The sequence below is a fragment of the Isoptericola cucumis genome (assembly GCF_014635665.1).
GTDB classification, from domain to species: Bacteria; Actinomycetota; Actinomycetes; order Actinomycetales; family Cellulomonadaceae; genus Isoptericola; species Isoptericola cucumis.
In genome coordinates this window covers 57672-113051 of record NZ_BMDG01000006.1, presented here as the reverse complement: position 1 = coordinate 113051, position 55380 = coordinate 57672, and the positions used below count along the sequence as shown (strand labels likewise).

General features: G+C 74.1%; 55 protein-coding genes and 2 tRNA genes (2 of these 57 running past the window's edge). 20 read left to right on the top strand and 37 right to left on the bottom strand.

Features of this window, described 5'->3' with window-relative positions; translation table 11 throughout:
* Both aceB and IEW03_RS10275 read left to right on the top strand, forming a co-directional pair.
* Positions 1-213, top strand: the end of a protein-coding gene (aceB, locus tag IEW03_RS10280; protein ID WP_188523593.1) for a malate synthase A. Its footprint begins 1515 nt before the window's first position; the window shows 213 of its 1728 coding nt (coding positions 1516-1728); its start codon lies beyond the left edge, outside the window; the stop codon is at positions 211-213.
* Between the two features lie 144 nt (positions 214-357).
* Positions 358-774, top strand: coding sequence for a hypothetical protein (locus IEW03_RS10275; RefSeq protein WP_188523592.1), 417 nt, complete (start codon positions 358-360; stop codon positions 772-774).
* Positions 775-826: 52 nt separating this feature from the next.
* On the opposite strand, the gene IEW03_RS10270 is transcribed toward IEW03_RS10275, so the two are convergent.
* Positions 827-1468, bottom strand: a complete 642-nt coding sequence (locus IEW03_RS10270) for a dihydrofolate reductase family protein (RefSeq protein WP_229737904.1) — start codon at positions 1466-1468, stop codon at positions 827-829.
* Positions 1469-1702: 234 nt separating this feature from the next.
* On the opposite strand from IEW03_RS10270, the gene IEW03_RS10265 reads away from it, so the two are divergent.
* Complete coding sequence (locus IEW03_RS10265; protein ID WP_188523591.1) at positions 1703-2218, top strand: HNH endonuclease; 516 nt, start codon at positions 1703-1705, stop codon at positions 2216-2218.
* Between the two features lie 32 nt (positions 2219-2250).
* On the opposite strand, the gene IEW03_RS10260 is transcribed toward IEW03_RS10265, so the two are convergent.
* A complete protein-coding gene (locus tag IEW03_RS10260) occupies positions 2251-3294 on the bottom strand; it encodes a hypothetical protein (RefSeq protein WP_188523590.1) in 1044 nt (347 codons plus the stop codon).
* A 156-nt stretch (positions 3295-3450) separates the two neighbouring features.
* Between IEW03_RS10260 and IEW03_RS10255 the strand changes: the two genes are divergently transcribed.
* Entirely contained in the window at positions 3451-3816 is a 366-nt protein-coding gene (locus tag IEW03_RS10255) for a DoxX family protein (RefSeq protein ID WP_188523589.1), read from the top strand.
* Positions 3817-3832: 16 nt separating this feature from the next.
* On the opposite strand, the gene IEW03_RS10250 is transcribed toward IEW03_RS10255, so the two are convergent.
* The 6 genes from IEW03_RS10250 to IEW03_RS10225 all read right to left on the bottom strand — a co-directional run bounded on the left by IEW03_RS10250 (position 3833) and on the right by IEW03_RS10225 (position 9174).
* The gene (locus IEW03_RS10250; RefSeq protein ID WP_188523588.1) at positions 3833-4276 is read right to left on the bottom strand and encodes a DUF779 domain-containing protein; all 444 of its coding nucleotides are present in this window, start codon (positions 4274-4276) and stop codon (positions 3833-3835) included.
* Positions 4277-4298: 22 nt separating this feature from the next.
* Positions 4299-5822 (bottom strand): acetaldehyde dehydrogenase ExaC, encoded by a 1524-nt coding sequence (gene exaC, locus IEW03_RS10245; protein WP_188523587.1) that lies wholly within the window; start codon positions 5820-5822, stop codon positions 4299-4301.
* A gap of 102 nt (positions 5823-5924) precedes the next feature.
* Positions 5925-7217, bottom strand: a complete 1293-nt coding sequence (locus tag IEW03_RS10240) for a sigma-54-dependent transcriptional regulator family protein (RefSeq protein ID WP_188523586.1) — start codon at positions 7215-7217, stop codon at positions 5925-5927.
* A 61-nt stretch (positions 7218-7278) separates the two neighbouring features.
* Positions 7279-7569 (bottom strand): DUF3175 domain-containing protein, encoded by a 291-nt coding sequence (locus IEW03_RS10235; protein ID WP_188523585.1) that lies wholly within the window; start codon positions 7567-7569, stop codon positions 7279-7281.
* Between the two features lie 50 nt (positions 7570-7619).
* The gene (locus IEW03_RS10230; protein WP_188523584.1) at positions 7620-8600 is read right to left on the bottom strand and encodes a bile acid:sodium symporter; all 981 of its coding nucleotides are present in this window, start codon (positions 8598-8600) and stop codon (positions 7620-7622) included.
* 49 nt (positions 8601-8649) lie between these two features.
* Complete coding sequence (locus tag IEW03_RS10225) at positions 8650-9174, bottom strand: SRPBCC domain-containing protein (protein ID WP_229737903.1); 525 nt, start codon at positions 9172-9174, stop codon at positions 8650-8652.
* A 182-nt stretch (positions 9175-9356) separates the two neighbouring features.
* Between IEW03_RS10225 and IEW03_RS10220 the strand changes: the two genes are divergently transcribed.
* On the top strand, positions 9357-10007 hold the full coding sequence (locus tag IEW03_RS10220; protein ID WP_188523583.1) for a nucleotidyltransferase family protein: 651 nt from the start codon (positions 9357-9359) through the stop codon (positions 10005-10007).
* Positions 10008-10037: 30 nt separating this feature from the next.
* On the opposite strand, the gene IEW03_RS10215 is transcribed toward IEW03_RS10220, so the two are convergent.
* The 5 genes from IEW03_RS10215 to IEW03_RS10195 form a co-directional block, all read right to left on the bottom strand.
* A complete protein-coding gene (locus IEW03_RS10215; protein ID WP_188523582.1) occupies positions 10038-12980 on the bottom strand; it encodes a molybdopterin-dependent oxidoreductase in 2943 nt (980 codons plus the stop codon).
* Entirely contained in the window at positions 12977-13888 is a 912-nt protein-coding gene (locus IEW03_RS10210) for an FAD binding domain-containing protein (RefSeq protein WP_188523581.1), read from the bottom strand. The genes IEW03_RS10215 and IEW03_RS10210 overlap by 4 nt, the downstream gene beginning before the upstream one ends.
* Positions 13879-15096, bottom strand: a complete 1218-nt coding sequence (locus IEW03_RS10205; protein ID WP_188523580.1) for an XdhC family protein — start codon at positions 15094-15096, stop codon at positions 13879-13881. Before IEW03_RS10205 ends, IEW03_RS10210 begins: the two co-directional genes overlap by 10 nt.
* A gap of 61 nt (positions 15097-15157) precedes the next feature.
* Complete coding sequence (locus tag IEW03_RS10200; protein ID WP_188523579.1) at positions 15158-16648, bottom strand: NCS2 family permease; 1491 nt, start codon at positions 16646-16648, stop codon at positions 15158-15160.
* Between the two features lie 45 nt (positions 16649-16693).
* Positions 16694-17251 carry a nucleoside deaminase gene (locus IEW03_RS10195; RefSeq protein ID WP_188523578.1) on the bottom strand — a complete coding sequence of 186 codons (558 nt, stop codon included), beginning with the start codon at positions 17249-17251 and terminating at the stop codon, positions 16694-16696.
* Positions 17252-17655: 404 nt separating this feature from the next.
* Here IEW03_RS10195 and IEW03_RS10190 point away from each other — a divergent pair, with 404 nt between their 5' ends.
* Both IEW03_RS10190 and IEW03_RS10185 read left to right on the top strand, forming a co-directional pair.
* On the top strand, positions 17656-18582 hold the full coding sequence (locus IEW03_RS10190; RefSeq protein ID WP_188523577.1) for a sulfurtransferase: 927 nt from the start codon (positions 17656-17658) through the stop codon (positions 18580-18582).
* 99 nt (positions 18583-18681) lie between these two features.
* Complete coding sequence (locus IEW03_RS10185) at positions 18682-19122, top strand: SufE family protein (protein ID WP_188523576.1); 441 nt, start codon at positions 18682-18684, stop codon at positions 19120-19122.
* Between the two features lie 81 nt (positions 19123-19203).
* Here the strand turns inward: IEW03_RS10185 and IEW03_RS10180 are convergent, their stop codons facing one another.
* Positions 19204-19584: a TFIIB-type zinc ribbon-containing protein gene (locus IEW03_RS10180; RefSeq protein WP_188523575.1), complete on the bottom strand. Its 381-nt coding sequence runs from the start codon at positions 19582-19584 to the stop codon at positions 19204-19206.
* A gap of 78 nt (positions 19585-19662) precedes the next feature.
* Here IEW03_RS10180 and IEW03_RS10175 point away from each other — a divergent pair, with 78 nt between their 5' ends.
* Positions 19663-20052: a universal stress protein gene (locus tag IEW03_RS10175; RefSeq protein WP_188523574.1), complete on the top strand. Its 390-nt coding sequence runs from the start codon at positions 19663-19665 to the stop codon at positions 20050-20052.
* A 77-nt stretch (positions 20053-20129) separates the two neighbouring features.
* Here the strand turns inward: IEW03_RS10175 and IEW03_RS10170 are convergent, their stop codons facing one another.
* Genes IEW03_RS10170 through IEW03_RS10155 form a run of 4 tightly spaced genes read right to left on the bottom strand, consistent with a single transcriptional unit; the run spans position 20130 to position 23133 of the window.
* Positions 20130-20894 carry an ABC transporter permease gene (locus tag IEW03_RS10170; RefSeq protein ID WP_188523573.1) on the bottom strand — a complete coding sequence of 255 codons (765 nt, stop codon included), beginning with the start codon at positions 20892-20894 and terminating at the stop codon, positions 20130-20132.
* Positions 20891-21679, bottom strand: a complete 789-nt coding sequence (locus IEW03_RS10165) for an ABC transporter ATP-binding protein (RefSeq protein WP_188523572.1) — start codon at positions 21677-21679, stop codon at positions 20891-20893. The genes IEW03_RS10170 and IEW03_RS10165 overlap by 4 nt, the downstream gene beginning before the upstream one ends.
* 26 nt (positions 21680-21705) lie before the next feature.
* Complete coding sequence (locus tag IEW03_RS10160; RefSeq protein WP_188523571.1) at positions 21706-22545, bottom strand: DUF4097 family beta strand repeat-containing protein; 840 nt, start codon at positions 22543-22545, stop codon at positions 21706-21708.
* A 54-nt stretch (positions 22546-22599) separates the two neighbouring features.
* Complete coding sequence (locus tag IEW03_RS10155; protein ID WP_188523570.1) at positions 22600-23133, bottom strand: toxin-antitoxin system HicB family antitoxin; 534 nt, start codon at positions 23131-23133, stop codon at positions 22600-22602.
* Positions 23134-23287: 154 nt separating this feature from the next.
* Between IEW03_RS10155 and IEW03_RS10150 the strand changes: the two genes are divergently transcribed.
* Positions 23288-24691, top strand: coding sequence for an alanine/glycine:cation symporter family protein (locus tag IEW03_RS10150; protein ID WP_188523569.1), 1404 nt, complete (start codon positions 23288-23290; stop codon positions 24689-24691).
* Here the strand turns inward: IEW03_RS10150 and IEW03_RS20385 are convergent.
* The 3 genes from IEW03_RS20385 to IEW03_RS10135 form a co-directional block, all read right to left on the bottom strand.
* Positions 24645-25952 carry a T6SS phospholipase effector Tle1-like catalytic domain-containing protein gene (locus IEW03_RS20385; protein ID WP_229737902.1) on the bottom strand — a complete coding sequence of 436 codons (1308 nt, stop codon included), beginning with the start codon at positions 25950-25952 and terminating at the stop codon, positions 24645-24647. The two genes, IEW03_RS10150 and IEW03_RS20385, sit on opposite strands and share 47 nt — an antisense overlap.
* Before the next feature lie 88 nt (positions 25953-26040).
* On the bottom strand, positions 26041-26919 hold the full coding sequence (locus IEW03_RS10140; protein ID WP_188523568.1) for an NAD(P)-dependent oxidoreductase: 879 nt from the start codon (positions 26917-26919) through the stop codon (positions 26041-26043).
* A 170-nt stretch (positions 26920-27089) separates the two neighbouring features.
* Positions 27090-27767, bottom strand: coding sequence for a DUF4352 domain-containing protein (locus IEW03_RS10135; protein WP_188523567.1), 678 nt, complete (start codon positions 27765-27767; stop codon positions 27090-27092).
* 213 nt (positions 27768-27980) lie between these two features.
* On the opposite strand from IEW03_RS10135, the gene IEW03_RS10130 reads away from it, so the two are divergent.
* Entirely contained in the window at positions 27981-29297 is a 1317-nt protein-coding gene (locus tag IEW03_RS10130) for a sensor histidine kinase (protein WP_188523566.1), read from the top strand.
* A gap of 11 nt (positions 29298-29308) precedes the next feature.
* Positions 29309-29977: a response regulator gene (locus tag IEW03_RS10125; RefSeq protein ID WP_229737901.1), complete on the top strand. Its 669-nt coding sequence runs from the start codon at positions 29309-29311 to the stop codon at positions 29975-29977.
* A gap of 54 nt (positions 29978-30031) precedes the next feature.
* Here the strand turns inward: IEW03_RS10125 and IEW03_RS10120 are convergent, their stop codons facing one another.
* The 3 genes from IEW03_RS10120 to IEW03_RS10110 are packed head-to-tail and all read right to left on the bottom strand — an operon-like array spanning position 30032 to position 32623.
* Complete coding sequence (locus tag IEW03_RS10120; RefSeq protein ID WP_188523565.1) at positions 30032-30814, bottom strand: amino acid ABC transporter ATP-binding protein; 783 nt, start codon at positions 30812-30814, stop codon at positions 30032-30034.
* Positions 30811-31692 (bottom strand): amino acid ABC transporter permease, encoded by an 882-nt coding sequence (locus IEW03_RS10115; protein WP_188523564.1) that lies wholly within the window; start codon positions 31690-31692, stop codon positions 30811-30813. Before IEW03_RS10115 ends, IEW03_RS10120 begins: the two co-directional genes overlap by 4 nt.
* 46 nt (positions 31693-31738) lie before the next feature.
* On the bottom strand, positions 31739-32623 hold the full coding sequence (locus IEW03_RS10110) for an ABC transporter substrate-binding protein (RefSeq protein ID WP_188523563.1): 885 nt from the start codon (positions 32621-32623) through the stop codon (positions 31739-31741).
* A gap of 138 nt (positions 32624-32761) precedes the next feature.
* Between IEW03_RS10110 and IEW03_RS10105 the strand changes: the two genes are divergently transcribed.
* The 3 genes from IEW03_RS10105 to IEW03_RS10095 are packed head-to-tail and all read left to right on the top strand — an operon-like array spanning position 32762 to position 34749.
* Entirely contained in the window at positions 32762-33145 is a 384-nt protein-coding gene (locus tag IEW03_RS10105) for a YciI family protein (protein WP_188523562.1), read from the top strand.
* Positions 33142-33486 (top strand): YciI family protein, encoded by a 345-nt coding sequence (locus IEW03_RS10100; protein ID WP_188523561.1) that lies wholly within the window; start codon positions 33142-33144, stop codon positions 33484-33486. The genes IEW03_RS10105 and IEW03_RS10100 overlap by 4 nt, the downstream gene beginning before the upstream one ends.
* A 21-nt stretch (positions 33487-33507) precedes the next feature.
* Complete coding sequence (locus tag IEW03_RS10095; RefSeq protein WP_229737900.1) at positions 33508-34749, top strand: RNA polymerase sigma factor; 1242 nt, start codon at positions 33508-33510, stop codon at positions 34747-34749.
* Positions 34750-34801: 52 nt separating this feature from the next.
* Here IEW03_RS10095 and IEW03_RS10090 read toward each other — a convergent pair whose 3' ends face one another.
* From IEW03_RS10090 to IEW03_RS10065, 6 genes are all read right to left on the bottom strand, one after another.
* Positions 34802-35302 carry a dsRBD fold-containing protein gene (locus IEW03_RS10090; RefSeq protein WP_188523560.1) on the bottom strand — a complete coding sequence of 167 codons (501 nt, stop codon included), beginning with the start codon at positions 35300-35302 and terminating at the stop codon, positions 34802-34804.
* A 52-nt stretch (positions 35303-35354) separates the two neighbouring features.
* Entirely contained in the window at positions 35355-35624 is a 270-nt protein-coding gene (locus tag IEW03_RS10085) for a DUF7218 family protein (RefSeq protein ID WP_188523559.1), read from the bottom strand.
* Positions 35625-35800: 176 nt separating this feature from the next.
* A tRNA-Met gene (locus IEW03_RS10080) sits at positions 35801-35877 on the bottom strand.
* A 196-nt stretch (positions 35878-36073) separates the two neighbouring features.
* A tRNA-Met gene (locus IEW03_RS10075) sits at positions 36074-36150 on the bottom strand.
* Between the two features lie 167 nt (positions 36151-36317).
* The gene (locus IEW03_RS10070; RefSeq protein ID WP_188523558.1) at positions 36318-39347 is read right to left on the bottom strand and encodes a UPF0182 family membrane protein; all 3030 of its coding nucleotides are present in this window, start codon (positions 39345-39347) and stop codon (positions 36318-36320) included.
* 160 nt (positions 39348-39507) lie between these two features.
* On the bottom strand, positions 39508-40659 hold the full coding sequence (locus IEW03_RS10065) for a YlbL family protein (RefSeq protein WP_229737899.1): 1152 nt from the start codon (positions 40657-40659) through the stop codon (positions 39508-39510).
* Positions 40660-40789: 130 nt separating this feature from the next.
* Between IEW03_RS10065 and IEW03_RS10060 the strand changes: the two genes are divergently transcribed.
* Positions 40790-42331 (top strand): zinc-dependent metalloprotease, encoded by a 1542-nt coding sequence (locus tag IEW03_RS10060; protein ID WP_188523556.1) that lies wholly within the window; start codon positions 40790-40792, stop codon positions 42329-42331.
* 21 nt (positions 42332-42352) lie between these two features.
* Here the strand turns inward: IEW03_RS10060 and IEW03_RS10055 are convergent, their stop codons facing one another.
* Entirely contained in the window at positions 42353-42922 is a 570-nt protein-coding gene (locus tag IEW03_RS10055) for a M48 metallopeptidase family protein (protein ID WP_188523555.1), read from the bottom strand.
* Positions 42923-43024: 102 nt separating this feature from the next.
* Here IEW03_RS10055 and IEW03_RS10050 point away from each other — a divergent pair, with 102 nt between their 5' ends.
* On the top strand, positions 43025-44161 hold the full coding sequence (locus tag IEW03_RS10050; RefSeq protein ID WP_188523554.1) for a ThiF family adenylyltransferase: 1137 nt from the start codon (positions 43025-43027) through the stop codon (positions 44159-44161).
* 175 nt (positions 44162-44336) lie between these two features.
* Here IEW03_RS10050 and IEW03_RS20600 read toward each other — a convergent pair whose 3' ends face one another.
* The 3 genes from IEW03_RS20600 to IEW03_RS10035 all read right to left on the bottom strand — a co-directional run bounded on the left by IEW03_RS20600 (position 44337) and on the right by IEW03_RS10035 (position 47337).
* Positions 44337-44708: a WhiB family transcriptional regulator gene (locus IEW03_RS20600; RefSeq protein WP_308808206.1), complete on the bottom strand. Its 372-nt coding sequence runs from the start codon at positions 44706-44708 to the stop codon at positions 44337-44339.
* A 168-nt stretch (positions 44709-44876) separates the two neighbouring features.
* Positions 44877-45050 (bottom strand): hypothetical protein, encoded by a 174-nt coding sequence (locus IEW03_RS10040; RefSeq protein WP_188523553.1) that lies wholly within the window; start codon positions 45048-45050, stop codon positions 44877-44879.
* Between the two features lie 223 nt (positions 45051-45273).
* Positions 45274-47337, bottom strand: coding sequence for an ATP-dependent helicase (locus tag IEW03_RS10035; protein ID WP_188523552.1), 2064 nt, complete (start codon positions 47335-47337; stop codon positions 45274-45276).
* A gap of 62 nt (positions 47338-47399) precedes the next feature.
* Between IEW03_RS10035 and IEW03_RS10030 the strand changes: the two genes are divergently transcribed.
* A complete protein-coding gene (locus tag IEW03_RS10030; protein ID WP_188523551.1) occupies positions 47400-47666 on the top strand; it encodes a mycoredoxin in 267 nt (88 codons plus the stop codon).
* A 39-nt stretch (positions 47667-47705) separates the two neighbouring features.
* Here IEW03_RS10030 and nudC read toward each other — a convergent pair whose 3' ends face one another.
* A complete protein-coding gene (nudC, locus tag IEW03_RS10025) occupies positions 47706-48707 on the bottom strand; it encodes an NAD(+) diphosphatase (protein WP_188523550.1) in 1002 nt (333 codons plus the stop codon).
* A gap of 128 nt (positions 48708-48835) precedes the next feature.
* On the opposite strand from nudC, the gene IEW03_RS10020 reads away from it, so the two are divergent.
* The 3 genes from IEW03_RS10020 to cynS all read left to right on the top strand — a co-directional run bounded on the left by IEW03_RS10020 (position 48836) and on the right by cynS (position 51345).
* Positions 48836-49759 (top strand): macrolide 2'-phosphotransferase, encoded by a 924-nt coding sequence (locus IEW03_RS10020; protein ID WP_188523549.1) that lies wholly within the window; start codon positions 48836-48838, stop codon positions 49757-49759.
* A 200-nt stretch (positions 49760-49959) separates the two neighbouring features.
* Positions 49960-50835 carry a formate/nitrite transporter family protein gene (locus IEW03_RS10015; protein WP_188523548.1) on the top strand — a complete coding sequence of 292 codons (876 nt, stop codon included), beginning with the start codon at positions 49960-49962 and terminating at the stop codon, positions 50833-50835.
* Positions 50836-50895: 60 nt separating this feature from the next.
* Positions 50896-51345: a cyanase gene (cynS, locus tag IEW03_RS10010; RefSeq protein WP_229737898.1), complete on the top strand. Its 450-nt coding sequence runs from the start codon at positions 50896-50898 to the stop codon at positions 51343-51345.
* Between the two features lie 5 nt (positions 51346-51350).
* On the opposite strand, the gene IEW03_RS10005 is transcribed toward cynS, so the two are convergent.
* Together IEW03_RS10005 and IEW03_RS10000 are read right to left on the bottom strand one after the other, a co-directional pair.
* On the bottom strand, positions 51351-54992 hold the full coding sequence (locus IEW03_RS10005) for an ATP-dependent helicase (protein WP_229737897.1): 3642 nt from the start codon (positions 54990-54992) through the stop codon (positions 51351-51353).
* On the bottom strand, positions 54989-55380 hold the 3' end of the coding sequence (locus IEW03_RS10000) for a UrvD/REP family ATP-dependent DNA helicase (RefSeq protein ID WP_188523547.1). Its footprint extends 3046 nt past the window's final position; only the last 392 of its 3438 coding nucleotides appear in the window; its start codon lies off the right edge, out of view; its stop codon occupies positions 54989-54991. Before IEW03_RS10000 ends, IEW03_RS10005 begins: the two co-directional genes overlap by 4 nt.

Below are 55380 nucleotides of genomic sequence, written 5' to 3'. Positions count from 1 at the left end.
CAGTGGGTCACCTCGGGCACCCGCACCGAGGACGGCGAGCCGATCACGCGCGGGCGGTGCGAGGCGGTGCTGCGTTCCGTGCTGATCGGGCTGCCGCGCTCGGCCGGCGACCGCTTCGACGACGCCGCGGCGATCTTCCGCGAGGTCGCGCTGGGCACCGACTTCCCGCCGTTCCTCACCACGGGGGCCTACGCCCGCTACCTGGCCGGCTGACCGGCGCCGGCCAGTGGCCGAACAGGCGGTTGCGCACGTTCTGAGCGGTCAGAACGTGCGCAATCGCCTGTTCGGCGCCCAGGTGCCAGGGGCCTGTGGATGACGCCGGCGGGAGACCTGTCGACTGGGGCAGGGTGACGACGCATGGAGACGCTCACCGAACCCTTCCGCCCGGGCGACCGGATCACCGACGACGCCGAGCTCCTGGAGCTCGCGTGCTACCTCGCCGACGGCAGCCGTCCCGGCGAGCGCGACCTCACCCTCACGTGGCTCGACGCCGACGACCGGGTCGTCGGCGTCGTCCTGCCCGTCGACGACGTGCCCACCGCTCCCGACGCCGCCGCGGCGCGTCACCTCGGCGACCTGCTGCGCGAGGTCCTGGACGAGCACGCCCCCGGCGGCAGCGTCGTGGCCGTCCTCGGCCGGCCCGGCGACTCCGCGGTGTCGGCCGGCGACCGCGCGTGGAACCGCGCGCTGCGTGCCCGCTCCGGCGTCCGCGTGCGCGGCGTGTTCGTCGCCGCCGGGGGCGAGGTGCGGCCGCTCACGCTCGACGACGCGTGACCGCCGCCGGCGTCATGCGGTGCCCGGGCTCGCCCGCCGCACCGGCCCCGGCTCAGCGCACCGAGTCCCGGTTGTCGATGACGGCGGACTCGGCCAGCTCGAGCGGGCCGGGGCGCAGCTCCAGGTACACCAGCCCGCTCTCGCCGACCTCGGTGCGGGTGACGGTGAACCCGGACGGGACGGCGCCGCGGTCGAACAGCCGCTTGCCGTCGCCGAGCACGACGGGGGCGACGAAGATCCGGTAGACGTCCACGAGCCCGAGGTCGTGCAGCGTGCTCGCGAGCCGCGCGCTGCCGTGCACCTGCAGCTCGTCGCCCGCGCGCGCCTTGAGCGCCTCGACCTCGGCGGCGAGGTCGGACGACGACGGGTCGATCACCGTCGTGCCGGCCCACGACGGCTCGCGCAGCGTCGCCGAGACGACGTACCGCGGGCCGGCGTTGATCCTCGCGGCGACGGTGTCCTCGGGGTCGGTGACGTCCGGCCAGTAGCCGCGGAACATGTCGTAGGTGGTGCGGCCGAGCAGGATCGCGTCGGTAGCGGCGAACCACCCGTCGACGACCCTGCCGAACATCGGGTCGGCGGTGAACGGGATGAACCACCCGCCCTTGTCGAAGCCGCCGCTGGTGTCCTCCTCGGGCCCGCCCGCGCCCTGGACGACACCGTCGAGCGACGTGAACATGTTGACGCTGAGCACCCTGTCCTCCTCTGATGTGGGGTGGTGACGGGGGTAGGACCGGGCGACCGTCACGGACTCATCGCCCAGACCACACGCACGACGGATCGCCCCAATGCCCTGGACTTTCAGGGCATGGGGGCATACTTTCACCTCGGCGGGCCCTGGTGACCCGCCTCACAGCAGCACGACCGACACCGACGAGGAGCCGCCCGCGCGTCGCACGACGCGCCCCGCCAGGAGGGAGCACGAACCATGGCCGACGTGCTGGTCCTCAACGCGGGCTACGAGCCCCTGCACCGCGTGTCGGTGAAGCACGCCATGACGATGCTCGTGCGCGGCGTGGCGGTCGTCGAGGAGGCCGTCGAGGGCCACCGCTTCGGGCCCTATCCCCTGCCGCGCGTGCTGCGGCTGGTGCGCTACGTGGCGATGCGCTGGCGGTACCGCGCGGCGGGCCGCCCGGCGGTCACCAAGGAGGGCGTCAAGCACCGCGACGGCGAGTGCGCCTACTGCGGCGGCCCGGCCGAGACGGTGGACCACGTGGTGCCCCGCTCGCGCGGCGGCGACTCGTCGTGGCTCAACCTCGTCGCGGCCTGCGTGCCGTGCAACCACCGCAAGGCCGATCGCACCCCGCTCGAAGCGGGGATGCCGCTGCGCCTCGCGCCGTTCGTCCCGCCGGCGGAGCACGGCCTGGTGCGCCGGCACCGGTCGGGCGCGCGCCGCGGGTCGCCGGGGCACCAGGCCGCGGTCGCCGAGCCCGCCGTCGCCTGACGGCCGGCCCGGGCGACGGCAGCCCTGGTCGCTCAGGCGGCGGGGTCGTCGCCCATCAGCTCGGGCCCGCCGAGCTCGACGCCGGCTCGCTCGACCGGGGCGCGCTCGGCCCCGGGCAGGTCCGCACCGAGGGGCGGGGGCCCGCCGAGGTCGCCGCCCGCGGCGGAGGTGAGCGCCCGCGACGCGATGACGGAGCTCGCGAAGTTCGCGTGGCAGGCCGTGCAGTACCACTCGGGCGTGGGGACGGGCACCTCGAAGCCGCCGTACACGACGTCCGGCTCGGCGTTCATCACGTCGTCCTGGAACGTCATGCCCCACACGACGCGCTTGGTGCGCCCCCGGGCCCCGCAGCCCGGGCACTGCGGCCGCATGCGGGCGCGCTGCGCCGCGACCGTGTGGGCGTGCATGAGGTCGTGGCACGCCTCGCACAGCAGGTGCACGTCGCGCACGACCTGCTCGAGCGTGCGCCCGCCCGCCGTGGTGGTGCCGAGGCGGACGGCGCCGTCGTCGTGCGCCTGCATCTGGTGCACGTCGACGAAGCGCTCGCACGACGCGCAGCGCTCCTCGCGCCGCATCGCCCAGCCGGTCACGGCGCGGTGCCCGAGGATGCGCAGCGCGTGCACGTCGGGTGCGGTGCGGCCGGCGCCGCAGTCGCCCGGGTCCAGGGTGTGCACCGGGCCCGCGCCGAACTGCTCGGCGACGCCGTCGAGCACCAGCCGGGCGTGCTCGGCCGGCAGCCACCCGGACGTGCCGGTGTAGCTGTCGGCCCCGTCGAAGAGGTCGGCCCAGACGATCGGCCGGTCGGGGCCGAACAGGTCGTCGGACACCCAGCTCTCGCCGTCGGGGGTGCCCATCAGCTCGACGGAGGCGACCACGCCGGCGTCACCCAGCACGGTGACGACGACGTCGCCGCGCTGGGGCCCGCCCGGCCCGCCGGGGAGCGTGTGCTCGCGCGAGCGGGTGGCGATCGCGACGGACTCGCGCAGCCACTCGCCGGACCAGTGCAGGTACACCGACGGCACCAGCCAGGCGGGCAGCGCCGACAAGGACGGGATGGTCTCGCTCTCTCGGGTCACGAGGCGAAGATATCGGGCGAACGGGCCCGAGCACGACATCGCCCGACATCCGATGACACCGCACGACACCCCGGAGGCCAGGTCGTTCCCCGCACCGCCGGTGCGCGGTAGGTTCACCACCAGGCACGACGGCGTCGCCGACATCGTGGAGGGACCATGGACATCGCACTCTGGGTCGCCGCGGGGCTGCTGGCCGCGCTCTATCTCGTGGTGGGCTTCGTGAAGCTCACCCGCGGCAAGGAGCGGCTGCGGACCCGGATGGGCTGGGTCGAAGACTTCCCCGACGTCGTGGTGCGCTTCATCGGGCTGTGCGAGATCGCGGGCGCCCTGGGCGTGATCCTCCCCTGGCTGACGGACGTCGTGCCCGTGCTCACGCCGATCGCCGCCGCGTGCCTGTTCCTGCTGCAGGTGCTCGCGATCATGGTGCACGTGCGCCGGCAGGAGACCTCCCAGCTCACGATCAACGTGCTGCTCGCCCTGCTCGCGGCGTTCGTGGCGATCGGCCGCTTCGCCGGCTGGTGAGCCCGGCGCGGCACGCTCAGCGCACCGCGGTCAGCGTCGCCAGCTCGTCGTCCGTGAACAGCCGCGACCGGATGAGGAACCGCACCCCCTCCGGCGCCTCGACGCTGAACCCGGAGCCGCGCCCGGGCACCACGTCGATCGTCAGGTGCGTGTGGCTCCAGTACTCGAACTGGGCCCGGCTCATCCACACCGGCACGGTGAACGTCTCGCCGGTCGCGCCCGGCTCGGTGAGCGGCTCGTCCTTCAGCTCGAGGTCGCCCAGGTGCACGTCCGCGTCGCCGAGCAGGAAGTCGCCGTCGGGGTAGCACATCGGGCTCGACCCGTCGCAGCACCCGCCCGACTGGTGGAACATCAGCTCGCCGTGCTGCCGCCGCAGCCGGGCGAGGAGCCCGGCCGCGGCGGCGGTCACGGCGACGCGCGCAGGGAGCCCGCCGGCGGCCGCCCCGTCGTCGTCGCTCATCGCGCCTCCTTCGTCGTCCGGCTCAGAAGAACCCGAGCTTCTGGCCCGAGTAGCTGACCAGCAGGTTCTTCGTCTGCTGGTAGTGGTCGAGCATCATCTTGTGGTTCTCACGCCCGACGCCGGAGCCCTTGTAGCCGCCGAACGCCGCAGCCGCCGGGTAGGCGTGGTAGCAGTTGGTCCACACGCGCCCCGCCTCGATCGTCCGGCCCGCCCGGTACGCCGTGGCGCCCTGCCGCGACCACACGCCGGCGCCGAGCCCGTACAGGGTGTCGTTGGCGATCTTCATCGCGTCGTCGAAGTCCGCGAACTCCGTCACCGACACGACCGGCCCGAAGATCTCCTCCTGGAAGATGCGCATGGAGTTCTTGCCCTCGAACACGGTGGGGGTCACGTAGTAGCCGCCCGCCAGGTCGCCGTCGAGCTCGGCCCGTTGCCCGCCGGTGAGCACCTTCGCGCCCTCCGCCTTGCCGATGTCGATGTACGACAGGATCTTCTCGAGCTGGTCGTTGCTGGCCTGCGCGCCGATCATCGTGTCGGTGTCCAGCGGGTTGCCCTGCGTCACGGCCTTGGTCCGCTCCAGGGCGTCGCCGAGGAACTGGTCGTAGATGTCGGCCTGGATGAGCGCGCGCGACGGGCAGGTGCACACCTCGCCCTGGTTGAGGGCGAACATCGTGAACCCCTCGAGGGCCTTGTCGTAGTAGTCGTCCCGCTGGTCCGCGACGTCGGAGAAGAAGATGTTCGGGCTCTTGCCGCCGAGCTCGAGCGTCACGGGGATGATGTTCTGCGACGCGTACTGCATGATCAGCCGGCCGGTCGTCGTCTCGCCGGTGAAGGCGATCTTGCGGATGCGCGGGCTGGACGCGAGCGGCTTGCCCGCCTCGACGCCGAACCCGTTGACCACGTTCAGCACGCCGGGCGGCAGCAGGTCCCCGACGATGTCCAGCAGGAAGAGGATCGACGCCGGCGTCTGCTCCGCCGGCTTGAGGACGACGGCGTTGCCCGCCGCGAGCGCCGGCGCCAGCTTCCACGTGGCCATGAGGATCGGGAAGTTCCACGGGATGATCTGCCCGACGACCCCGAGCGGCTCGTGGAAGTGGTACGCGATCGTGTCCTCGTCGATCTCGGAGATCGACCCCTCCTGGGCCCGGATCGCGCCCGCGAAGTAGCGGAAGTGGTCGATGGCGAGCGGGATGTCCGCGGCGAGCGTCTCGCGGACGGGCTTGCCGTTCTCCCACGACTCGGCCACCGCGATCTTCTCGAGGTTCGCCTCCATGCGGTCGGCGATCTTGTTCAGGATGTTCGCCCGCTCCGTGACCGTGGTCTTCCCCCAGGCGGTCGCCGCGCCCTCCGCCGCATCGAGCGCCCTCTCGATGTCGGCGGCGGTGCCCCGCGCGACCTCGGTGAAGGTCTGGCCCGTCACGGGGCTCGGGTTCTCGAAGTACTGCCCGTTCGCCGGCGGGACGTACTCGCCGCCGATCCAGTGGTCGTACCGGGCCCGGTACTCGGCGATCGCCCCCGGCTGGCCGGGTGCTGCGTAGACGGTCATGCTGCCTCCTCGCGTGCCTGCGGCGCGCCGTCGCGCCGCGTGGTCGCGACGGTAGGCGCCGGAAGGTTGCAGTCCCGTTGCAGCGCGACCGGCCGCGGACCGTCAGGACAGTTCGGCGTCCAGGAGGGCGACGTGGGCACCGGCCCGCACCGCGTGCGGGCTGCCGGGCGCGGCGACGGCGAGCAGGCGGGTCCACGCGGCGTGGTCGTCGGCGCCGTCGACGCCGCGCACCCACGCGTCCAGTGCGGCCAGGTCGTGGGAGGCGAGCACGGCGGCCCGGACCTCGGCGGCCAGCTCGGCGCGCAGCGCCTCCACGCCGGGCGCTCCGGATCTCGGCAGCAGCGGGGCGTAGCGACCCGCCGCGGTCCGGACGTCACCCCGGCCGAGCGCCTCCCGCACGTCGCCCGCGTCGGTGCGCAGGGGCCGGGCGAGCCGGTACGGCCGGGAGTCGGCGAGCAGCGGCCCGACGACGCGCCGCAGCCGCGACACCTCCGCGCGGACCGTCACGTCCGACAGCTCCCCCGGGTGCAGCAGCACGGCGAGCTCGTCCGCGCCGAGCCCCCCGGGGTGCTCGGCCAGGAGCAGCAGGATCTCGGCGTGCCGCAGCGACAGGGGCTGCACGCCCCGGACGGTGCGCAGCGTCGGCCTGCCGAGCACGACGAGGTCGGGTGCGGCGCCCGACAGCGAGGCGTCGGGCCCGGCCCGGACACCGGCCGCCGCGCGCGCGGCGAGCTCCCGCTCGACGGTCGCGACGGTCGCGCGGACCAGGGAGAGCACGACGTTCGAGGCCGCCGCGGGTCCGCCGGTCACGTCCAGCACCCCGAGCACGCGCCCGGTCGCCAGGTCGTGGATGGGTGCCGCGGCGCAGCTGAGCTCCTGCACGGGCCGCGAGTAGTGCTCGGCCCCGATCACCTGGACGGCCCGTCGGGTCGCGAGCGCCGTGCCGGGGGCGTTCGTCCCGACGCTCTCCTCGCGCCACACCGCGCCCTCGACGAACCCGACGCGCTCGACGGTCCCGCGCAGCCCGCGGCTGCCCTCCACCCACAGCAGCCGGCCCGTCTCGTCGGAGACCGCGACGACGAGGCCGTCGTCCGCCGCCGCGTCGACGACGAGCTCCCGCACCACCGGCATCGCGGGGGCGAGGGGGTGTCCCTGGCGGTAGTCGGCCAGCTGGTCACGACCGAGCGGCGCCGCCGCGTGCGGGGCGTCCGGGTCGACGCCGCTGCGCAGCGAACGACGCCAGGAGGCCGCGACCAGCGGGTCCACGCCCGCCGGGGGCTCACCGGTGCCCAGGAACGTCTCGTAGGCGGCGCGCACGCCGGTCGGGTCGTGGCGCGGGCCGGTGCGTCGGGGGCGCCCGCCCGGGTGGGCCGCGGCGTCCGTCGCCTTGCGCATCAGGACCTCCCGACGTCGTCGTCCGGTGGTGCGGACAGTGTAGGACGCCGACGCCCCGGCGTCAGTCCCGCCCGAAGGCCTTGCGCAGCTCGTCCTTCGCCCGCTCGAGCACGTCCCGCTGCGACGCCGGCAGGTTCGTGCCCGCCCGGTTGACGTAGAACGTCAGCATCGACATCGCCGACTGGTAGGCCGACCCCTTGCGGCGCCGGCTCGACTCGGCGGAGCGCTTGAGAGACGCCGCGATGCGCGCCGGGTCGTCCCAGGTGAACACGTCGTCGTCGAGGTCGAGCGCGTCGGAGTGCTCCGTGACGTCCTGCGACCACTTCTCGTCGCTCCCGTCGTGCTTCGCCATCCTCCGACGCTAGGCAGGGCCGCGGCTGCTCGCAGCCTGCCTCCGCCCGCTCAGTCACGCAGCGCGAGGCGACGTGCCAGGACGGCGCACACCACGAGCTGGAGCTGGTGGAAGACGATCACGGGCACCGCGACCACGCCGGCCACCGCGACCGGGAACAGCACGCTCGCCATCGGCAGCCCGGTCGCGAGCGACTTCTTCGACCCGCACATGAGCAGCGCGACCCGGTCGGTGACGGGCAACCGCAGCGCCGCGCCGCCCCACCAGGTGATCGCGAGCATGACCGCGAGCAGCACCGCGCTGACCAGCAGCAGCGCCACGATCACCCACGCGGAGGTGCCGGCCCACACGCCCGCCGACGACGCCGCGGCGACGGCCGAGAACACCACGACCAGGATGGTGCCGCGGTCCACGGAGAGGGTCAGCCAGCGGCGGGCCCGTACCCAGTCGCCCACGACCGGCTGCAGCAGCTGCCCGACGACGAACGGCAGCAGCAGCTGCACCAGCACCGTGCGGACGCCGCCGAGCCCGCCGGCGGCCCCGGCCCCCGCCGCGCCGGACGCGTCGGGCATCAGCCACAGCACGAGCAGAGGCGTGAGCAGCATGCCGAGCACGTTGGAGACGGTGGCGCCGCAGATCGCGCCCGCCACGTTGCCGCGGGCCACGGAGGTGAAGGCCACCGACGACTGCACCGTCGACGGGAGCAGCGCCAGGAAGAGCATCCCGGCGGCCAGCGGCGCGCCCACGAGCGGCACGACCGCCCAGGCGACCAGCAGCCCGAGGAGGGGGAAGACGACGTACGTCGACGCCAGGATCCCGCCCTGCAGCCGCCCGTTGCGCAGGCCCGCCCACACCTCCCGCGTCGACAGCCGCATGCCGTAGACGAGGAACAGGGCGGTCACCGCGACGTCGCTGACGACGTCCACCACCCGCTGTGCGCCCGGGCCCACGGGGATCACCAGCCCCGCCACGAGGACGACCATCAGGACGACGACGAACGGGTCCACCCACCGGCTCAGCACACGACGCACCGGGCGAGTCTAGGGATCCCGCCGGCACGACGACGCGGAGGTCCGCCGCTCAGCGACGACCGGCGGGGAGGTTCGCGTCGGCCCACCGGCGGCCGGGCTCCGGGTCGACGCCGAAGCGCTCCGCGTAGCGCTCGTGGATCTCGCGCCACGGCTCGTGCGCCTCCTCGTCCGAGAGGAAGCCTCCGGCGAGATGGGGCTCGAGGCGCGCGAGGTAGGTCTCCCACCCGGCAGCGGTCTGCGCCGCGGGCAGGTCGTCGATGACGTGGGTGTAGACGAGGCGGCAGCCGTCCTCCGTGCGCGAGAGCTCGAACGCCTGCGGCTGACCGGCGAAGGTCCAGGCCAGGCGATGAGGCGCGTCGACCTCGGTCACCTCGAGCACGGCTCCGCCGAGGTCGACGACCTCCCCTTCCGCCGGCGTCCACGGCGCGGCGCCGGGGAAGAAGCGCCCGAGCTCGGCCGGGACGGAGACCGCCTGCCACACCCGCTCGACCGGGTGTGCGACCGTGAGCTCGAAGCGCAGCCGGGGGCGCCCGTCTGCCTCGTCCAAGGTGCCGTAGGCCAGGTGTGCGGTCATGTCGTGCCGTCCCTTCCGGGTCTGTGGCCGGTGCGCTGCACGGTGGCCCACGGTCGCCGAGTGCTCTGCCGCGCAGGCACGACGATAGGCAAGTCGTTACTTGCACGTCAAGTGTCGACGACCACCGGGCAGGGCCCGGCCGCAGAGGCGCCGCCGCCCCGGCCGCGCCCTACCCTGGACCGGTGACCGCGCCGCCCGGGACCAGCGACCTCCCCCGCACCGTCGCCGTCCTGCTCGCGGCGGGAGCAGGCACCCGGCTGGGCCGCGGCACGAAGGCGCTCCTCCCCCACGCCGGCCGCACCCTGGCCGAGCACGTCGCGGACGTGCTCCGGGCGGGCGGCTGCGACGAGGTCGTCGTCGTGCTCGGCGCGCAGGCGAGGCAGGTGCGCGACGGCGCCAGGTGGGACGCCTCCCGGGTGCGGGTCGTGGTCAACGACGCGTGGGCCACGGGGATGGCGTCGTCGCTGCGGGCCGGGGTCGCGGCCGCGCTGGAGCCTCGCGACGGCGTGCCCACGGGACGCCTCGTCGTGGCGCACGTGGACCAGCCCGGCGTGAGGCCCGACGACGTCGGCCGCCTGCTGGCCGCGCACCGGCCCGGCCGGATCGCCGTCTCGCGCTGGGCCGACGCGGCGGCGCCGGGCCCGGGGCGGCCCCGCTGGGCCCACCCGCTGGTGCTGGACGCCGCGCTCGCCGGCCCCGCGGCCGCGAGCGCCACGGGCGACGCCGGAGCGCGCGACTTCCTGCGCGCCCACGCCGACCTGATCGACGTCGTCGTGCACCCGGGCGACGGGCGCGACGTCGACACCGAGGCCGACCTCGACCTGCTCACCTGACCCGGGGCGCTGTGGGTGCACAGCGCCGGGTCAGGTGGTGGCGGCCGCCCTGATGCCGAGGTAGACCTTGTCCCGCGCGAGCGGCAGCTCGGTGAACCGCACGCCCGTCGCGGCGCGGACCGCGTTGGCCAGGGCCGGCGCGACCGGGTTGAACGGGCTCTCGCTCATCGACTTGGCCCCCATCGGCCCGGTGGTGTCGCTGGTGCGGGCGAAGTAGACCTCGCTGCGGGGCACGTCCGCGAACGTGGGCAGGTGGTACTGGCGGAAGATGTCGGTGGTGACGCGCCCGTCGTCGTCGATCACCACGTCCTCGTACAGGGCGGCGCCGAGCGCCTGCGCGATGCCGCCCTCGACCTGGCCACGGCACTGGCGCGGGTTGACGACCTCCCCCGCGTCCGCGGCCTGCACGCTCTGCAGGATGCGGATCTCGCCGGTGCCGCGGTGCACCGCGACGCGGAACCCGTGCACGTTGAACGCGACCGACCGCGGCGTGCCGCCCCAGCGGCCCTCCGCCTCCAGCCGCACCCCCGCGGCGGCGGCGTGGCGCGCCACGTCGGCCAGCGCAAGGGTGCTCCCCGCGCACTCGACGCCGCCGGGCACGAGACGGCACCCGGCCACCTCCGTCCCCGCCGCCGTCGCGGCCACGGCCAGCACCTGGGTCGCGAGCTCGGTCGCCGCGGCGAGCGACGCCTTGCCCGCCACGACCGTCCCGGTGGAGCCGAACGCGCCCGTGTCGTGCTCCACGAGGTCGGTGTCGGACTGCCGGACGACGACGTCGCCCGCGCGCTGGCCGGTCGCGCCGGCCACGAGCTGGGCGTGCACGGTCGTGGTGCCGTTGCCGAACTCCGCCGTGCCGACCTCCGCCTCGACCACGCCGTCCGGGCGCAGCCGCGCCCGCGCGTGGGCGACGTGGCCCCGCGGCGGGACCGTGTCGATCATGGAGACGGCCGTCCCCTCGCCGACATCCCACTCCTGGCCCAGCCACGGCGTCCCCGGGTCGTCGGGGTCGGCCCCGTACGCGGCGACGTCCCGTGCCCGGCCGCGGGCGAGGGCGTCGTCGGCCAGCTCGATGCACTCGTCGAGGCCGTAGCTGCCGTACAGCACATCCTCCTCCGGCTCGGGGTTGAGCGACAGCATGGGGTCGCCCTCGCGCACCACGTTGCGCCGACGCAGGTCGAGCGGGTCCATCCCGAGTCGGCGGGCCAGCTCGTCCATCGCCGACTCCACCGCGAAGATCATCTGGCTCAGCCCGTACCCGCGGAACGCCCCGGACGGCAGCGTGTGCGTGTACACGCAGTGCGCGTCGACCTTCTTGTTCGCGCACGTGTAGACGGCGATCGACTCGCCGCAGCCGTGGAACATCACGCCCGGCCCGTGGTTGCCGTAGGCGCCGGTGTTGCTCAGCACATCCAGGTGCAGCGCCGTCAGCGTGCCGTCGCGACGGGCGCCGGCCCGGACCCGGACACGGAAGGGGTGCCGCGTCGTCGTGCCGGTGAAGGTCTCCGTCCGGGTCAGCTCGAGCTGCACGGGCCGGCGCAGCCGCAGCGCCGCGAGCGCCGCGACGTCCTCGACCAGCACCTCCTGCTTGCCGCCGAACCCGCCGCCGACCCGCTCGCAGTACACGCGCACGCGGTCCAGGGGCAGGTCGAGCACCCGTGCCAGGTGGCGGCGGGCCAGGAACGGCACCTGGGTCGACGACCGGACCACCAGCCGGCCGTCGTCGTCGAACGACGCGATCGCCGCGTGGGTCTCGAGGGCCGCGTTCTGCACCCGCTGCGTGCGGTAGGTGGCCTCGTGCACGACGTCCGCCTCCGCGAGGCCCGCCTCGACGTCGCCGAGCTCGCTGTGCACCTCGGCGACGACGTTCGCCCCGGGCCGGGAGACCCGCGCGGACGCGGCGTCCAGCTCCGGGTGCACGAGCGGCGCGCCGGGCGCCATCGCCTCCTCGGGGTCGACGACGGCGGGCAGCACCTCATAGTCGACGCGCAGCCGCCGCACTCCCTCCTCCGCCGCGGCGACCGAGTCGGCCACGACGGCGGCCACCCGCTGCCCCACGAAGCGCACGACGTCGTCGAGGATGCGCGTGTCGTCGGGGTCGTCCGTCCAGTGCTCGTGCTGGGCCGTGCTGAAGCGCGCCGCCGGGGCGTCGGCGTGCGTGAGGACGGCGCGCACGCCGGGCACCGCGAGCGCGTCCGCCGTGTCGAACGCGGTGATGCGGGCGTGCGCGTGCGGCGAGCGCGCCAGCCTCAGGTGCAGCAGCCCCGGGTAGGCATCCGGGTCGACGTCGAGCGTGTAGCGCACCTGCCCCGTCACGACGCCGCGGCTCGCCGGGGCGGGCTCGTTGGTGCCGAAGGCGGCCGTGCCCACCGCGCCCGGCTCGCCGTGCGAGTGCGCGGGCGTCCACCCGTCGTGGCCCTGGTCGCACGGCGCGGCGCCGGCCGGGTGCGGCACGCCGCAGGTGTCCCCGCCCGTCACGGCGTCCGCGATCGACCGGTACCCCGTGCAGCGGCACAGGTTGCCCTTGAGGCTGCGCGGCAGGTTCGCCCGCTGGTCGTCGTCGAACGTCGCCGCCGTCATGATCAGGCCCGCCGTGCAGAAGCCGCACTGGAAGCCCTGGGAGTCGAGGACCTGCTGCTGGACGGGGTGCAGCGCCCCGTCGGCGGCCGCGTCGGGGCCGTGGGCCGACGCCGCGAGCCCGCCGATCGTCGTCACGTCGCGGCCGGCCGCGCGCCGCGCGGGGTAGACGCAGCTGTGCACCGGCACGCCGTCGACGTGCACCGTGCACGCGCCGCAGTCGCCCCCGTCGCAGCCCTTCTTGACGCCGAGCGCGCCCTGCTCGCGCAGGAACGTGCGCAGGCACTGGCCCGCGCGGGGCACGGCGTCGACGTCCCGGCCGTCCACGCGCAGCACCGGCGTCGTGCCCGGGCCGGCGGCCGACGTCGGGGTGGTGGGGCGGGTGGTCGCCTCGGTCATCGCCGGCCTCCGTCGGTCGGGCTGTCGGTCGGGCTGTCGGTCGGGCTGTCGTCGCGCTCGAGCAGCTCGCGGCGGATCTCCTCCGCGAGCCGGTAGGTCATGTCGCGGCGCCACGCGGGCAGGCCGTGGATGTCGTCGTGGTACAGGTCGTCCGGGATCGCGGCGTCGATCGACGCCGCCAGGCCCGCGGCGTCGGGGTGCGCGCCCGGCGGGAACCGCAGCTGCACCGGCCGACGGGTGGACGCCGTCACGGTGATCACGAGCTCGCCGCCGGCGCCGTCCGTCGGGTCCGCCGCGTCGAGGCGGCCGATCAGCAGCACGCCGGAGCGCCCGAGGTTCGACAGCGAGAGCCGGCGGAACGCCGTGCGGGCACGCAGCGCCGCGGCCGGCAGCCGGATCGCGCGCAGCAGCTCGCCCGGCGCGAGGGTGTTGCGCATCTCGCCCGTGACCAGCTCGACCACGGGCTGCGTGCGGCGCGCCCCGCCCGGGCCCCAGACCTCGGCGACGCCGTCGAGCGCCGCGGTCAGCGACGTCATCGGCCCCGCCGGGAGGGACGTGGCCACGTTCCCGCCCACGGTCGAGGTGTTCCAGATCTTGAACGACGCGACGAAGGCGTCGCAGCACGGGCGCACGAGGTCCAGCGCGGGCCATGCGTCGCGCACGGCCGCCGCGGCCGGGTCGTCCGGGAAGGCGTACAGCTCCGCGACGGTGCAGGTCGCGGCGACCTCCAGCCCGTCGTCCGTCACCGTGAGCGCGGGCCACCCGGCGCTCGTGAGGTCGAGCAGCCGGCGCAGGCTCTGGCTGCCGTACGAGAACAGGACGGTGCCGCCGGCCAGCCACGCGTCGCCCTCGCGCCAGTCGGCGGGGTCGGCCGTGGGGACCAGGTCGGTGACGGTGCTCAGGTCCACCGGGAGCCCTCCTTGCTGTGGTCGTCGCGGGGAACGGCCGGCGCCGCGTGCAGCGGGCCGTCCGTGCGGCTCAGGGGCAGCGCGGCGGCGCGGCCGTGACGGACGGCGACGAGCTCGGCCACGACGGAGACGGCGACCTCCTCGGGCGTCACGGCGCCCAGGTCGAGGCCGATGGGCGAGCGCAGCCGCGCCAGCGCCTCGGGCGTCACGCCCTCGGCGCGCAGGGCCTCCAGGCGCTGGGCGTGCGAGCGGCGCGACCCCATCGCCCCGACGTACGCGAGCGGCAGCCCGAGCGCGAGCCGCAGGGTCGGGACGTCGAACTTGGCGTCGTGCGTGAGGACCGCCACGGCGGTGCGGGCGTCGAGGCGCCCGGCCTCCGCCTCGGCCGCCAGGTACCGGTCGGGCCAGTCCACGACCACCTCGTCCGCCTGCGGGAAGCGGCGCGGGTCCGCGAACACCTCCCGGGCGTCGACGAGGGTCACGCGGTAGCCCAGCAGCCGCACCGCCCGGATCAGCGCGCCCGCGAAGTCGCCCGCGCCGACGACGACGAAGCGCGGCGGGGCGAGCCGGGTCTCGACCAGCAGCGTGACGGGCTCGTCGTCGGGCGTGCACCCGCCGTCGTCGACGCCGGGTGCCGCGTGGACGGTCGCGGCGCCGCCCGCGCGCAGGACGGCGTCGACCTGGGCCGCCACCGCCGGCAGCGCGCCTTCGTCGACGAGCCCCCGCAGCGAGTTGTCAGAGCCACGTGGGCCTATATCGCCACCTGGCTCTGACAACTCGAGAACGACGGCGGTGGGGCGCGCGACGTCCAGGCGCCGCACGAGCGCGGCGGGGGCGTCCTCGCCCGCGGCGAGCTCGGCCAGCGCCACCGCGCCGGGGTCGCCGTCGTCGCCGGGCCGTACGGGCTGGACGTGCACCTCGAGGCTGCCGCCGCAGGTGAGGCCGACGGCGAACGCGTCGTCGTCGGACCAGCCGAAGGTCTCGCGGTGGCACTCCCGGGCGGCGATCGCGTCGAGCGCGGCGGCGTGCACCGCCGCCTCGACGCACCCGCCGGACAGGCTGCCGATCACGGCTCCGTCGGCGCGTACCGCCATCGCGGTGCCGACAGGGCGCGGCACCGAGCCCGACGCCCCGACCACCGTCGCGACGGCGAACGGCGCACCGCCGGGTCCGAGCCACGCGGCCAGCTGGTCAACCAGGGTGAGCATCAGTGCCCCCTCCCTCTCGGTCGGGCCCGCCGGGTCTTGACGGGCCCGACCGATGTCGTCGTCAGGCGCCGATCGCCGCGGAGAGCGGACCGCGCACGAAGTACACGAGGAAACCGGCGGCGACCACCCACAGCAGCGGGTGGACGTCGCGCGCCCTGCCGCAGGCGAACCGCAGCAGCACCCACGTGATGAAGCCGATCCCGATGCCGTTGGCGATGGAGTACGTCAGCGGCATGGTCACGACGGTGAGGAACACCGGCAGCGCGACGGAGAAGTCGCCCAGGTCGATCTCCTTGATCTCCCTCATCATCATCGCGCCGACCACGACGAGGGCGCCGCTGGCGACCTCGATCGGCACGACCGCCGTCAGCGGGGTGAGGAACATGGCGACGAGGAACAGCCCGCCCGCCACGACCGACGCCAGGCCGGTCCGCGCGCCCTCCCCGATGCCGGCCGCGGAGTCCACGAACACGGTGTTGGACGACGACGAGGTCGCCCCGCCCACGACCGCGCCCACGCCCTCGACCACCAGCGCCGACTTGATCCGCGGGAAGTTCCCGTCGGCGTCGGCGAGCCCGCCCTGCTTGGCCAGGCCCGTCATCGTGCCCATGGCGTCGAAGAAGTTCGTGAAGAACAGGGTGAAGACGAGCATCGTCGCGGCGAGCGCCCCGATGCGGTCGAAGGCGCCGAGGCTGAACTGCCCCAGCAGGGACAGGTCGGGCACGGACACGAGCTGCTCCGGCAGGGCCGGCACCGACAGGTGCCAGCCGCCCGGGTTGTCGTCGCCCGCGGGCCCGAGCTGCAGCACCGCCTCCACGACGATCGCGACGACCGTCGTGGCGACGAGGCCGATGAGCAGCCCGCCCTTCACCCTGCGCGCCACGAGGATCCCCATGAGCAGCAGCCCGAGGACGAAGATCATGGTCGGCACGGTGGTGATCGACCCGCCGTCGCCCAGCTGGACCGGCGGGCCGCCCGGGGTGCGGGTGACGAAACCGGCGTCCACGAAGCCGATGAAGGCGATGAACAGGCCGATGCCCACGGTGATGGCGGCCTTGAGCTGGCGTGGGACGGCGTTGAAGATCGCCGACCGCGCGCCCGTGACGGCGAGCAGCACGATGAGCAGGCCGTTGATCAGCACGAGGCCCATCGCCTCGGGCCACGTGACGTCGCCGATCACGGCGACCGCGAGGAAGGAGTTGATGCCGAGCCCCGCGGCGAGCGCGAAGGGCAGGTTCGCCACGAGGCCGAACAGGATCGTCAGCACGCCCGCCGCCAGGCCGGTGACGGCCCCCACCTGGGCGGTCGCGAGCCAGCCGCCCGCGACGTCGGTGGGCGCGTTCTCGGCGCTGGTGCCGCCGAGGATCAGCGGGTTGAGGATGACGATGTACGCCATCGCGAAGAAGGTCACCAGGCCGCCGCGGACCTCGCGGCCCGTGGTGGAGCCACGTGCGGTGATCTTGAAGAGGCGGTCCAGCGCGCCTCGGGCTCCGGTGGTGGTGCGGGGGCCGTCGTGCTCGGCGGTGTCCCGCCGCGTTCCCAGGATGGTCACGTCCTTGTGTCCTTTCCGGTGCGGGATGGGGTCAGGCCGGTCGGGTCAGTAGTCGACCCGCGTCTCGAGCACGCGCCACGCGTCGAACGGCGTGACGGCGCTGGCGGTGCGCTCGTGGCGCACGGTCATGACCCCGCCGGCGGCCGGGGCCTCGGGCAGGTCCTGGAGCCGGGCGGCGAAGAAGTCGTAGAAGGCGGCGTCGTCGAAGCCGGCGGCCGCCGCGTCGTGCCGGTCGGCCGCGAAGTACACGGCGTCGACGCGCGCCCACAGGGCGGTCGCCAGGCACATGGGGCACGGCTCGCAGCTCGAGTAGAGCGTGGCGCCGGTCAGGTCGAAGGTGCCGAGCGCCGCGCACGCGCGCCGGACGGCGGTGACCTCCGCGTGGGCGGTGGGGTCGTTGTCCTGGGTGACGCGGTTGTCGCCCTCGACGACCTGGCCGTCGGCGGTGACGACGACGGCGCCGAACGGTCCGCCGGCGTCGGCGACGCTGGCGACGGCGAGGGCCACGGCCCGCTCGAGGTGCTCGGCATGGCTCGCGGCCGGGTCCGGCTCGGCGGTACGGGTGCCGGTCGCGGCACGGGTGTCCACGGCATGGTGTTCCATCACGGGTCTCCACGGATCGGGCAGCGGCCGCGGCGTGCCCGGAGGCTCGCGATGACGCTCGCCCGACGTGGCTGGGGCACGGCGGGCCGCTGCAGGTGAGTTGTCGTTCCACCTGGTAGATAGCTGCCGGTGTCGGATCGACTCCTGTCGACCACCGCGCTGACGCCGTCGGCGCCGGCGCGGCCCGGGCCCGCCGTTGGTCCTGCCGACGCTAGCAGCACGTGACGGAGCGCACAACAGGTTTGGAAAACTTGTTCCGCATCGCGAATTCGTCACCGCCAATGGCGACGCCGTCTCACATCGTGGTCCCACATTCTGGACGGCACCTGTCGGCGCAGGTCGCGCACTCCTTAGAGTGGCCGGGACGCACCCGCACCCGGCGCACGCCGACAGATGGAGGAGCCATGCCCGCACCCACCGACCCGACGCCCCGCCTCGCCGAGTACGCGCACCCGGAGCGCCTCGTCACCACGGACTGGCTGGCCGAGCACCTCGACGACGCCGGCCTCGTGGTCGTCGAGTCCGACGAGGACGTGCTCCTCTACGAGACCGGCCACATCCCGGGTGCGGTGAAGATCGACTGGCACACCGACCTCCTGCAGCCGGTCGAGCGTGACTACCTCGACGGCGCCGGCTTCGCGGACCTGCTGGCGAGCCGCGGCATCTCGCGCGACACGACCATCGTGCTGTACGGCGACAAGAACAACTGGTGGGCCGCCTACACCGCCTGGGTCTTCACCCTGTTCGGCCACGAGGACGTCCGCCTGCTCGACGGCGGCCGCAACCTCTGGGTCGCCGAGGGCCGTGAGCTCACCACCGACGTGTCCTCCCCCGCCCGCGGCGACTACCCCGTGGTCGAGCGCGACGACACCACGTTCCGCGCCTTCAAGGAGGACGTGCTCGCGCACCTCGGCACCGGCCCGCTCGTCGACATCCGCTCCCCGCAGGAGTACACGGGCGAGCGCCTGCACATCCCGGACTACCCCGAGGAGGGCGTGCTGCGCGGCGGGCACATCCCCACCGCGCGCAACGTGCCGTGGGCGACCGCCGTCTCGTCGGACGGCACGTACAAGCCGCGCGCCGAGCTGGAGGCGATCTACCGCGAGGGCGGCCTCGGCATCGAGGCGGACGACTCCGTGATCACGTACTGCCGCATCGGCGAGCGCTCCAGCCACACGTGGTTCGCGCTGAAGTACCTGCTCGGCATCGAGGACGTGCGCAACTACGACGGTTCCTGGACCGAGTGGGGCAACGCCGTGCGCGTGCCGATCGCCGCGGGCACCGAGGCCGGCCAGGTGCCCGGCGCCAAGGCCACCGCCCAGGCCGCCTGACCGACCCCGGTCACGACCACCCCACCGGTCGAGCCTGTCGAGACCCCGCGGTCCCGACAGGCTCGACCCGTGTCACCGCCCCTGCGAGAGACTGGACCCATGACCGACGCACCCACGCTGCCCGACGCTCTCGCCGAGATCCGCGAGGAGTTCCTCGACCTGCCCGAGCGTGAGCGCCTGCAGCTGCTGCTGGAGTTCTCGCGCGAGCTCCCGGCCCTGCCCGAGCGCTACGAGAGCGCGCCGGGCCTGCTGGAGCGGGTCGAGGAGTGCCAGTCGCCCGTGCGGGCGTTCGCCGAGGTGACCGACGGGGTCGTGCACTTCTACGCGTCGGCCCCCGAGGAGGCACCGACCACCCGGGGCTTCGCGTCGATCCTGGCGCAGGGGCTGTCGGGCCTGACGACGCAGCAGGTGCTGGACGTGCCCGAGGACTTCCCCCTGATGATCGGCCTCACCCGAGCCGTCAGCCCGCTGCGCCTCAACGGCATGGCAGGCATGCTCACGCGCGCGAAGCGCCAGGTGCGCGAGCAGCTCGCGGCCTGACCGGGGCGCCGCTCGGGGCGCCGCTCGGGGCACGGCCCAGCAGAACAGGGCTCAGCAGGGCAGGGCTCAGCAGAGCCGGGCTCAGAAGTCGAAGAGGTCGCCCAGGAAGGACTCCTTCTTCTTCTTGCGGCGGTACTCGTCGCGGCGCGGGTCGTACCCGCGGTCGTCACGACGCCGGTCGTCCCGGCGCCGGTCGTCGTACCGCGGGTCGTACCCGCGCGGGTCGGGGCCGCGGTCGTCGTACCGCGCGCCGGCCGGAGCCCCCGCGCCGTAGGCGGCGGGCTCGGCGGGCCGCAGGGGGCTGCCGGCCTCGGCGGCGATCTCCGCCTCCATCGACCGGTCGATGATCTTGTCGAGCTCACCCCGGTCGAGCCACACCCCACGACACTGGGGGCAGTAGTCGATCTCGACCCCCTTGCGCTCGGTCATCACCAGGACGGACTGATCGTGCGGACACTGCATCGCGAGCTGCTCCTTCGTCGGCTGGCTGTCTCAACGCCCGGGGCCCTCCGACGGTTCCCGATGTGCGAGAGTGTGCCCATGACGGTGCTCGTGGCCTACAACCCGTCGCCGCACGGCGAGGCGGCCGTCCGGACGGCGATCTCCGAGGCAGCCCGACGGCGGCTCCCGCTGCACGTGGTGAACCTGGCGCCGCCCGACGGCGCGGACGACGCCGCGCGGTCGCTGGCCGCGCTCCTGGACGCCGCGCCCGAGGGCGTCGACGTCCAGCCCGTGACGCGCCGCAGCACGGGCGCCGAGCCCGCCGACGCCATCCTCGACGCGACCGAGGCGTCCGGCGCGTCGCTGGTCGTGATCGGCTCCCGCAAGCGGTCCAGCGCCGGCACCTTCCTCATGGGCACCACCACGCAGCGCGTGCTGCTCGACTCCCCCGTGCCCGTCCTGGTGGTCAAGGACGCGTACGACTCCTGACGCGCCGAGCCCGTCGAGATCGGATCTCGACGGGCTCGATGCGCGGTTCCTCGGACGTGTCGCCCGCCCGGCGTCGGTCAGCTGATCCTGCGGCGGTAGGCGGCGACGGCGAAGGCGTAGGCGGCGACGAAGATGCCGACCAGCCAGGCGAGGGCGATCCAGATGTCGTCGCCGACGGGCTGCTCGGCGAACAGGGCCCGGATGGAGTTGACGATGGACGTCACGGGCTGGTTCTCGGCGAACCAGGCGACCGGGCCGGGCATCGTGTCCGTGGGCACGAAGGCCGAGCTGATGAACGGCAGGAAGATCAGCGGGTAGCTGAAGGCGCTCGCGCCGTCCACGGTCTTCGCCGAGAGCCCGGCGATCACGGCGAGCCAGGTCAGGGCGAGGGTGAACAGGGTCATGATGCCGGCCACGGCGAGCCAGGCACCGAAGGACGCCCCCGTGCGGAAGCCCATGGCGAACGCGACCGCGATGACGATGGCGACCGAGACCAGGTTCGAGATGAGGGACGTGAGCACGTGCCCCCACAGCACGCTCGACCGCGCGATCGGCATCGACTGGAACCGCTCGAAGATGCCGCCCTGCATGTCGAGGAACAGCCGGTACGCGGTGTACGCGATGCCGGACGCCACGGTGATCAGCAGGATGCCGGGCAGCATGTAGTTGATGTACGAGTCGCCGGTCCCGGTGTTGATGGCGCCGCCGAAGACGTAGACGAAGATGAGCATCAGCGCGATCGGCGTGACCGCGGTGGTGATGATGGTGTCCGGGCTCCGCAGGATGTGGCGCAGCGACCGGCCGGTGAGGGTACGAGTGTCGGCGAGAGCGTGGGTGGTCATCGGGATTCCTTCTCGATACCGGTCGCACCGACGAGCGAGAGGAAGACGTCCTCGAGGGACGGCTGCTTCTCGACGTACTCGACCTTGGCGGGCGGGAGGAGCTGCTTGAGCTCGGCGAGGGTGCCGTTCTGGATGATCGTTCCCTCGTGCAGGATGGCGATCCGGTCGGCGAGCTGCTCGGCCTCGTCGAGGTACTGCGTGGTGAGCAGCACGGTGGTGCCGCCCTGAGCCAGCTTCTTGACGGTCTCCCACACCTCGACCCGCGCCTGCGGGTCGAGGCCGGTGGTGGGCTCGTCGAGGAAGATGATCGGCGGGTCGCCGATGAGGCTCATCGAGATGTCGAGGCGACGGCGCATGCCGCCGGAGTAGGTCCCGGCCCGGCGCCCGCCGGCCTCCGTGAGCGAGAAGCGTGCCAGCAGCTCGTCAGCGACGGCGCCCGGGTCCTTCATGTGGCGCAACCTGGCGACGAGCACCAGGTTCTCCCGCCCGGTGAGGACCTCGTCGACCGCGGCGAACTGCCCGGTGAGGCTGATGGACTCGCGGACGTCTCCGGGCGTCGCCGCGACGTCGAAGCCGTGGACCGTGGCGGTGCCCTCGTCGGCCTTCAGCAGCGTCGACAGGATCTTCACCAGCGTGGTCTTGCCGGCGCCGTTCGAGCCGAGCAGCGCGAAGATGCTGCCTGCGGCCACGTCGAAGTCGACGCCGCGCAGCACCTGAAGCTCGCCGAACGACTTCCGGACGCCCTGGACGCGGATCTCGGGTCCGCGGGCCTGGTCGGTGGTCATGTCTGTTCTCCTCTGACGGATTCTTCTCAGGGGCGGCGTACGACGACGTCGCCGTAGCCGGTGCTGGCGTGGATCTCCGCGGTGGCCTCGTCGTCGATGGGGCCGTCGGTGGGGGTCAGCTGGTTGCGGACGGCGCCGTGCTCCGACGCGATGTCGAGGAACGCGGCGGTGCCCTCGGGCACGCCGACGTCGATGGAGCCGTACGACGTGGTGAGGGTGGCGCTGCCGGACTCGAGGCTGCCGACCCGGATCCCGGCGTGCGCGGACTTCACGGTGAGGGTGCCGCGCACCCGGTCCACCGCGATGTCGCCGTGCGCCCCGTGCACCTCGAGGGTGCCGGTGACGGTGCCCAGGGTCGTGGTGCCGCTGCTGGCGCGGACCGTGCCGTCGCCCGCGGCCTCCTCGATGCGCACCGAACCGGCGCTCACCTTGACGTCGGTGGCGCCGACGGCACGGCGGACCTCGACCGAGCCGGCGGAGACCTTGAGGCCGAGCCGGCCGACCTCCTCCAGCCGGGCGTTCCCGGCGGAGAGCGTCATGTCGACGGCACCCAGCGCGCCCTCGGCGTAGAGCGAGCCGGTCTTGCCCCGCACGTCGGAGCCGAGGGGCAGCTCGACCGTGATGTCCGCGGTGCCGGCCGCGAAGGGCAGGACGAACTGCTTCCACGATCCCGGATACGTGATGGTGACCGCGTCGCCGTCGCGCCCGACCTGGATCTCCTCGGCGGCGCGGACGCTGCCGGACTTCGTGCCGGAGGGCAGGACGGTGACGACGACGTCGTCACGCTCGGAGGCGACGAGGTGCAGGTTGCCGAAGGGGACGTCCACGACGATCGGGACGGGGTGGGGGGCGGAAAAGGTAGGCATGGTGAGCTCCGTGGTGTCGGGGTGATGTCAGGTGATCGGGGGGCGGGGGCGCGGTCAGCGCACCCAGCCGGTGACGCGGCCGCTGCCCCGCTGGTCCGGCCGGCTCTGCGCGGCGGGGCGCCCGGTGGGCTGCTCCAGCGCCGCCGCGACCGCACGCACGAGCCAGGTGTTGACCGAGACGCCGTCGCGGGCCGCGGCGGCCTCCGCCTTCGTCTTGAGGTGCTCGGGAAGCCGCAGCGTGGTGCGGGTGGTGGCGCCGCTCTCGACGTCGGCGGCCGACAGGGCCGCCTGCGCCGAGGCGTCGCTGACCGGCAGGGTCACGGGGACGGGCTCCGTGGCGCCTGCTCTCGGTGCCGCCACGACGAACTCCGGGGCGCCGCCACGCAGCCGGACGTCGACCGAGCCCGGTGCGAGCTCGGCGGAGATCTCACCGGCGGCGTCGGAGAGCGCCTCGAGCAGGACGAGGCGCGCGGCGGTGTCGAGCGGAGCGGTCAGCCGGCCGGCGAGCTCGCGGGCGTCCTCTCCCCCCGCGGCCGCGGCGGTGGCCAGCTGCTGCTGGAGGTTGTCGACGTATCGGGTCAGGTCCATGACGCCACTATGACACCATGTGTGGTGTCAACGCAAGAGGTTGACGTCAAATTGATGTCAGAGTGGCGTCACCCGGCTCTCAGGGCGTGCCGTGACGGGCCGCGACGTGGTTGCGCTTGCATGTGTCCTGAGTCACCGATGTACGGTGCGCTGCGTGGATTCCTTCGCCGACGCTGTCGCCGCCGCCAGCTCCTTCGTCTGGGGGCCGTTCCTCCTCATCCCCCTGCTGCTGGGCACCGGCCTGTTCCTGACCATCCGCCTCCACGGGCTGCAGTTCCGCAAGCTCGGCGCGGCCCTGCGTCTTGGCCTGCTCAAGCGCAAGGAGGCCGGCGACGCGCCCGGCGACATCTCGCACTACCAGGCGCTCACCACGGCGCTCGCCGCCACCGTCGGCGTCGGCAACATCGCGGGTGTCGCGACGGCGATCGGCCTCGGTGGCCCGGGCGCCCTGTTCTGGATGTGGGTCACCGGCCTCGTGGGCATGGCCTCGAAGTACTCCGAGTCCTTCCTCGGGTCGAAGTTCCGCGTCGTCGACGAGAACGGCGAGCAGCGCGGCGGGCCGCAGGAGTACCTCAAGCGCGGGATCAAGGGGCCGTTCGGCAAGGTCCTCGCCGTCGCGTTCGCGATCTTCGCCGCCCTGGCCGCGTTCGGCATCGGCAACATGACCCAGACCAACACCATCGCGCAGTCGATGGACGACACCTTCGGCATTCCGCCGCTGGCCTCCGGCATCGTGATCGTGGTGTTCGTCGGCGTGGTGCTGATCGGCGGCATCAAGCGGATCGGCAACGTCACCGCATCGTTCGTGCCCACGATGATCCTGTTCTACGTGCTCGCGGGCCTCGTCGTCCTGGGGGCCAACGTCACCGCCATCCCCGACGCCTTCGCGCTCATCTTCACCGACGCGTTCACCGGCACCGCCGCGACGGGCGGGTTCGTGGGCTCGACCGTGGCGATGGCGCTGCAGTTCGGCGTCGCGCGCGGCCTGTTCTCCAACGAGTCCGGGCTCGGTTCGGCCGCGATCGTCGCGGCGGCGGCCAAGAGCGTGCACCCGGTGCGCCAGGGGCTCGTGTCGATGACCCAGACGTTCATCGACACCATCATCGTCGTGTCGTTCACGGGCCTCGTCATCATCACCTCCGGCGCGTGGACGTCTGGCAAGGAGGGCGCCGCGATGACCGCCGAGGCCATGTCCTCCGGCCCGCTCGCCCAGATCGGCGGCGCCGTGGTGACCATCGCCGTCGTCTTCTTCGCCCTGTCCACCGTGATCGGCTGGGCGTACTACGGCGAGCGCTGCGCCACGTCGCTCTTCGGCATCAAGGTCTCTCTCCCCTACCGGGCGATCTTCACCCTGGTGTGCCTCGTCGGCGCGGTCTGGGAGCTCGAGCTGGTCTGGGGCGTGGCCGACGTCCTCAACGGGCTCATGGCGCTGCCGAACCTCATCGGCCTGCTCCTGCTGTCGGGGCTCATCGCCCGCGAGACCCACGCCTACCTGGCGAAGGACCCCGACCTCACCGACCCGCCGTCAGCGCTCGAGGACTACGCTCCGGTGCGCTGACCTCACGGTCGCCCGCGACCAGCGGACGCAGGTCGGCCCGCGCCGCCGCGATCGGCTCGACGGGCACACGCTCCACGCCCCCGGCCTCGGCCATCCACCAGCCGAGGTTGGGGGCGAGCGTGCCGTAGGCGTCGCGCAGCACGTACCGCAGCACCGTGTCGGCGAGGCGCACGCCGTCCCGCCAGGCCCCGGTCGGCGACGGCAGCGCCAGCACGCGCAGCCCCTGCCGGAAGACCAGTCGGCCGTCCACGATCCCGTAGCGGGGCATGAGCCGCTTCACCGCGTTCAGGGCCCGGAACGGCCACGGCGGGGCCTGCTCGAGCACCAGCGGGGCGCGCGGCGAGAGCTGCCGGGACAGCCGGTGCGGGTCGATCGCCACGCCGGCGTCGCGCAGCTCGTCCGCCATCCACTGCAGCGCCAGGTCCGACAGGCCGCAGCGGGCCCCGCCGCCCCCCACGTCGCCGTGCGTCCCCGGGAACCACACCTGCGCCACCCGACCGGGCGGGTCGTCCTCGGGGACGCTCCACAGGCACGGGGCGAACGTGATGCGCCGCTCGTCGATCGCGAGCGCCTGCCGAGCCCTGCGCACGATCGGCGAGAGGGAGACGTCGTGGAAGCGGCTCTTGCGTCGTGACGGGCCGGGGACCCCGAGCGCACCCACCGTGTCGAAGACGCCGAGCAGGTCGACCGGGACGGTGCGACCGTGCTCGTCGTGGAACGTGGTCTTCTCCTGCGCGACCTCGCGCACCCGGGCCAGCACGCGCTCTGCGCGACGGTGCCGCCACGACCCGGGGCGGGCGGTCCGCGCCACGCGGGCCGCGCGCGCCAGCCGACGCGGCGACGGGGGCTGCAGCCGGTAGACCCGCTCCGCCTCGCAGAGCAGGCCGGCGTCGACGGCGTCCGGCTCGAGCAGCCCGACCTGCGAGAGCATGCCGACGATGCTGCGGGCCGTGTACGCCCCGCGGGAGTAGCCGAGCACGACGATCTCGTCGCCCGGCTCGTACGCCATGGCCAGGAAGCGGTAGCCGTCCATCACGTTGCGGGTCAGTCCGTAGCCGAACGCGCCCCCGAAGAGCCGGTCCAGCAGGTACCCGTGTGCCCCCACTCCCCCGACGTACTGGACCAGCTGGACGACGTCCTCGCCGTCCGCGCCGCGGGTCGTGCCGATCGGCATCGACCGGGCGAGCTTCACGATGTTGGAGACCTGCGGGTTCACCGCATGGCTCCAGGTGCCGTCACAGCAGAGCACGAGTCGCTTCATGGTCTTCCTCCCCATGAACGACAGAGGTGCCCGGGGCTGGGCTGATACGCGGGCGGGCGATCGCGTGTCCGGTCGGCGACACCCGCGGTCAGACGACGACGCGGACCACGGCGCTGTGGTCGAGCTCGGCGTCGCCCCGGTCCACCATCTGCTGGTAGCGGTCGCGCGCCACCTCGGTCGCCCCGGTGGCGACGCCGAGTTCCCGGCCAGCCGCGATGCCGAACTCCAGGTCCTTGAGCTGCGTGCGGCACGCGGCACCGTGCGTGAAGTCGCCCGTCAGGTAGCGGCGTGCCTTGTCCGTGAGCAGCTGCGACGCGGCCAGCCCGCCGCCGAGGACGTCGAGCACCGCCTCGAGGTCGAGCCCACCGGCCTCGGCGATCGCCACGGCCTCCGCCAGCGCGTTGAGCGTGCCGCCCACGACGACCTGGTTGCACGTCTTCGTCAGGGAACCCGCACCCACCGGGCCGAGGTGTCGCACCGTGCGGCCCAGCGCGTCGAAGACCGGTCCCAGCAGCGCGACGTCCGCGTCCGCCCCGCCGGCCATGATGCTCAACGTCCCCGCGGCGGCACCCTCGACGCCTCCGCTCACCGGGGCGTCCACGAGCCGGACGCCGTCGGCCGCGAGATCGCGCGCCCACTCCCGCACCGCGACCGGGCTCACCGTCGACATGACCACCAGCAGCGGGTCGTCGACCCCTGCTGCCCGCCACCCCGCACGCAGCCCGTCGGCGCGCTCGACGACGTCGCGCACCTGCGGCAGGTCCGGGAGCATCGCGACGACGACCGGCCGCGCCGCTTCGGCCGGCGTCGTCGCGACCGTCGCGCGAGGATGGTCGCCGGCGACCGCCTGGGCCTTCGACGCCGTCCGGTTCCACAGCGCGACGTCGAAGCCCGCCCCCAGCAGGTTCCGGGCCATCGGCGCTCCCATCGGCCCCAGCCCCACGAACCCGATCGTCGTGCCCTGCATGCCTGAACCTCCGCACTCGCCGTCGTCGTCGGAAGCGGCCCGGCACGACGGCGACGCCGGGCGCCTCAGCGTAGCCAGCGTCGTCGACGGCGCTCAGCACGATCCCGAATCCGAAGACGTCGAGACCGGGCCACGACGAAGGCGCGGCCCGGACTCGACGTGTCAGTGCTCTACTTCAGGTCGACCGTGACCCCGTCAGAGAAGGCCGAGTCGTGCAGCTCGATCGAGGTGAGCCCCGACTTCTCCGGCACGTCGAAGACGACGACACCCTCGACCTTGTTGCCAGGGTTGATGTCATTGAGGAACGCCTCCGAGTCATCGAGGTAGATACCGGCCTCGTCATCGGCGGAGTACTCCCGGTCCTTGCCGTCGTAGGCGTACTGGTTCCCGGAGTAGAACATCTGGCTCTCGTCGCCGATGTTCTCGACGGTCACGTGAACGAGGACGTACTGACCCTGGGCGGTCTCGCTCAGGTACTCGTCCCCGACGCTCTCCACGCCGTCCTCGACGTCGGTGACGGTGAACTCGAACTTGCCGTCGCGCACGGCGTCCCCGATGGCCGCAGTCTTCTCCGGCTCGGCCTTGGCAGCCGCATCGGTCGTCGTCGTGTCCGCCACCGCGGCGGGTGCCGGCGGCTCTTCGCCGCCTCCGCCCATCGCGGAGCCTACGATGCCGATGGCCGCGACGGCACCGACGCCGGTCAGCACCTTGTGCCGCGCGAACCAGTTTCTGTTCGCCTTCGCGACGGCCTTGGCCTCTCGCGCCTGGCGCTTGAGGTCGGCCTTGCTGGCGGGCTCCGGCGTCACGGGTCCGGTCGGCGGGGTGGGGGGCGGGAACTGGTCGGTCATCGCTGCTCCTCTGAGGTCATGCCATCGGCACGGGAGGTGCGACGGCTCCGGTGCGGGGTCCCGCGCTCGGTCTGGCTCCAGGTTCGTCCAGCCGACGCCCAGCGGACATCGGCCGAACGGGCAGACCTCCCCGCCCGATCGGGTATCTCCGGCCTCCATGCACTGGCCCGTTGGGCGACGCGACGACGCATGCCTCGCCGTAGGGTCGCTCTCATGTCAGCCCGAGCAACGACCGGCCCTTCGGTGAAGGTCGGCGGCTCCGTGCGACGGTGGTTGTCGCGGGCCGGGACCGTCGGTGCAGTCGCCGTGTCGGCATGCAGCGCGATGGTCGCCGTGTCGTTCGCCGCCACGGCGGCGGAGCAGGACGGCACACCGAACACCGGGCTGTACGTCCTCGCCACGCTCGTCGGCCTGACGCTTGCCGGGGCACTGGTGCTGCGTCGCCGGCACGCGGTCGCGCTCTGCGTAGTCGCGTCGGCCGCGTCGATCCTGCTGCCGATCGACTCGTCCGCCGCGCTGCTCACCCTCCCCTGGGTGGTGGCGACGGCGTCGGTACGCACGTCAGCGGCCTGCACGGTCCTCACCGGCGCCGCCACGGGGGCTGCCCTGGCGCGCGACGCACTCCGTGACCCCGGCGACATGGTGTTCGCCGTCGTCGACCAGCCGTCCGGTGCGGTGACGTCCCGCCCCGGGTCCGACGCCGTCATGGTGATCCAGCACCCCGGAGCCAGCGCGTTCGTGGTGATCGGGGTCGCGCTGCTGGCCGCGTCGCTCGCCGTGGGCCTGGCGCGCCGCTCGCGCGCCACGGCTGCCCGGGCACGAGAGCAGCAGGAGGCGCAGGCGTCAGTGACCGCCGTCCTGCGCGACCAGATGACGCGCCAGGAGGAGCGCGAGCTCATCGCCCGGGAGGTGCACGACACGGTGGCGCACCATATCGCCGCGATCTCGCTGCAGGCCTCGGCCCTGGAGGTGATGCGCACCGACGACTCCGAGGTGAGCGGGACGGCGCGAGAGGTGCGCGCCTCCGCGCAGCAGGCGATCGCCGAGCTGCGCACGCTCCTGGCCACGCTCCGATCGGGCGACCAGGACGGTGTCGTGCTCCCCGGGACGAGTCTCGACGACCTCGCCCCGCTGCTCGAGCAGCTCCGCCACGACGGCGCACGCCTCACCAGCACGGTGTTCGTGTCCGGGGCGGACCAGGCTCCCCCGCCGATCACCCGGGCGACGTTCCGCATCGTCCAGGAGGCGGTGACGAACGCCCTCAAGCACGCTCCCGGCCAGCCCGTCGACGTCGCGGTGCGTGCCGCGCCGGTGCACGGCGTGAGCATCCGCGTGAGCAACCCTCTCCCGGACGCGCGTTCCTCGCAGGAGCGCGTGGTCCTGGGCACCGGGTCCGGCATCCTGGGGATGCGTGAGCGTGCCGAGGCGGTCGGCGGACGGCTCGACGCCGGTGCCGCGGACGGGCGGTTCGGCGTCGCCGCCTCGCTCCCGTGGGACGCCCCGGCCGCGGGCGAGGTCGCTCGAGGCTAGGCTCCGACGGTGTGACCCGCGTCCTGCTCGTCGACGACGACCCGATGGTGCGGCGGCTCCTGACGACGGTGCTGACCGCCCAGGGCATCGACGTGGTGGGCGAGGCGACCGACGGTGACGAGGTCCCCCGCGCCGTCGCGGAACGTCGGCCGGACGTCGTCCTCATGGACCTGCACATGCGCCGCACCAGCGGCCTCGACGCCATCCGCACGCTCCGGGGCACGTCCGCACCGCCCGCGGTGATCGCGCTGACGTCGTTCGGCACGGACGAGACGGTCGTCGAGGCCCTCGACGCCGGTGCGCAGGGCTTCCTGAGCAAGGACGACGACCCCGAGCACATCGCCCGACACGTCCGTCAGGTCGCCGACGGCGCAGGCGCGCTGGACCACGGCGCCGCCGGCGCCGTCATCCGGCACCTGAGCGGCAGCCGTCGCCTCGGCTCGCGGCAGGACGAGGCACGAGCCGCGCTGGCCGGCCTCACCGACCGCGAGCTCGAGCTCGCCTCGTACCTGCCGCACGGCCTGTCCAACCCGGAGATCGGCGTTCGCACCTACTGCTCCGCGTCCACCGTCAAGGCGCACCTCGGGCGCGCGATGGCGAAGCTCGGCCTCACCTCGCGCGAGCAGCTCGCCGTGCTGGTCGACCGTGCCGGTGCGACGGCGCCCGACACCTCCGCCTGAGCTCTGTTCCGTGCCGCCGCACGGTCGCGGACGCTGGAGAGACGGCCGCGGCACTCAGCGCAGGCGGCGCAGGAACTCGCGCGTCCGGTCATGCTGCGGGTCACCGAGGACCTGGGCGGGCGTGCCGCGCTCGTGCACGCGGCCGGCGTGCAGGAAGACGACCTCGTCGGCGACGTCGCGCGCGAAGGCCATCTCGTGAGTGGCCACGAGCATCGTCGTCGGACGCCCCGCGACGCCCTCGGTCCGCAGCGACAGCAGCAGGTCGAGCACCTCGCCCACGAGCTCGGGGTCGAGGGCCGACGTCACCTCGTCGAGCAGGAGCAGCTCGGGCCCGCTGACGAGCGCCCGGGCGATGGCCGCACGCTGCTGCTGGCCGCCGGAGAGCTGGTCGGGGTAGGCGCGGGCCTTGTCGGCGAGGCCGACGCGCTCCAGCATCGCCGTCCCCGCCTCCTCGGCGTCCTTGCGCCGCATCCCGTGCACGACGCGCGGAGCGAGGGTGACGTTGTCGAGCACGCGCAGGTGCGGGAAGAGGTTGTACTGCTGGAACACCATCGCGAGGCGGGCGCGTACCGCGTCGGCGTCCACCCAGGGGTCGGCGACGTCCTCGCCGTCGAGCAGGACCTGGCCGTCGTCGACCTCCTCGAGCAGGTCGACGACCCGCAGCAGGGTGGACTTCCCCGAGCCGGACGACCCGACCACGACGACGCACGACCCGGCGGTGACGTCGAGGTCGACGCCGTCGAGCACGACCTTGCGGTCCGCGCCGGCGCCGAACGACTTGCGCACGTCGCGCAGCGACAGCAGCGGCTCGGCGCCGCCCGGCGCGCCCGCGCTCATCGGACGACCCCCGCGCCGCTCACGCCACGCAGCTCGCCGCGCCAGCCCTGCCGTGCCGACCAGGCGTCGACGAGGCGGGTCAGCGGGATCGAGACGAGCAGGAACAGGACACCCGCCACGACGTACGGCGTGAAGTTGTAGTCGCCGGTGGTGGCGATCTGGGCGGCCCGGATCGCGTCCACGGCACCGAGGATCGAGATGAGGCCGGAGTCCTTCTGCAGCGACACCAGCATGCTCGCGACCGGCGCCGTCACGTTCCGCACGGCCTGCGGCAGCACGACGCGCCACGCGGCCTGCGCGCGCGTGAGGCCGAGCGAGCGTGCCGCCGCGACCTGCGACGGGTGCACGGACTCGATGCCCGCGCGGAAGATCTCCGCGAGGTAGGCGGTGTAGCACAGCACGATCGACAGGCCGCCGAGGAACGCCGCCTCGACGGGCAGCCACGGCAGCCGCAGCGCCGGGAGGCCGAAGCCCACCAGGAGCAGCACCAGCAGCAGCGGTACGCCACGGAAGACGTCCACGTAGACGACGGCGAACACCCGCAGCGGGAACAGCGCCGGGATGCGGGACGTCCGCACGACGGCGAGCAGCATCCCCACGACGAGGCCGACGACGCCCGCCACCACCCAGACCCGCAGGTTCAGCCACAGGCCTTCCGCGACCTCGGGCAGCACCTCCCACGCCCGCTCGGGCGAGAAGAACGCCTCCCGCGCCCGCTCCCAGCCCGGCGCCGTCGTCACGACGTACACCACGGCGGCGACCACGACCACGGTCGCCACGCTGGCGACGAGCACGGCGCGGCGCCGCTGGGCACGCCGGAACGCGTCGCGGGCGGCCGCCCGCGGGGACGGCACCCAGGGGTCGGCACCGGCGGTCATGCGCGCCTCAGCCCGTCACCGGTCGTCATCCGCAGGCACCGCCGCGTCAGGACAGCTCGGGGATGTCGTCGGACTTCAGCCACTGCGCACGCAGCTCCTCCAGGGTGCCGTTCTCGTCGAGGGTGTCGACGGCCTGGGAGACGCACTCGGTGAGCGCCGAGCCCTTGTCCAGGACGAGCCCGAGCTGCTCCGGCTCGCCGACCGGCGGCAGGGTCCCGACCACGTGCGTGTCCGGGAAGTACACGGTCGAGGCGGCCACGCCCTGGTCGACGTCCATGACCATCGCGTCGATCGTGCCGGAGCTGAGCGCCGTCATGCCGTCGCCGGCCGCGTTGAAGGGCGTGACCTCGACGGCGTCGCCCCAGGCCTCCTCGGCGGCGTCGAGGGACGTCTGGGAGGCGGTCACGCCGATCTTCGCGCCCTCGAGGTCGGCGAGGTCCTTCGCGCCGGAGAACTTCCCCTCGTCGGCCACGATGACGCCCTGCCGGCTCGTGAGGTACGGGCTGGAGAAGTCGACCGCGCTGCGCCGCTCCTCGGTGATCGTCGTCTGGTAGGCCGCGAGGTCGAACGGCTTCACCGCGGGGCTGACGATCTGCTCGAAGGTCACCGACGTCCACTCGACGTCGTCCTTCGCGAAGCCCAGCTCGTCGGCGACCGCGTACACGAGGGCCGACTCGAAACCCTCGCCGCTGGTCGGCTCGCCGATGTACCAGGGCTCGAACGGGTCGCTGGCCCCGACGGTCAGCGTGCCCTCCGTCAGGGTCTGCAGCCCCTCGGGGGTGCAGTCCGCGGCGGCGTCCGCCGAGGGCGACCCGGCGTCACCGTCGGGCGTCGAGCAGGCGGCCAGGGCGAGGGCCGCGGCGGAGACGAGGGCGACCGCGAAGGCGGGACGAGAGGGGCGCACGGGTGAGGCCTTCCGGGAGCGGGACACGACGTCGTCGAGCCTATGCCGACCGGGGCCGGATGGGGCATGGTGCTGGTCACAGGTCCCGTCGGACGTCGTTGTCGATTTCCGGTGCCCCGGCCCGTCATCGAGGTGACGGATCCACCGACAGGAAGGACGAGGGTCATGACCACCTACGTCGTACTGCTGCCAGGCGTCGAGGACGCCTGGGAGCACGCGAGCGCCGAAGAACGGGCCGCGGTCTACGCGAAGCACGGAGAGTTCGCCCGCGTGCTCGCCGAGCGCGGGCACCGCGTCACGGGCGGGGCGGAGCTGGAGCAGTCCCGGGACGCCAAGCAGGTGACGCGTGACGCCGCGGGGCGCGTCGTCGTCACCGACGGCCTGTACGCCGAGACGACGGAGCAGCTCACCGGGTTCTACCTGGTCGAGTCCGACGACCTCGACGACCTCCTGCAGGTCTCCGCGATCCTCGTCGGCCACCTCGGTGACGGCGACGCCGGGACGGTCGAGGTCCGCGCGGTCGTCGAGCACGCCGGGGGTGCCTCATGAGGATCACGGTGCTGCTCACCCAGCCGGACCACTACGAGCGCTGGGATGCCATGGAAAGGACCGAACGCGACGAGTTCTTCGCCGGCCTGACACGGTTCGCCGACGCCGTCGCGGAGCGCGGGTCCGTCGTCGCCGGCGAGGGCCTCGCGCACCACGCCCAGGCCCGGACGCTCGGCCCGGGGCCGGACCGGACCGTCACGGACGGCCCCTTCGCCGAGGCCGCGGAGCAGCTCGGCGGCTTCTACCTGGTCGACCTGCCCGACCTGGGCACGGCTGTCGAGCTCGCGCGGCTGCTGCCGGACCAGATCACGGTCGAGCTCCGTCCCGCCGTCGTGGAGTAGGGCCGTGACGGAAGGACGCCTGTGAAGGCCCTCGAGGGCCTCATGCGCGACGAGTGGGGCCGGCTGCTGGCCCTGCTCGTCGCGCGCTACCGGCGTCTCGACCTGGCGGAGGACGGCCTCGCCGACGCGTTCGAGGCCGCCGCCCGCAGGTGGCCGCGCGACGGCGTGCCGGCCAACGGCCCCGCGTGGCTGCTCACGGCCGCCCGACGCCGCGTCCTCGACCGGCTCCGCTCGGAGCAGGTCCTCGCGCGGTCCATGCCCCTGCTCGTCGTCGAGGCGGACCTCGCCGAGCGCGCCCAGCGGGTCATGGCCGACGCCGGCGAGCCGCTGACGGACGAGCGGCTGCGGCTGGTGCTGCTGTGCGCGCACCCCCGGCTGTCGCGCGAGGCCGCCGCGGCCCTCTCGCTCCGGCTCGTGCTCGGCATCCCGACGGCGGACGTGGCGCGCCTGTTCCTGCAGCAGACGCCGACGATGGCGGCCCGCCTCACCCGGGCGCGCAAGAAGCTGGCCGGCGAGACGTTCGCGCTTCCCCGAGGGGAGGAGCTCGCGGCCCGCGTCGCGGTCGTCGCCGACGTCTCGTACCTCGCGTTCACCGCGGGCTACGCGCCGTCGTCCGGCGACCATGCGGTGCGGGCGACGCTCGCCGGCGAGGCGATCCGGCTGGTCCGCGTGCTCCGGGACGTGATCCCGGCGTCGGTCGACCGCGCCGACCTGGACGCCCTGCTCGCCCTCGAGCTCCTGCAGCACTCGCGCCGCGACGCACGCGTGCGGGACGGCGCGCTCGTCCTCCTGCCCGACCAGGACCGGTCCCTGTGGCACCGGGACGAGATCGGCGAGGCGCTCGACCTGCTGACGCCCCTGGCGCACGCCCCCGCGACGCCGTTCCTGGTCCAGGCCCTCGTCGCCGCGGAGCACGCCGTGGCGCCGACGGCCGCCGACACCGCCTGGGGGCGCATCCTCGCCCGCTACGACGAGCTGCTCGCCCTCACGGACACGCCGGTGGTGCGGCTCAACCGTGCCGTCGCGGTCGCCGAGGTCCACGGCCCGGCCGCGGGTCTCGCCGCCCTCGACCAGGTCGCCCTGCCCGGCCACCGGCTCCCGGCCGTGCGGGCCGAGCTCCTCGTGCGCGCGGGCGACGACGCACGCGCGGCGGACGCCTACGACGCCGCGATCGCGCTGTGCGACAACGGGGCGGAGCGGGAGCACCTGCGCCGGCGCCGCGCCCGGCTGGCGCCGGGCAGGCACCCGGGCCCGCGCGGGTGACGGCCGGGCGCGTGACGGCCGGGCGCGTGACGGCCGGGCGCGTGACGACCCGTCACGTGTGCACGTGCGCCCGGTGACCCGTCTGGGCGGAGATGTCGTGCTCCGCCTGCCCGAGCAGCGTGTCCGCCAGCCGGCGCAGCGCCCGGCCCGCGGCCACCTCGTCGCCGATGAGCGGCACCTCCGCGTCGCCCGGGTCCTTGCGGGCGTGCCCGACGGCGCGCAGCGCACCCACGTCGTCGTCGTCGCGGCCAGCCGGCCCCGCCACCAGGGTCGCCTCCGCCGTCGTGCTGCCCGACGCCTCGACCAGCGTCAGCTGGACCTGCCAGGTCACCGACCGCCCCCGGGTCGCCTCGGCGGCCTGGCCCTCGTCGTCGTGACGCACCAGGGTGTCCGGGCCGGGGAACACCAGCGACTCCTCCCCCGTGTCCGACCAGCGCACCCGGTACGGCGGCGAGCCGTCGGCATGCTCGCAGCCCACGACGACGCCGTCACGCACCGCGCCGCCCACGACACCGGACGCCACCACGATCCGGTCGCCCACCGTGGCTCTCATGGTCGTGCTCCTTCTCTCTCGCCGCGGGTCGGGCCCGTCCGCCCGCCACCGGTCAGTGCGACCGCAGCGCGTCGACCAGCTCGGACTTGCGCATGCGCGACCGGCCCTCGATGCCGATCTCGGCCGCGCGCTTCTTCAGCTTGTCGACGGTCCAGTCCTCGTAGGACCCCGACTCGCCACCCTTCGACCCGACCTTCCCCCGGCCGCGGGCGGCGGCCGCGTTCGCGATGCGGGCGGACTTCTCCTTGCTGTTGCCCTCGTCCCGGAGCTCCTCGTAGAGCTTCTTGTCCTTCACGCTCGGACCGGCGTCTCGTCGGGGCACGGGAGGCTCCTTCCTCGTCGGCTCTGTCGACCGGCCGCCGCGGCGCGGCGGCTGTCTCCAGCGTGGCCACGATCCGGCTCTGATCGCATCTCGGGAGCGGTCCCGCCGTGATCGGGGCGAGGGAACCCCGGAAATGACGAAGGGCCCGACCGGATCTCTCCGGTCGGGCCCTTCCGTGGTAGCGGGGGCAGGATTTGAACCTGCGACCTCTGGGTTATGAGCCCAGCGAGCTACCGAGCTGCTCCACCCCGCGTCGGCACTACGAACTCTACGGCATCATGCCGGGTGCCCGAGCCACCCCGGGTCGAGACCGTCTGCGGGCAGCGCGTCGGGGTGGCCAGAGTCGTGCGCATGGTCGTGTGCCCCGTGGGGCCAGAGCACCACGATCGGGGTCCAGACCCCGGGAATGACGAAGGGCCCGACCGGATCTCTCCGGTCGGGCCCTTCCGTGGTAGCGGGGGCAGGATTTGAACCTGCGACCTCTGGGTTATGAGCCCAGCGAGCTACCGAGCTGCTCCACCCCGCGTCGACTCCCAGAACATTACGGCGTACGTCCTGGCGAAGCAAATCGGTCCGGGCCAGTGGGACGGAGGTCACACCCGCCCCCCAGGGCCGTCGACGGCGTCCTCGAACACCCCGGAACGGCCGAGGGCCGCCACCCGGATCGGGTGACGGCCCTCGGGCTGCCGTGCGTCAGTTGCCGCCCAGCTCGCCCTCCGCGGCGATCGCCGCCTCGAGCGCCTTCTGCAGGCGGTCCTGCGCCTCGCCATAGGCCGCGAAGTCGCCGTCGGCGAGAGCGGCGTCGGCGTCCTGCATCGCCTGGTTGGCGTTCTGCAGCGCCGCGTCGAGCTGCGCCTGGGCGTCGCCCGACGGGGCGCTCTCCGTCGGCTCGGGCTCTTCGGTGGGCTCGGGCTCGTCCGTGGGCTCCGGGGCAGTCGGGTCCTCCCCGTCGACGGGAGCCGTCGGGACCTCGGTGTCGACCCCGCCCTGGGCGTCGCCCGCGGTGGCCCCGGAGTCGCCGCCGAACACCTGGTCGAGCGCCTCGTCGAGCGTCGGCGCATATCCCGTCTGGTCACCGAACGCCACGAGCACGCGGCGCAGCAGCGGGAACGGTGTCCCCTCCGACGACTGGATGTACACCGGCTGCACGTACAGCAGGCCACCACCCACCGGCAACGTGAGCTGGTTGCCTCGGACCACGCTCGACGACCCGCGCTCGAGGATGTTGAGCTGCTCGGAGATCGTCGGGTTCGAGTCGAAGTTGTTCTGCACCTGACCCGGTCCGGGCACCGTCGAGTCACGGGGCAGCTCGAGCATGCTCAGCTTCCCGTAGCTCTCGGCCTTCTCCCCCGCCGTCGTGCCGGCGTCCCCGTCGGCCGCGAGATACCCCGTGAGGATCTCGCGGTCGGTATTGCCGCCCGGGATGAACGTGCTCGTGAGCGAGAACGACGAGTCCTCGGCCCCCGGCATCTGCAGCGTCATGTAGTACGGCGGCTGCAGCGGCTTGGGGCTCTCGCCGCCGACCGTCGGGTCCTCCGGGTTCGCCCAGAAGTCCTGGCCGGAGAAGAACTGCCCGGCGTCCTCGACGTGGTACTGCGTGAGGAGCGAGCGCTGCACCTTGAACATGTCCTCGGGGTAGCGCACGTGGCTCATCAGCTCGCCGGACATCTCCGACATCGGCTTCACCGAGGTCGGGAAGACGTTCGACCACGCCTTCAGCATCGGGTCGTCCGGCTCCCAGGCGTACAGCGTGACGGTCCCGTCGTACGCGTCGACCGTCGCCTTCACCGAGTTGCGGATGTAGTTGACCTCCGGCGGGGTCTCGACCGGCACGCCCTGGGCGGCCAGGGTCAGCGAGTCCGTGGTCGCCTCGTCCATCGGCATGGACGACGAGTACGGGTACGCGTCCGACGTGGTGTACGCGTCGACGATCCACTTGACCTTGCCGTCCACCACCGCCGGGTACGTGCGGTTGTCGACCGTCAGCCACGGGGCGACCTTCTGCACCCGCGTCTGCGGGTCGCGGTCGTAGAGGATCTGGGACTCGCTCGTGACCCGGTCGGAGAAGAGGATCTGCTCCGACCCGAACTTCAGGGCGTACAGCAGCTTCGCGCCGAACGAGCCGATGTCCGGGCCCGCGGCGTGCTCCTCCGTCGGGAAGGTCGTGTTGACCTGCCCGCCGCCCTGCTCGTCGTCCGCCTGGTAGTCGAGCTCCCACGGCTCGGCGTCGTCGGGGGCGCCGACGATCGAGTACTCCGTGGTGTTCGGGCTGAAGTAGATGCGCGGCTCGTAGCCCTTGTCGGTCAGCGCACCCTGGGTGGGGATGCCGCCCTCGTAGAACGCCGGCTGCCCGTCCGGACCCGGCTGGTTGCCGTACGCCGCGACGACGCCGTAGCCGTGCGTGAACACGGTGTGGTCGTTGACCCAGTTGCGCTGGTTGTCACCGAGGCCGTCGAGGTTGAGCTCGCGCACCGCGATGACCGTGTCGCGCGACTCGCCGTCGATGTCGTAGCGGTCGACGGCGAGGTTGCTCTGGAAGTCGTAGTACTGCTTGTTCTGCTGCAGCTGCCGGAACGAAGGGCTGACCACCTGCGGGTCGAGGAGACGCACCGACGCCGTGGTCTCGGCGTCGTCGCGCAGCGCGCCCGCCTCGGCCTCGGTCGTGGCGTCGTACGGCTGCGTCTCGACGTCCTCGAGCTTGAAGGCGTCGAGGGTGGCGTCGATGTTGCGCTGGATGTACTCGGCCTCGAGCACCTGGGCGTTCGGGTTCACCTGGAAGCGCTGCACGACGGCCGGGTAGATGCCGCCGATGGCGATCGCGGAGACCACCATCAGGCCCACGCCGATCGCCGGCAGCCGCCACGAGCCGCGCACGGCCGCGACGACGAACAGCGCCGCCACCAGCACCGCGACCCCCGTGAGGATCTCCTTCGACGGGATGACGGCGTGCACGTCCGAGTACGACGCCCCGTCGTACTTGGCGTTCGACGACGTCAGCAGGGAGTAGCGGTCCAGCCAGTAGTTGGCGGCGATCACGACCATGAGCACGGCCGCGAGGACCGCGAGGTGCACCCGCGCCGCCTTCGTCGTGCGGGGCGCCCCGTCCGGGACCGGTCCCAGCCGCAGCCCCCCGTAGAGGTAGTGCGTCACCAGGGCGGCGATGCCCGAGATCACGACGACCGCCATGAGGAAGCTCACCACGAACCGCAGGGCCGGCAGCGTGAAGACGAAGAAGCCCAGGTCGATGCCGAACTGGGGGTCCTTCGAACCGAACGACGACCCGTTGAACGCGAGGAGCACGGTGCGCCACTGCGCGGACGCCGCGACGCCGGCGAAGAACGCCACCAGCACCGGGGCCGCGATCGTCACGACCTTGCGGAGCGGCTCGATCGCCTCCCGGTACTGGTCGAGCGTGGCCTGCTCGGGGGTCGACGGCGCGTACACGGGGCGCGACCGGTAGGCGAGGGCGAACGACGAGAACACCGCCGCACCCATGATCAGGAAGCCCAGCACGAACAGGACGGCGCGCGAGCCCCACTCGGTCCAGATGACGTTCGCGAACCCGAGCGCGTCGAACCACATCACCTCGGTCCAGAACTGGGCGAGGAGCAGCAGGGCGACCACCAGCACGGCGAGCACCGTGATCGTGATCGCGAGGGGGCTGCGACGGCGCTTGGCCGGTGGTCCGGCGGGACCTCGGCGTGGCGGAGCGGCGAAGGACACTGTGCGGGCACCTCATTCGTGCTCGGGACGGGCGGACGTCCTAGCAGAACGTCCCTGCTGCTCCCCAGGTTCCCACGCATCCTCCCCGATCGGCGAACGGCACCTGCACGGCCCCGTCACAGCCCGGTCGAGCCGTGCTCACGCGATGCTCAGCAACGACTCAGGAACAGGTCGGCAGCCCGTCCGCGGCGCCGGCGCCGATCGCCTCGATCGCCGACCGGGCGTCGTCCAGCGTCGCGACTCGGACCACGCGCAGGCCGTCCGGCACGTGCCCGACGACCTCGTCACAGTTGCTCGCCGGGGCGAGGAACCACCGCGCGTCGTCGCGCTGGGCGCCGAACATCTTCTGCCGGATGCCGCCGATCGGGCCCACCCGCCCGTCGACGCTCATCGTGCCCGTGCCGGCGACGATCTCGCCGCCGAGCTCGTCCTCCTTCGTCATCTTGTCGATGATCGCGAGCGCGAACATCGTGCCCGCGCTGGACCCGCCGATGTTGCCGGGCCGGATCGTCACGTCCACGGGGAAGCGGTACTGCGGGTCGAGGTAGATACCGAGCGCCGCGCGCCCGTCCCCGTCACCGGTGGTGACGGTGAGGTCCTGCTCCGCGCCGTCGCGCTCGACACCGAGCACGACGTCGTCGCCGGGCGTCACCTCGTCCAGGCCGGCGAGCAGGTCCTGGTGCGTGACGACGGGCTCACCGTCGATGCTGCGCACGACGTCGTCCGGCTCCACCACGCCCTCGGCGCCCGACCCCTCGGCGGCGCCGATGACCGTGAGCGTCGCGGGCACCTCGTAGCCCAGCGCGGTGAGCGCCGCGACCGTGGCCGACTCCTCCGAGCCCTCCATCTGCGCCTGCAGCATCCGCTCCTGCTCCTCGGACGTGGACTCCTCGCCGAAGATCAGCTCCGCCGGCTGCACCGATCGCTCCGGCGCGTACCAGGCCTGCAAGACGTCGCCCAGCAGGACATCGCTGCCCGGCCCGCCGAAGGCTGAGATGGTCGTGAGGCGCAGCTGGCCCGTCGTGTCGAACGTGGGCGCGCCGTCGACCGCCACCACCGGGACGGCCGTGACGCTCTCCCCGTCGGGCTCGTCCTCGGCGGCGGCCTCGCCTCCCTGGACGCCGAGCGTGTCCTGCGTCGGGCCGGGTGCGCGGATCGCGTACGGCGCGGGCAGCACCAGCAGGACGGCCGCCAGCAGCGCCGTCACGAGCAGCGAGATCCCCAGGGTCACGCTGCGGCCGGAGACCGGCGCGGCCGGGTGCTCGGGGGACGCGGCGTCGTCGGGCGCCAGGATGTCGTGGTCGAACGTCACCGACCCATCATCCCTGAGGCTCGGGGGTTCCTGCGCCCAGAGCGAACTGGCGGAACCAGGCGGCAGCGCGGGGCGTCGTGGATGGTTACGGTGAACGAGCCGCGTCCGACATCCCAGCCGAGGAGCACGCATGAGCAACCTGCCCGACGACCCCGAGGGCGCCGAGGAGCGGGAGCGCATGCTGCGCTCCATGCTCGAGGGGTTCTTCGGAGACCGGACCGACGAGGTGCTGGCCCAGATGCGCGCGCAGGGCATCGACCCGGCCGCGCTCGCCGGGGTGCCCGGCGCCGGCGCGCCCGACCCCGCCACCATGCAGGCGGTGCTGGCCCAGGTGCAGCGGCTGCTCTCCTCCTCCGGCGACGGCCCGGTGAACGCCGACGTCGCGCACGACGTCGCCCGCCAGGTCGCGGTGGCCGAGGGCGACCCGTCGCTGACGGGCGGTCAGGCGAAGGCCGCCACCGACGCGCTCGGCGTGGCCGAGCTGTGGCTCGACGCCGTCACCGACCTTCCGCCGGCCGGCGGCCCGAAGCACGCGTGGAGCCGGTCGGAGTGGGTGGAGGCGACGCTGCCCGCGTGGCACGGCCTCGTGGCCCCGGTGGCCACCTCCGTGGCCGAGGCCCTCGCCACCGTGCTGCGCGACCAGCTCCCCGAGGACCTGTCGGGGAGCGGGATGCCCGCGGTGCCCGGGCTGCCCGTCGGGGCGCTCGGCAGCGGCCTCGACCCCTCGGAGATGATGCGCCGGCTCGGCTCGGCCGTCTTCGGCATGCAGGTGGGGCAGGCCGCCGGGACGCTCTCCCGGGAGGTGTTCGGCGCCACCGACGTCGGCGTCCCGCTGCTCACCGGGCCCGCGACCGTCCTGCTGCCGACCAACGTCGCCGCCTTCGCCGAGGGGCTCGACGCCCCGCCGGAGGAGGTCCGCCACTTCCTCGCGCTGCGCGAGGCGGCGCACGCACGGCTGTTCGCCCACGTGCCGTGGCTGCCCGCCCACCTGCACGCCCTGGTCGAGTCGTACGCGCGCGGGATCACCATCGACATCGACATGCTCGAGCAGCAGGTGCGCGACATCGACATGAGCGACCCGGACGCCCTGCGCGGCGCCCTCACCGGTGGCGTGTTCGGCCTGCAGCACACCCCCGAGCAGGAGGCGACGCTGCTGCGGCTCGAGACGGCGCTCGCCCTGGTCGAGGGGTGGGTCACCGAGGTCGCGGCAACCGCGGCGCTCCCCCACCTGCCGCACACCTACCCGCTGCGCGAGATGATCCGCCGGCGGCGCGCCGCCGGCGGGCCCGCCGAGCACACCTTCGCCACCCTCGTCGGGCTCGAGCTGCGCCCGCGCCGGTCCCGCGAGGCGACCGCGCTCTTCGCCCACCTCCTCGCCGAGGGCGGCCCCGAGGCGCGCGACGCCGTGTGGCAGCACCCCGACCTGCTCCCCGACGACGCGGACCTCGACGACCCCGCCGGCTACCACACCCGGCGCGCCGCCCAGGCCCAGGAGCAGTCCGACGTCGACGCGGCGCTGGCGCAGATCTTCGACGCGGCGGAATCCGACGAGGACCAGGAGCAAGTGCAGGGACAGGAGCAGGGGCCGGCGGCCGGAGCGCCTGACGACGACCCGCAGGCGCCCGAGGACGGCGACGACGGCCCCCGCGGGGGCGGCACACCCGCAGGCTGACGGGTCGCGCTGCCGGCCGGCTCAGTCGTCGTCGGCCGGCGGCGGGTTCCCGGCAGCGTCGTCGCGGACGAACGCGACGCCCTCGAGGAACCCGCGGGCACGCTCGGTGCGCGGATACGCCTCGAGCAGGCGCCAGAAGTCCGGGCCGTGGCCGGCGTGCAGCAGGTGCGCGAGCTCGTGCAGGAGCACGTAGTCGAGCACCCACTCGGGCATGCCCTGCACCCGGGTCGAGATCCGGATCGAGCCGTCCACGAGGGTGCACGACCCCCAGCGCCGGCCCTGGTGGGGGGACCAGGACACGCTGGTCGGGTGGGCCTTGCCGTCCAGGTACTTGGCCGACAGCTCGCGGGCGCGCTCCATCAGCTGGGAGTCCGAGGGCCGCCGGCGGCGTTCCTTGTCCTCGAGCCGGGCGACCATCTTGGCCACCCACTCGCGCTCCTGGGCGCGCGAGAAGCGCGCGGGGATGGCCACGACGGTGCGATCGCCGTCGCGGTAGGCGCTCACCGTGGCGGTCCGTCGACGGCTTCGTCGGACCTCCACCGACGCCATCGTGTCGTGGGCCACGGCACGACCGTACCGGGGATTCGTCATGTTTGTGCGGTGAGACACACCGTCCCCGGCGGTCACGGCGCCGTTCGGTGGCCTGTGGACGACGCCCGACGGCGCGCCCGTCGGCGTGCCAAGGTGGCCGGCATGGCACCCGGCAGCTCCCCCGCCGCATCCTTGCCCACCACGCACCAGGCGGCCACGCACCAGGCGGCCACGACCCGGGCCACCACGCCGGAGGCAGCCACGACCCCGGCAGCGGGCTCGCACGCCGCGCTGCGGTGGCGCACCGGGACGCCCGTCGTCGACCGGGGTGGCGGCGAGGTGCAGCTCGGTCTCGACCCGCGGTGGAGCGTCGTGCTCACCGGGCTGTCACCCGCCGAGGTCGGCTGGCTGTGCGACGCCCGCGTCCGGCGCCACCACGACCTCGCGCGGTCCGCGCACCGGCGCGGTGTGAGCGCCGAGCGACGCTTCCAGCTCGAGGACCTGCTCGTGCGGTGCGGCTGCCTCGTGCGCGTCGGCCCCGGCAGCGGCCGGTTCCCCACCCGTGCCGACGACGCCGCGGTGCTCGGCGCCCTCCGGCCCGACGACGCCGGCGGGGCGACCCTGTCCGCGCGCGGCACACGGGCCGTCGGCCTCAGCGGACTGGGCCGCATCGGCGCCGCGCTGGCCGGCCACCTCGCCACGGCGGGCGTCGGGACGCTGGTGCTCGACGACCGTTCGCCGGTCCAGGTCGCCGACCTGGGCGCCGGCGGCTACGAGCAGGACGACGTCGGCCACCTCCGCCAGCGCGCGCTGGCGGGACGGTTGCGCGCCCGGCACCCCCGGGCGCTGGTGCGGGGCGCGGAGGACGACGGCGCTCCCCCGGACGTGGTCGTGGTGGTCGAGTCGCACGCGGCCGACCCGGCGGGCTACGAGCGGCTGCTCGGGGCGGGCGTCGCCCACCTGCCGGTGGTCGTGCGGGAGGCGGACGTCACGCTCGGGCCGTTCGTGCTGCCGGGGATCTCGGCGTGCGTGGGGTGTGCCGAGCGGTACGCGGCCGACGCGGACGAACGCTGGCCGCTCGTGGCCCGGTCCCTGCGGGCCCTGCGCACGGCACCCCAGGAGACGACGCTCTCCGCGTGCGCCGCCGCCCTCGCGGCCGGGCAGGTGCTCGCCCACCTCGACGGCTCCCGGCCGGTCACGGCCGGACAGGTGCTGGAGGTCGCGCTGCCCGAGGCGGTGCCACGGCTGCGCCCGGTCGTACCCCACCCGGGCTGCGGCTGCACCCGGGTGCCGCGATAGGCCGCCGGATCCCGACGGACCCCTGACCTCCCGGGGGCACGCCGTCCCGCAGGGGCCCGAACGACGACGAGACGCCGAGGTGGAACGCCGTCGACCCCTCGTCGTGAGAGGTCGGACGGCCGATCCATCTCGGCGTCTCGTGGTCCGCGTCGACGCACCGGGGTGCGCGTCGCGGTCATGCTGCGGCGGTCTCCGACTTCCGGGGCCGGCCGCGACCGCGCTTGCGGGCGACGACCTTTCCGTCGACGAAGACCTCACCGCCCCACACGCCCCAGGGCTCCTGGCGGTCCAGGGCGCCGGAGAGGCAGCCCGCCTGGAGCGGGCAGGTGCGGCACAGCGCCTTGGCCTGCTCGACCTGGGCCGTGTGCTCGGCGAACCACAGCTCGGGGTCGTTGGTGCGGCAGGGCAGCAGTGCGCTGAACTGCTGGTCGAGCTCGGCCGCTTCGGCCGCGCTCTGCGTGAGGGGTTGATGGGGTGTCCAGGGGCCGGAGCCGCCCTGGGGGATCGTGTCGAGCAGCCGCTCGTCCAACAGCTGTGCGAGACGCACGATGTCCTCCGTCAGGTCCTTGGTGTGGTGTGAACGTCGGTGTTCAGGACCTGCGGGTGGCCCTCTGGAGTCAGAGAGCCGATTCGTACGACCTTGATGAGGTCTTCTTCCCTGGGCGGAAAGACGAAGGCCGCGGGTCCCGGGGGACTCCGCGGCCTGGACCGGTTTCTAGACCGGATGGCTCCAGGGGGCGGAGTCGGGTGCGATGTGGAGATCGGCGTTGCCGGTCCCGGCGTGCTGACGCACGCGGAACGGGACGAGAGCCGTCACCGCGACGCCGAGGGCAGACTTGTACCCCGGCGCAGCGTTGATAGCCGCGTTCGCCGTCACGATCGTGTTCATCGTGTCCATCTTGTGCACCCACCTCCTCACTGCTCTCGGACGCTCCGCCTCTCGGCGCGCGTCGCTTCCGTCTCGGACTCTAGAGAGCATAGACGCTGCCCGCGAGGCTGCCACTTCTTTTTCGAAGTTTTTTCCGGACAATTTTTTCGCGGGCCCCCGGAGGCGTCGTTCGCCGGGATCCCGCCCGCTCCGACCGCCCTCACACCGGGACGGTCCGGGACCGTCAGCCGCCCGCCCCGTCCCCCACGATCGCCAGGATGGTGGCGCCGTAGCGGTCGATCTTCGCCGGGCCGATGCCGTTGATCCGGGCGAGCTGCGCCACCGAGGAGGGCCGCAGCTCTGCGATGGCCGCGAGCGTCGCGTCCCCCAGGACCGTGTACGCCGGCTTGTCGGTCTCGCGCGCGACGGACAGGCGCCACTCGCGCAGCGCGTCGAAGAGCTGGACGTCGTGCTCGCCGGTCAGCCGCTGACGGGCCTGCCCGCGCACGGGCCGCGACGACCGGCCCCGGCCGGCCGGCTCGTCGGGCCACAGCCCGTCCAGGAAGCGCGTCCGCTTGCGCGTGGCCCGGCCGCCGGGGTTGCGGGCCCGGGCGAACGAGAGCTCCAGGTGCTCCCGGGCGCGGGTGACGCCGACGTAGAGGAGCCGGCGCTCCTCGGCCACCCCCTCGTCCGTCTCCGCGAGCGAGATCGGCATGAGCCCCTCGCTCACGCCGGCGAGGAAGACCGCGTCCCACTCGAGCCCCTTGGCCGCGTGCAGCGACGCGAGGGTCACCCCCTCGACCGTGGGGGCGTGCTGGGCCGACGCGCGCTCCTCCAGCTCGGCCACGAGCGTGGCCGTGGTCGCCGGGGCCTCGGGAGTCCCGGCGGCGGCCACGTCGTCCGCGAGCGCGACCAGCGCCTGCATCGCCTCCCAGCGCTCCCGGGCGGCGCCCCGGGCGGCCGGCGGCTTCTCCGACCAGCCCGCGGACGTGAGGACGTCGCGCACCTGCTCGCCCATCGGCTGGTCGGGGTCGGCGGACCGCGCGGCCCCGCGCAGCAGGACGATCGCGTCGCGCACGTCCTTGCGCTGGAAGAACCGCTCCCCGCCTCGTACCAGGTAGCTGACGCCGGCGTCGGCCAGCGCCGACTCGAAGGCCGCGGACTGGGCGTTCGTGCGGTACAGGACCGCGATCTCGCTGGCCCGCGTGCCGCTCTGGATCAGGCGCGCGGCCCGGGCGGCGATGCCGTTGGCCTCCGCCTCGTCGTCGTCGTACGTCGTGAAGCTCACCGGCGGCCCGGCAGGGCGCTGTGCCTGCAGCTCGAGGGCCCCGACGACGCGCCCCCGCCGCAGCACCTCGTTCGCCAGGTGCACGACCTGCGGCGTCGAGCGGTAGTCGCGGACGAGGCGCACGACCTGCGTGCCCGGGTGGGTGCGCGTGAAGTCGAGCAGATAGTGCGGCGTCGCCCCCGTGAACGAGTAGATGGTCTGCGACGGGTCGCCCACCACGCACAGCTCCTGGCGGCCGCCGAGCCACTGGTCGAGCAGGAACTGCTGCAGGGGCGAGACGTCCTGGTACTCGTCGACGACGAAGTGCCGGTACTGCGAGCGGACCTCGTCGGACACCTGCCGGTGCTCCGCGAGCATGTCGGCCAGCATGAGGAGCACGTCCTCGAAGTCGATGACGCCCCGCTCCGTCTTGACGTCCTCGTAGGCCGTGATGAGGCGCGCCACGGTCTGGTGGTCGTAGCCCGACGGCGCCGGCCGGTCGTCGGCGAGCGCGGCCTTGACGTAGTCCTCGGCGGTGACCAGGGACACCTTGGCCCACTCGACCTCGCTGGACAGGTCGCGCACGGCCACCCGGTCCACGCTGGCCCCGACGCGTCGCGCGGCCTCGGCGACGGCGGGCGCCTTGTGCTCGAGGATGCGCGGGGGTGCACCCCCCACCACCCGCGGCCAGAAGTAGCCGAGCTGGCGCAGCGCGGCGGCGTGGAAGGTCCGCGCCTGCACCCCGGCGACGCCGAGCTCGCGCAGCCGCGTGCGCATCTGCCCCGCCGCCCGGGCCGTGAACGTGACCGCGAGCACCGACGTCGGCTTGTACGTCCCCGTGCGCACCCCGTAGGCGATGCGGTGGGTGATCGCGCGCGTCTTGCCCGTGCCCGCGCCCGCCAGGACGCAGACCGGCCCCGTGAGCGCGAGCGCCACCTCGCGCTGCTCGGGATCGAGCGCCTCGAGGATGGCGTCGGGATGAAGCGGGCCCGTGGGGGCGTTCGCCCGGGTGCTGCCTGAAGAGTTGGTGGCTGTCGACATCGTCTGCGATTCTCGCAGCCGCTGCCGACACCTTCGCCCCGTCGTCCCCAGGAGGACCTCGAATGACCGCCGTCGCCCCTCGCACGCCCGAGCCCGGCACCGTCACCATGTACTCCACCGCGTGGTGCGGCTACTGCCGGCGGCTGCGCACCCAGCTCGACTCCGTCGGCATCGGGTACACGGTGATCGACATCGAGGAGGTGCCCGGCACCGCGGAGGTCGTCGAGCAGCTCAACGGCGGCAACCAGACCGTCCCCACCGTGGTCTTCCCCGACGGGTCGGCCGCGACCAACCCGTCGCTCGCCGACGTCAAGGCGCGCCTGGCCTGACCGTGCGGATCGCGCCCGCCGGGCCGAGCGCCGTGGCGGTCAGTCCGCCAGCGGCCCTCCGTACCACTCCTCGACGAGCGCCCGGGCGATCGACGGGCGGCCCGGCAGCCCGACCGCCCCGGCCCGCACCTGCGCGAGCAGCTCCTCGCGGGTGAACCACCGCGCCTCCGTGACCTCGACGCCGTCCACCCGCACCTCCGTCGTGCGCGCCCGGGCGTGGAACCCCAGCATGAGCGAGGCCGGGAACGGCCACGGCTGGCTCCCGCGGTACTCCACGTCGCCCGGGGCGTCGCCGACGACGACGGCCGTCTCCTCGGCGACCTCCCGGCGCACCGCCTGCTCCAGCCCCTCGCCCGGCTCGACGTAGCCGGCGAGCGTCGAGAACCGGCCCGCGGGCCAGTGCGCGGCGTGCCCGAGCAGCAGCCGGTCGGCGTCGTCGGTCACGGTCATGATCACCGCCGGGTCGGTGCGCGGGTAGATGTCGAGGTCCTGGGCGAGGCAGCGCCGGACCCAGCCGGCCTGCTCGACGACGGTAGGCTCCCCGCACCGTGGGCAGCGCTCGTGCGACGCGTGCCACGCCGCCAGCGCGACCGCCTCGGCGGCGAGGGCGTCCAGGTCGCGGCCGCCCAGCTCCCGCAGCCCGGCCCAGGCGTGCCCGCGCACGAGCCGGGCCGCCGGCGACGCGGGGTCGACCCCCTCGATGTCCACCGCCTCGGTGTCCGCGGCGTCCGGCAGCACGAGGGCCACGAACGCACCACCCGCCCCGCCGACGTGCTCCCCGAGGAAGAGCCAGCGGTGCCCGCCGACGTGCGCGTCGTCGCCGTCCGCCTCGGACGGCAGGTCGGCCACGGCGTCCGGGCCGAGCAGCAGCAGCCCTCCGTCGTCGCCGACCGCCACCCGGCCGCGGTGCACGAGCACCACGCCCGTCGACCCCTCGGCGAGCAGCCGCGGCACGAGCCGCGGCTCCGTGCGGCGCTCGGCCGCCCGGTCGTGCGTGGCACGGGTGTACGACAGGTCGGGGAGCCAGGCGGGAGAGGTCACGACCCGACCGTACTCGGCGCCCGGTGCCGATCCGGCCGGACGGGACCGGCCGCGCCGATCGGGCCGCGGCACGGACACGCGCGCCGCCGTGCCCGGCACGGTGCCCGGATGCGTCTACGGTGGGCAGCGTGCCACGCAGTCCGCTCGCCCTCGCCGCCCTCGCGACGGCCGCCGTCCCGGGCCTCGACGCCCGGTCGGTCCGTCCCGAGGAGGTCCCGGGCGACTACGACGTCGCGGTCGTGACCGCCGGGGACGACCGCGAGTGGTTCGTGCGCGCCCCGCGCACCACGATGGCCGGTGCCGCGCTCGAGGCAGAGGTGGAGCTCCTCGAGGCGCTCCACCTGTACGTCGACGCGGGGGTGCTGCCCTTCACCGTGCCGCAGGTCGCGGGCTACGCGCTGCTGCCCGAGGGCGGCCGCGCCGTCGTGCACCGGCACGTCACGGGCACGCCGCTGGACCTCGAGTCCCTGCACCCCGGCCCGGGCCTCTCGGCCGACCTGGGGCGCACCCTGGCCGCCGTGCACGAGCTGCCCGCGTCGGTGGTCGAGTCGTGCGGCCTGCCGTCGTACACCGCCGCCGAGTACCGGGAGCGCCGGCTGGTCGAGCTCGACGAGGCCGCCTCGACCGGCAAGGTCCCGCCGCGGCTGCTGCGCCGCTGGGAGGCCGCGCTGGAGGACGTCGCCCTGTGGCGGTTCCGCCCGGTCGTCATCCACGGCGACCTCGCCCCCGACCAGATGCTCGTCACCCGTGGGCGCGTCACGTCCATCAGCGGCTGGTCGGAGGCCCGGGTCGCCGACCCCGCCGACGACCTCGCGTGGCTGCTCGCCGCGGCGCCGCCGGAGGCCGTGGACTCGATCATGGAGGCCTACCAGCTGCGCCGCACCGAGCTGCACGACCTGCGGCTCGTCGACCGCGCCCTCCTCGTCGGCGAGCTCGCGCTGGCACGGTGGCTGCTGCACGGCGTGCGGCGCAACCTGTCGGAGGTCGTGGCGGACGCCGAGGAGATGCTCGCCGACCTGGACGAGGCCACCCGCGAGGACGCCCCCGCCTGACGGCACCGCTGCCAGGTCGGTCCACGTCCCCACCTCTCGGCGGGCGCCCGGCACCTGCGAGACCTCGGACACCGGCCCCTTACCTCGGGCGGACGATCCGAAACACGACCTCAACGCACCCTCAACACGGCCAGAACCTTCGGGCACGAGGATCGGCATCGCACGCGATCCGCCCTCCCATCCCCGGCCGAAGGGTTGCCATGTCGTACGTGAAGCCGCAGGACGTCGTCACGCAGATGATCGACACCGGCGAGAAGAAGCTGTTCCTGTCCACCCGGGACACGCTCATCCGCTCGTTCATGGGCGGGGCGATCCTCGCCCTGGCCGCCGCGATGGCCGTCACCATCTCGACGAACACCGGGAACCCGTTGCTCGGGGCGGCGTTCTTCCCCATCGGCTTCATCATGCTGTACCTGATGGGCTTCGACCTGCTCACCGGCGTGTTCACGCTGGTGCCGTTCGCCGTCATCGCCCGGCGTCCGGGCGCCACGTGGGGCGGGATGTGGCGCAACTGGGGGCTGGTGTTCTGCGGCAACTTCGCCGGGGCGTTCACGGTGGCCGTGCTCATGGCGATCACGTTCACCTACGGCTTCTCGACGCCCCCGGACGAGATCGGCGAAGCGCTCGGCACGATCGGCGAGGGCCGCACCGTCGGGTACGCCGACCACGGCGCCGCAGGCATGCTCACGCTGTTCGTGCGCGGCGTGCTGTGCAACTGGATGGTGTCCACGGGGGTGGTCGCGTTCCTCATGTCGAAGGACACGATCAGCAAGGTCGTCGTCATGTGGATGCCCGTGTTCCTGTTCTTCTACCTGGGCTTCGAGCACTCCGTGGTGAACATGTTCCTGTTCCCCTCCGGCCTGCTGCTCGGCGGCGACTTCACGGTCGTGGACTACCTGGTGTGGAACGAGCTGCCGACCGTGCTGGGCAACCTCGTCGGCGGCCTGACCTTCGTCGGCCTGCCGCTGTACCTCACCCACCACCGCACCGGGCCGGAGCGTCTGCGCCCGATCCCGGCCGGGCCCGACACCGCAGGTGCACGGGCGGCGGACCGCACGGCCACCCCCGTCGGCTGAGTCGGCACCTCCCGGCCACCGCGCCGCGCCCTGTACCCCGTACCCCGCGAAGGAGCACCCGTGGAACCGATCATGACGAAGGCCGCCGCCGCCGAACAGGTCGTCACCGCCCGCATCCGCACCGGCCGCACGTGGCAGGAGCTCGCCGAGAAGGTCGGGGCCCCGCTGGTCTGGACGACGGCGGCCCTGCTGGGCCGACACCCGATGCGCGCCGCGCAGGCCGCGGCCGTGTGCGACCTGCTCGGGCTGGGCGACGACGTCGCCGAGGCCCTCCAGGTGCAGCCGTACCGCACGCGCGACGAGGCCGCCCTGACGGACCCGACGATCTACCGGTTCACCGAGGCGCTCACCGTGTACGGCCCGGCGATCAAGGAGCTGATCCACGAGGAGTTCGGCGACGGCATCATGTCCGCGATCAACTTCACGGTGGACGTCTCGCGCCGCCCCGACCCCGATGGCGACCGCGTCGTCGTGACCTTCGACGGGAAGTTCCTCGACTACCGCTGGTGAAGGGCTCACCCCTGGCGGACCAACGCCTCCAGCTCGGCCTCGCCCAGCAGGCGCGCCGGGCGCACCGTCGTGCCGCTCGCGACGTAGCAGAACGCCGCCGAGACCCGCTCCACGGGGGTCCCCGTCCAGCGCGACCACGCGAGCCGGTAGACCGCGAGCTGGACCTCGCGGGCGGCTCGCGCGGCCGGGTCGGTGGGCTCGCGCCCGGTCTTCCAGTCCACCACCACGACGGGCGTGCCACCGTCGTCCGCCGCCCGGGACGGCGCGTCGGGGTCGGGGAACACGGCGTCGATCCTGCTGCGGAGCATGACGCCGGCCACGGGCGTCTCGACGTCGACCTCCACCGCGACGGGGGTCCGCGCCGCCCACGGCGACGCGAGGAACCGTTCGCGCAGCTGCTCGAGGTCCACGTCCTGCGGGATCTCGCCGTCCTCCGCGCCGGGCAGGTCCTCGACGTCGACCAACGACGACGAGGTGTAGAACTGCTCGACCCACTCGTGGAACCGCGTGCCGCGGCGCGCGTGCACCGTCGGCTCGTGCGGCACCGGGCGGCGCAGCTGGAGCGCGAAGTCCGCGCGGTCGGCGGCGAGCCGCACCAGGCCCGACGCCGAGACGTGCGCGGGCATCTCGACCTCGTGCGCGTCGCGCGTCGCCCGCTCGACGAGGAGCGTGCGGGCGAGGTCGACGAGGTCCCGCCCGGCGGGGTCGTGCAGCACGCCCGTCGTCGCGCCGCCTCCCGCGCGGACGGCGTCGTCGACCCACGCGGCGGACTCCCGCAGCACCTCGCGCGGCCCTGGTGGCGTCGGCCCTGCGGTGCTCGCCGGCAGGTTCGTGTCCCCCTCCGACGCCGGTTCGCCCGGCGCGGCCGGACCCGACGGCTCGGGCGCGGGCCACGTGCCGCTGACGTCCAGGGCGTCACGCGGGTTGGTGCCCGTGGGGTCGGGCGCCGGTACCCAGCCGGCAGCGTCGACCACGCCGGCCTCGGCCAGCTCGGCGAGGAAGGGCGACACCCGCCGCGGGCTGCTGCCGGTGCCCCACCAGTGCGCCGTGAGGAGCAGCTCGCGCCGCGCCCGGGTGAACGCGACGTAGGCGAGGCGCCGCTCCTCCGCCAGCCGGTGCGCCCCGCAGTCGGCCCGGAACTCGTCGCGGCGGGCGGCGAGGTCCTTCGTGTCGCTCGCCCCCGCCCACGCGAACTCGGGGAGGTCCTCGGCGTCGCCCCGCAGGTGGAACGGCAGCGACGCGGGCGCGGTGAGCCACCCGCTGTCGGCCCGGCCGCCCGAGGACTCCGCCTGGGACGGGAAGATCCCGTCGACGAGGCCGGGGACCGCGACGACGTCCCACTCCAGTCCCTTGGCCGCGTGCGCGGTGATGACCTGGACGGCGTCCGGGTCGGGCTCGCGGACCGGCATGTCGAGGCCGCGCTCCTGGTCGTCCGCGACGCCCAGCCAGGCGAGGAACGCCCCGAGCGTCGCCACGTCCGCCGACTGGGCGAACGACGCGGCGACGTCGCGGAACGCGTCGAGGTGCTCGCGCCCCCGCAGGCTCACGCCCGGGGCCGCCGCTCCCCCGCCCGCCGGCGCGAGGACCTCCGCGAGCACCTGCGCCGTCGCGACCTCGACGTCCAGCCCGAGGGCGCGCTCGGCCTGGACCACCAGCTCCGGCAGCGAGAGGTACGTGAGGCCGCGCAGCTCGCGCAGCAGCCTGGCCAGGGCCGTCAGGCGGCGGTGGCCGTCGGACGACAGCACCCGCCCGTCGCGGGCCGCCCGGCCCGGCTCCGGCAGGTCGTCGAGGGCGTCGACGATCGACCGGTGGTCGACCACGTCGCCCTCGATCACCGTCGGCGCACCGCCGTCCGGCGCGTCGTCGTCCGCCGCGGTCGAGGCGGGGGCCGGCCGGGCGCCGTCGGCGCGGGCGAGGTCGGCCGCCCACGACCCGAGGGCGTGGAGGTCGGCCGCGCCCAGCGCGACCCGCGGGCCGGCGAGCAGCCGCAGCAGCGAGTCGCCGCGCGACGGGTCGTGCACGGCCTCCAGCAGCGCCACGACGTCCACGACCTCGGGGGTGGACAGCAGGCCGCCCAGGCCCACGACCTCGACCGGCAGGCCACGACGCCGCAGCGCCACCTCGACCGCGGCGAACTGCGACCGCGCCCGGCACAGCACCGCCGCGGTCACCCGGTCGGAGGCGTCGGGCCGCGCCCCACGGCGCCAGCGGGCCGCGACGAACTCGGCGACCGCCTCGGCCTCCTCCTCGCTCGTCGCGGCGACGTGCGCCCGCACCCCGCCGGCGCCCGCGCCGGGCCGCAGGTCCAGCGGCGGGACGTCGACGCCCGTGCCGAGCTGCCGGGCCTGCTCGCGCAGGGGCGCAGCGGCGACGTTCGCGGCGCCGAGCACCGCGGCGTCGTTGCGCCACGACGTGCTGAGGTAGCGCACGGCCGCGGGCGCGCCGCCGAGGGTGCGGAACCGCGCCGGGAACCGGGCGAGCCCCGACGCCGACGCGCCGCGCCACCCGTAGATCGACTGGTGCGGGTCGCCGACCGCCGTCACCGCGTGCCCGCCGGCGAACAGCCCGGCGAGGAGCTCGACCTGGGCGTACGACGTGTCCTGGTACTCGTCGAGCAGCACGACGCGGAACCGGGAGCGCTCGGTCGCCCCCACCGCCGGGACGGTGCGGGCGAGCTCGGCGGCGTAGGCGATCTGGTCGCCGAAGTCGAGCGAGTCCGTGGCCCGCTTGCGCCGCCGGTACTCCGCGACGAGGTCGAGCAGCCGGGCCCGCTCGCCGAGCGAGTCGATCAGGCCCTGGATCTCCTTGGTCCGCTTCTTCTGGCGCGGCCCGAGCGGCAACGACTCCAGGTGCGCCGCGACGTCGAGCATCCCGTCGCGCGCGTCGTCGACGCCCAGCAGGTGCTCCCCCAGCGCACCCGAGAGCCCGATCACCGCGCCGACGACGGTGCTCACGGCCCGGTCCGTGCCGAGGTCGTCGGCCCACGACTCGACGACCTGGGCGGCGAGCTGCCACTGGTTGGCCTCTCCGAGCAGCCGCGAGCCGGGCTCGATCCCCAGGCGCAGCCCGTGGTCGGCCACCAGCGACGCCGCGTACGCGTTGTAGGTCGCGACGGTCGGCCGGGCCAGCAGGTCCAGGCCGGACGCCGGGCGGCCCTGGGCGCGGGCGAGCTGCGCCAGGCGCGACTGGACCCGCGTGGTCAGCTCGCCGGCCGCCTTGCGGGTGAACGTCAGGCCCAGCACCTCCTCGGGCGCGGCGAGGTCGTTGGCGATGAGCCACACCACGCGCGCCGCCATCGTCTCCGTCTTGCCCGACCCTGCGCCCGCGACCACGAGCACGGGCTCGAGCGGCGCCTCGATGACCGCCACCTGCTCGTCGGTGGGCTCCGGGCGGCCCAGCAGCCGCGCGATCTCGCGCGCCGATAGCGCCGGCGCGGCGGCGCGCGGGTCGGGCTCCCCGGGGACGCCGTCGCCGCCCCGCTCCGGCCGGTCGCCGACGGCCGCCTCGACGAGGCCGGCCAGCTCGGGGAAGCCGAGCTGCCCCTCGCGGTCCGGGGCACCGAGGGCGAGCCACTCGGCGTCCTGGCCGAGGGGGTCCTCGGGCGCTCCGTCCTCGCGCCGCGGGCCGGGCTCTGCCGGGCCGGTCATCCGATCACGTTCCTTCCCTCGGGCTGCACAGGGCACGACCGCCGCACCGGGCAGACGGTGCACAGGTCGTTCTCGTGCGCAGTGAACCGGGCGGACGCCATGGTGTCCGCGGCGCCCTCCACCAGCGCGCGGGCCCAGCTGGACCCGTCGGCGGCGACGTCCAGGCCGGGCTGCGCCCGCACGGACGGCGCGACCGTCGGCGTGCCGACGTAGACGAGCCGGGCCCCGGCGCTGCGCGTGCCGAGCGGCAGGTCGAGCGCTCCCTCGGTGACGGCGAGCTGGTACGCGCCGAGCTGCGGGTGCTCCGCCGCCTTGGCCCGCGACGGCGCCGTCCGGCCGGTCTTCAGGTCGGCCACCACGACGGCGTCGTCGCCCGCTTCCTCGACGC

What these genes read in the sequence shown, in the direction of transcription:
- IEW03_RS10275 (WP_188523592.1), top strand. Translation starts at nt 358, where the DNA reads ATGGAGACGCTCACCGAACCCTTCCGCCCGGGCGACCGGATCACCGAC.
- IEW03_RS10265 (WP_188523591.1), top strand. Translation starts at nt 1,703, where the DNA reads ATGGCCGACGTGCTGGTCCTCAACGCGGGCTACGAGCCCCTGCACCGC.
- IEW03_RS10255 (WP_188523589.1), top strand. Translation starts at nt 3,451, where the DNA reads ATGGACATCGCACTCTGGGTCGCCGCGGGGCTGCTGGCCGCGCTCTAT.
- IEW03_RS10250 (WP_188523588.1), bottom strand. Translation starts at nt 4,276, where the DNA reads ATGAGCGACGACGACGGGGCGGCCGCCGGCGGGCTCCCTGCGCGCGTC.
- exaC (WP_188523587.1), bottom strand. Translation starts at nt 5,822, where the DNA reads ATGACCGTCTACGCAGCACCCGGCCAGCCGGGGGCGATCGCCGAGTAC.
- IEW03_RS10240 (WP_188523586.1), bottom strand. Translation starts at nt 7,217, where the DNA reads ATGCGCAAGGCGACGGACGCCGCGGCCCACCCGGGCGGGCGCCCCCGA.
- IEW03_RS10235 (WP_188523585.1), bottom strand. Translation starts at nt 7,569, where the DNA reads ATGGCGAAGCACGACGGGAGCGACGAGAAGTGGTCGCAGGACGTCACG.
- IEW03_RS10225 (WP_229737903.1), bottom strand. Translation starts at nt 9,174, where the DNA reads ATGACCGCACACCTGGCCTACGGCACCTTGGACGAGGCAGACGGGCGC.
- IEW03_RS10215 (WP_188523582.1), bottom strand. Translation starts at nt 12,980, where the DNA reads ATGACCGAGGCGACCACCCGCCCCACCACCCCGACGTCGGCCGCCGGC.
- IEW03_RS10205 (WP_188523580.1), bottom strand. Translation starts at nt 15,096, where the DNA reads ATGCTCACCCTGGTTGACCAGCTGGCCGCGTGGCTCGGACCCGGCGGT.
- IEW03_RS10195 (WP_188523578.1), bottom strand. Translation starts at nt 17,251, where the DNA reads ATGGAACACCATGCCGTGGACACCCGTGCCGCGACCGGCACCCGTACC.
- IEW03_RS10190 (WP_188523577.1), top strand. Translation starts at nt 17,656, where the DNA reads ATGCCCGCACCCACCGACCCGACGCCCCGCCTCGCCGAGTACGCGCAC.
- IEW03_RS10185 (WP_188523576.1), top strand. Translation starts at nt 18,682, where the DNA reads ATGACCGACGCACCCACGCTGCCCGACGCTCTCGCCGAGATCCGCGAG.
- IEW03_RS10180 (WP_188523575.1), bottom strand. Translation starts at nt 19,584, where the DNA reads ATGCAGTGTCCGCACGATCAGTCCGTCCTGGTGATGACCGAGCGCAAG.
- IEW03_RS10175 (WP_188523574.1), top strand. Translation starts at nt 19,663, where the DNA reads ATGACGGTGCTCGTGGCCTACAACCCGTCGCCGCACGGCGAGGCGGCC.
- IEW03_RS10170 (WP_188523573.1), bottom strand. Translation starts at nt 20,894, where the DNA reads ATGACCACCCACGCTCTCGCCGACACTCGTACCCTCACCGGCCGGTCG.
- IEW03_RS10165 (WP_188523572.1), bottom strand. Translation starts at nt 21,679, where the DNA reads ATGACCACCGACCAGGCCCGCGGACCCGAGATCCGCGTCCAGGGCGTC.
- IEW03_RS10160 (WP_188523571.1), bottom strand. Translation starts at nt 22,545, where the DNA reads ATGCCTACCTTTTCCGCCCCCCACCCCGTCCCGATCGTCGTGGACGTC.
- IEW03_RS10155 (WP_188523570.1), bottom strand. Translation starts at nt 23,133, where the DNA reads ATGGACCTGACCCGATACGTCGACAACCTCCAGCAGCAGCTGGCCACC.
- IEW03_RS20385 (WP_229737902.1), bottom strand. Translation starts at nt 25,952, where the DNA reads ATGAAGCGACTCGTGCTCTGCTGTGACGGCACCTGGAGCCATGCGGTG.
- IEW03_RS10140 (WP_188523568.1), bottom strand. Translation starts at nt 26,919, where the DNA reads ATGCAGGGCACGACGATCGGGTTCGTGGGGCTGGGGCCGATGGGAGCG.
- IEW03_RS10135 (WP_188523567.1), bottom strand. Translation starts at nt 27,767, where the DNA reads ATGACCGACCAGTTCCCGCCCCCCACCCCGCCGACCGGACCCGTGACG.
- IEW03_RS10130 (WP_188523566.1), top strand. Translation starts at nt 27,981, where the DNA reads ATGTCAGCCCGAGCAACGACCGGCCCTTCGGTGAAGGTCGGCGGCTCC.
- IEW03_RS10120 (WP_188523565.1), bottom strand. Translation starts at nt 30,814, where the DNA reads ATGAGCGCGGGCGCGCCGGGCGGCGCCGAGCCGCTGCTGTCGCTGCGC.
- IEW03_RS10115 (WP_188523564.1), bottom strand. Translation starts at nt 31,692, where the DNA reads ATGACCGCCGGTGCCGACCCCTGGGTGCCGTCCCCGCGGGCGGCCGCC.
- IEW03_RS10105 (WP_188523562.1), top strand. Translation starts at nt 32,762, where the DNA reads ATGACCACCTACGTCGTACTGCTGCCAGGCGTCGAGGACGCCTGGGAG.
- IEW03_RS10100 (WP_188523561.1), top strand. Translation starts at nt 33,142, where the DNA reads ATGAGGATCACGGTGCTGCTCACCCAGCCGGACCACTACGAGCGCTGG.
- IEW03_RS10090 (WP_188523560.1), bottom strand. Translation starts at nt 35,302, where the DNA reads ATGAGAGCCACGGTGGGCGACCGGATCGTGGTGGCGTCCGGTGTCGTG.
- IEW03_RS10060 (WP_188523556.1), top strand. Translation starts at nt 40,790, where the DNA reads ATGAGCAACCTGCCCGACGACCCCGAGGGCGCCGAGGAGCGGGAGCGC.
- IEW03_RS10055 (WP_188523555.1), bottom strand. Translation starts at nt 42,922, where the DNA reads ATGACGAATCCCCGGTACGGTCGTGCCGTGGCCCACGACACGATGGCG.
- IEW03_RS10050 (WP_188523554.1), top strand. Translation starts at nt 43,025, where the DNA reads ATGGCACCCGGCAGCTCCCCCGCCGCATCCTTGCCCACCACGCACCAG.
- IEW03_RS10040 (WP_188523553.1), bottom strand. Translation starts at nt 45,050, where the DNA reads ATGAACACGATCGTGACGGCGAACGCGGCTATCAACGCTGCGCCGGGG.
- IEW03_RS10035 (WP_188523552.1), bottom strand. Translation starts at nt 47,337, where the DNA reads ATGTCGACAGCCACCAACTCTTCAGGCAGCACCCGGGCGAACGCCCCC.
- IEW03_RS10030 (WP_188523551.1), top strand. Translation starts at nt 47,400, where the DNA reads ATGACCGCCGTCGCCCCTCGCACGCCCGAGCCCGGCACCGTCACCATG.
- IEW03_RS10015 (WP_188523548.1), top strand. Translation starts at nt 49,960, where the DNA reads ATGTCGTACGTGAAGCCGCAGGACGTCGTCACGCAGATGATCGACACC.
- IEW03_RS10005 (WP_229737897.1), bottom strand. Translation starts at nt 54,992, where the DNA reads ATGACCGGCCCGGCAGAGCCCGGCCCGCGGCGCGAGGACGGAGCGCCC.